66 protein-coding genes and 1 other annotated feature (1 of these 67 cut by a window edge) are annotated in these 57,198 nt (G+C 37.6%); of the genes, 22 read left to right on the plus strand and 44 right to left on the minus strand.

From position 1 onward, the window contains the following. Nucleotides 1-224 precede the first annotated feature (224 nt). The 3 genes from O0236_RS08275 to trhA form a co-directional block, all read right to left on the minus strand. Nucleotides 225-1,115, minus strand: coding sequence for an NAD(P)-dependent oxidoreductase (locus O0236_RS08275; RefSeq protein ID WP_268913710.1), 891 nt, complete (start codon nt 1,113-1,115; stop codon nt 225-227). 93 nt (nt 1,116-1,208) lie between these two features. Continuing rightward, nucleotides 1,209-2,378 (minus strand): iron-containing alcohol dehydrogenase, encoded by a 1,170-nt coding sequence (locus O0236_RS08280; protein ID WP_268913708.1) that lies wholly within the window; start codon nt 2,376-2,378, stop codon nt 1,209-1,211. A gap of 451 nt (nt 2,379-2,829) precedes the next feature. Next, nucleotides 2,830-3,468 carry a PAQR family membrane homeostasis protein TrhA gene (gene trhA / locus O0236_RS08285; protein WP_268913706.1) on the minus strand — a complete coding sequence of 213 codons (639 nt, stop codon included), beginning with the start codon at nt 3,466-3,468 and terminating at the stop codon, nt 2,830-2,832. A 139-nt stretch (nt 3,469-3,607) separates the two neighbouring features. Here trhA and O0236_RS08290 point away from each other — a divergent pair, with 139 nt between their 5' ends. The 3 genes from O0236_RS08290 to O0236_RS08300 all read left to right on the plus strand — a co-directional run bounded on the left by O0236_RS08290 (nt 3,608) and on the right by O0236_RS08300 (nt 5,758). Further along, complete coding sequence (locus O0236_RS08290; RefSeq protein ID WP_268913704.1) at nt 3,608-4,051, plus strand: DUF1836 domain-containing protein; 444 nt, start codon at nt 3,608-3,610, stop codon at nt 4,049-4,051. Between the two features lie 103 nt (nt 4,052-4,154). Beyond that, nucleotides 4,155-4,586 carry a hypothetical protein gene (locus O0236_RS08295; RefSeq protein WP_268913703.1) on the plus strand — a complete coding sequence of 144 codons (432 nt, stop codon included), beginning with the start codon at nt 4,155-4,157 and terminating at the stop codon, nt 4,584-4,586. A 230-nt stretch (nt 4,587-4,816) separates the two neighbouring features. Then, nucleotides 4,817-5,758, plus strand: coding sequence for a D-alanyl-D-alanine carboxypeptidase family protein (locus O0236_RS08300; RefSeq protein ID WP_268913701.1), 942 nt, complete (start codon nt 4,817-4,819; stop codon nt 5,756-5,758). Nucleotides 5,759-5,830: 72 nt separating this feature from the next. Here O0236_RS08300 and O0236_RS08305 read toward each other — a convergent pair whose 3' ends face one another. Together O0236_RS08305 and O0236_RS08310 are read right to left on the minus strand one after the other, a co-directional pair. After that, nucleotides 5,831-6,763, minus strand: coding sequence for a phosphoglycerate dehydrogenase (locus O0236_RS08305; protein ID WP_268913699.1), 933 nt, complete (start codon nt 6,761-6,763; stop codon nt 5,831-5,833). Nucleotides 6,764-6,789: 26 nt separating this feature from the next. Beyond that, entirely contained in the window at nt 6,790-7,281 is a 492-nt protein-coding gene (locus O0236_RS08310) for a GNAT family N-acetyltransferase (RefSeq protein WP_372791249.1), read from the minus strand. A gap of 177 nt (nt 7,282-7,458) precedes the next feature. On the opposite strand from O0236_RS08310, the gene O0236_RS08315 reads away from it, so the two are divergent. Then, the gene (locus O0236_RS08315; RefSeq protein ID WP_268913695.1) at nt 7,459-9,213 is read left to right on the plus strand and encodes a bifunctional metallophosphatase/5'-nucleotidase; all 1,755 of its coding nucleotides are present in this window, start codon (nt 7,459-7,461) and stop codon (nt 9,211-9,213) included. A gap of 12 nt (nt 9,214-9,225) precedes the next feature. Beyond that, on the plus strand, nt 9,226-10,083 hold the full coding sequence (locus O0236_RS08320) for a histidine phosphatase family protein (protein WP_268913694.1): 858 nt from the start codon (nt 9,226-9,228) through the stop codon (nt 10,081-10,083). 90 nt (nt 10,084-10,173) lie between these two features. Here the strand turns inward: O0236_RS08320 and O0236_RS08325 are convergent, their stop codons facing one another. From O0236_RS08325 to O0236_RS08415, 19 genes are all read right to left on the minus strand, one after another. Beyond that, nucleotides 10,174-11,157, minus strand: a complete 984-nt coding sequence (locus O0236_RS08325; protein ID WP_268913692.1) for an acryloyl-CoA reductase — start codon at nt 11,155-11,157, stop codon at nt 10,174-10,176. Nucleotides 11,158-11,291: 134 nt separating this feature from the next. Next, nucleotides 11,292-11,684 carry a VOC family protein gene (locus O0236_RS08330; protein ID WP_268913690.1) on the minus strand — a complete coding sequence of 131 codons (393 nt, stop codon included), beginning with the start codon at nt 11,682-11,684 and terminating at the stop codon, nt 11,292-11,294. 11 nt (nt 11,685-11,695) lie between these two features. After that, nucleotides 11,696-12,448, minus strand: a complete 753-nt coding sequence (locus O0236_RS08335; protein ID WP_372791252.1) for a fructose permease — start codon at nt 12,446-12,448, stop codon at nt 11,696-11,698. A 14-nt stretch (nt 12,449-12,462) separates the two neighbouring features. Next, nucleotides 12,463-13,470 carry a zinc-dependent alcohol dehydrogenase family protein gene (locus tag O0236_RS08340; protein ID WP_268913688.1) on the minus strand — a complete coding sequence of 336 codons (1,008 nt, stop codon included), beginning with the start codon at nt 13,468-13,470 and terminating at the stop codon, nt 12,463-12,465. 286 nt (nt 13,471-13,756) lie between these two features. Then, nucleotides 13,757-14,944, minus strand: a complete 1,188-nt coding sequence (locus O0236_RS08345) for an iron-containing alcohol dehydrogenase (RefSeq protein WP_268913686.1) — start codon at nt 14,942-14,944, stop codon at nt 13,757-13,759. A 68-nt stretch (nt 14,945-15,012) separates the two neighbouring features. Further along, nucleotides 15,013-15,873, minus strand: a complete 861-nt coding sequence (locus tag O0236_RS08350; RefSeq protein ID WP_268913684.1) for a MetQ/NlpA family ABC transporter substrate-binding protein — start codon at nt 15,871-15,873, stop codon at nt 15,013-15,015. A 20-nt stretch (nt 15,874-15,893) separates the two neighbouring features. Continuing rightward, nucleotides 15,894-16,664 (minus strand): acetoin reductase, encoded by a 771-nt coding sequence (locus tag O0236_RS08355; RefSeq protein ID WP_268913682.1) that lies wholly within the window; start codon nt 16,662-16,664, stop codon nt 15,894-15,896. Nucleotides 16,665-16,719: 55 nt separating this feature from the next. Then, nucleotides 16,720-16,976: a binding site (T-box leader), on the minus strand. 124 nt (nt 16,977-17,100) lie between these two features. Then, nucleotides 17,101-17,859 carry a hypothetical protein gene (locus tag O0236_RS08360; RefSeq protein ID WP_268913681.1) on the minus strand — a complete coding sequence of 253 codons (759 nt, stop codon included), beginning with the start codon at nt 17,857-17,859 and terminating at the stop codon, nt 17,101-17,103. 92 nt (nt 17,860-17,951) lie between these two features. Then, the gene (locus O0236_RS08365; RefSeq protein ID WP_268913679.1) at nt 17,952-18,821 is read right to left on the minus strand and encodes a shikimate dehydrogenase; all 870 of its coding nucleotides are present in this window, start codon (nt 18,819-18,821) and stop codon (nt 17,952-17,954) included. Next, nucleotides 18,822-19,328: a shikimate kinase gene (locus tag O0236_RS08370; RefSeq protein WP_268913677.1), complete on the minus strand. Its 507-nt coding sequence runs from the start codon at nt 19,326-19,328 to the stop codon at nt 18,822-18,824. Between the two features lie 4 nt (nt 19,329-19,332). Then, a complete protein-coding gene (locus O0236_RS08375) occupies nt 19,333-20,187 on the minus strand; it encodes a prephenate dehydrogenase (RefSeq protein WP_268913675.1) in 855 nt (284 codons plus the stop codon). 12 nt (nt 20,188-20,199) lie between these two features. Further along, nucleotides 20,200-21,486 (minus strand): 3-phosphoshikimate 1-carboxyvinyltransferase, encoded by a 1,287-nt coding sequence (aroA, locus tag O0236_RS08380; RefSeq protein ID WP_268913673.1) that lies wholly within the window; start codon nt 21,484-21,486, stop codon nt 20,200-20,202. A 15-nt stretch (nt 21,487-21,501) separates the two neighbouring features. Further along, nucleotides 21,502-22,668, minus strand: coding sequence for a chorismate synthase (gene aroC / locus O0236_RS08385; protein WP_268913671.1), 1,167 nt, complete (start codon nt 22,666-22,668; stop codon nt 21,502-21,504). Continuing rightward, a complete protein-coding gene (locus O0236_RS08390; protein ID WP_268913669.1) occupies nt 22,665-22,952 on the minus strand; it encodes a chorismate mutase in 288 nt (95 codons plus the stop codon). The genes aroC and O0236_RS08390 overlap by 4 nt, the downstream gene beginning before the upstream one ends. Further along, the gene (locus tag O0236_RS08395) at nt 22,949-24,190 is read right to left on the minus strand and encodes an MFS transporter (protein WP_268913667.1); all 1,242 of its coding nucleotides are present in this window, start codon (nt 24,188-24,190) and stop codon (nt 22,949-22,951) included. Before O0236_RS08395 ends, O0236_RS08390 begins: the two co-directional genes overlap by 4 nt. Before the next feature lie 380 nt (nt 24,191-24,570). Continuing rightward, a complete protein-coding gene (pnuC, locus tag O0236_RS08400; protein WP_268913665.1) occupies nt 24,571-25,332 on the minus strand; it encodes a nicotinamide riboside transporter PnuC in 762 nt (253 codons plus the stop codon). A gap of 229 nt (nt 25,333-25,561) precedes the next feature. After that, nucleotides 25,562-26,851, minus strand: coding sequence for a glycosyltransferase (locus tag O0236_RS08405; RefSeq protein ID WP_268913664.1), 1,290 nt, complete (start codon nt 26,849-26,851; stop codon nt 25,562-25,564). A gap of 2 nt (nt 26,852-26,853) precedes the next feature. Then, nucleotides 26,854-27,357 (minus strand): hypothetical protein, encoded by a 504-nt coding sequence (locus tag O0236_RS08410; RefSeq protein WP_268913662.1) that lies wholly within the window; start codon nt 27,355-27,357, stop codon nt 26,854-26,856. Beyond that, a complete protein-coding gene (locus O0236_RS08415) occupies nt 27,350-28,156 on the minus strand; it encodes an EAL domain-containing protein (RefSeq protein WP_268913660.1) in 807 nt (268 codons plus the stop codon). The genes O0236_RS08410 and O0236_RS08415 overlap by 8 nt, the downstream gene beginning before the upstream one ends. Before the next feature lie 136 nt (nt 28,157-28,292). Between O0236_RS08415 and O0236_RS08420 the strand changes: the two genes are divergently transcribed. Then, nucleotides 28,293-28,691, plus strand: a complete 399-nt coding sequence (locus tag O0236_RS08420) for a hypothetical protein (RefSeq protein ID WP_268913658.1) — start codon at nt 28,293-28,295, stop codon at nt 28,689-28,691. A 363-nt stretch (nt 28,692-29,054) separates the two neighbouring features. Next, nucleotides 29,055-29,786: an MIP/aquaporin family protein gene (locus tag O0236_RS08425; protein ID WP_268913656.1), complete on the plus strand. Its 732-nt coding sequence runs from the start codon at nt 29,055-29,057 to the stop codon at nt 29,784-29,786. A gap of 50 nt (nt 29,787-29,836) precedes the next feature. Here the strand turns inward: O0236_RS08425 and O0236_RS08430 are convergent, their stop codons facing one another. Then, a complete protein-coding gene (locus O0236_RS08430) occupies nt 29,837-31,018 on the minus strand; it encodes a hypothetical protein (protein WP_268913655.1) in 1,182 nt (393 codons plus the stop codon). Between the two features lie 200 nt (nt 31,019-31,218). Between O0236_RS08430 and O0236_RS08435 the strand changes: the two genes are divergently transcribed. Then, entirely contained in the window at nt 31,219-31,335 is a 117-nt protein-coding gene (locus O0236_RS08435; protein ID WP_268913653.1) for a putative metal homeostasis protein, read from the plus strand. A gap of 62 nt (nt 31,336-31,397) precedes the next feature. Here the strand turns inward: O0236_RS08435 and O0236_RS08440 are convergent, their stop codons facing one another. Next, nucleotides 31,398-31,757: a YxeA family protein gene (locus O0236_RS08440; RefSeq protein WP_268913651.1), complete on the minus strand. Its 360-nt coding sequence runs from the start codon at nt 31,755-31,757 to the stop codon at nt 31,398-31,400. Between the two features lie 10 nt (nt 31,758-31,767). Continuing rightward, complete coding sequence (locus tag O0236_RS08445) at nt 31,768-32,799, minus strand: YdcF family protein (RefSeq protein ID WP_268913650.1); 1,032 nt, start codon at nt 32,797-32,799, stop codon at nt 31,768-31,770. A gap of 251 nt (nt 32,800-33,050) precedes the next feature. On the opposite strand from O0236_RS08445, the gene O0236_RS08450 reads away from it, so the two are divergent. The 3 genes from O0236_RS08450 (at nt 33,051) to O0236_RS08460 (ending at nt 35,597) form a co-directional block, all read left to right on the plus strand. Continuing rightward, nucleotides 33,051-33,977, plus strand: a complete 927-nt coding sequence (locus tag O0236_RS08450) for a GH25 family lysozyme (RefSeq protein WP_372791262.1) — start codon at nt 33,051-33,053, stop codon at nt 33,975-33,977. A gap of 12 nt (nt 33,978-33,989) precedes the next feature. Further along, nucleotides 33,990-34,751: a hypothetical protein gene (locus O0236_RS08455; protein ID WP_268913648.1), complete on the plus strand. Its 762-nt coding sequence runs from the start codon at nt 33,990-33,992 to the stop codon at nt 34,749-34,751. A 462-nt stretch (nt 34,752-35,213) separates the two neighbouring features. After that, nucleotides 35,214-35,597, plus strand: coding sequence for a hypothetical protein (locus O0236_RS08460; RefSeq protein ID WP_268913646.1), 384 nt, complete (start codon nt 35,214-35,216; stop codon nt 35,595-35,597). 57 nt (nt 35,598-35,654) lie between these two features. On the opposite strand, the gene manA is transcribed toward O0236_RS08460, so the two are convergent. From manA to scrK, 4 genes are read right to left on the minus strand one after another with little or no spacing between them, the layout of a single operon-like run. Next, on the minus strand, nt 35,655-36,650 hold the full coding sequence (manA, locus tag O0236_RS08465; protein WP_329608924.1) for a mannose-6-phosphate isomerase, class I: 996 nt from the start codon (nt 36,648-36,650) through the stop codon (nt 35,655-35,657). A gap of 14 nt (nt 36,651-36,664) precedes the next feature. After that, a complete protein-coding gene (locus tag O0236_RS08470) occupies nt 36,665-38,011 on the minus strand; it encodes a glucose-6-phosphate isomerase (RefSeq protein ID WP_268913644.1) in 1,347 nt (448 codons plus the stop codon). Nucleotides 38,012-38,035: 24 nt separating this feature from the next. Beyond that, nucleotides 38,036-38,773 (minus strand): fructose permease, encoded by a 738-nt coding sequence (locus O0236_RS08475; RefSeq protein ID WP_268913642.1) that lies wholly within the window; start codon nt 38,771-38,773, stop codon nt 38,036-38,038. Nucleotides 38,774-38,799: 26 nt separating this feature from the next. Then, a complete protein-coding gene (gene scrK, locus O0236_RS08480; protein ID WP_268913640.1) occupies nt 38,800-39,675 on the minus strand; it encodes a fructokinase ScrK in 876 nt (291 codons plus the stop codon). Nucleotides 39,676-39,817: 142 nt separating this feature from the next. Between scrK and yaaA the strand changes: the two genes are divergently transcribed. Next, nucleotides 39,818-40,573 carry a peroxide stress protein YaaA gene (gene yaaA / locus O0236_RS08485; RefSeq protein WP_268913639.1) on the plus strand — a complete coding sequence of 252 codons (756 nt, stop codon included), beginning with the start codon at nt 39,818-39,820 and terminating at the stop codon, nt 40,571-40,573. A 148-nt stretch (nt 40,574-40,721) separates the two neighbouring features. Then, nucleotides 40,722-41,942, plus strand: a complete 1,221-nt coding sequence (locus O0236_RS08490; RefSeq protein ID WP_268913638.1) for an MFS transporter — start codon at nt 40,722-40,724, stop codon at nt 41,940-41,942. A gap of 44 nt (nt 41,943-41,986) precedes the next feature. On the opposite strand, the gene O0236_RS08495 is transcribed toward O0236_RS08490, so the two are convergent. The 3 genes from O0236_RS08495 to O0236_RS08505 all read right to left on the minus strand — a co-directional run bounded on the left by O0236_RS08495 (nt 41,987) and on the right by O0236_RS08505 (nt 43,981). Beyond that, entirely contained in the window at nt 41,987-42,904 is a 918-nt protein-coding gene (locus O0236_RS08495; protein WP_268913637.1) for an NAD-dependent epimerase/dehydratase family protein, read from the minus strand. 64 nt (nt 42,905-42,968) lie between these two features. Continuing rightward, nucleotides 42,969-43,646: a type 1 glutamine amidotransferase domain-containing protein gene (locus O0236_RS08500; RefSeq protein ID WP_268913636.1), complete on the minus strand. Its 678-nt coding sequence runs from the start codon at nt 43,644-43,646 to the stop codon at nt 42,969-42,971. After that, nucleotides 43,643-43,981 carry an ArsR/SmtB family transcription factor gene (locus O0236_RS08505; RefSeq protein ID WP_268913635.1) on the minus strand — a complete coding sequence of 113 codons (339 nt, stop codon included), beginning with the start codon at nt 43,979-43,981 and terminating at the stop codon, nt 43,643-43,645. Before O0236_RS08505 ends, O0236_RS08500 begins: the two co-directional genes overlap by 4 nt. Nucleotides 43,982-44,139: 158 nt before the next feature. Here O0236_RS08505 and O0236_RS08510 point away from each other — a divergent pair, with 158 nt between their 5' ends. Then, entirely contained in the window at nt 44,140-44,553 is a 414-nt protein-coding gene (locus O0236_RS08510; RefSeq protein ID WP_268913634.1) for a pyridoxamine 5'-phosphate oxidase family protein, read from the plus strand. A gap of 125 nt (nt 44,554-44,678) precedes the next feature. Here O0236_RS08510 and O0236_RS08515 read toward each other — a convergent pair whose 3' ends face one another. Next, complete coding sequence (locus tag O0236_RS08515; RefSeq protein WP_268913633.1) at nt 44,679-45,344, minus strand: Crp/Fnr family transcriptional regulator; 666 nt, start codon at nt 45,342-45,344, stop codon at nt 44,679-44,681. A 139-nt stretch (nt 45,345-45,483) separates the two neighbouring features. Between O0236_RS08515 and O0236_RS08520 the strand changes: the two genes are divergently transcribed. The 4 genes from O0236_RS08520 (at nt 45,484) to O0236_RS08535 (ending at nt 49,200) form a co-directional block, all read left to right on the plus strand. Next, a complete protein-coding gene (locus O0236_RS08520; protein ID WP_268913632.1) occupies nt 45,484-45,711 on the plus strand; it encodes a heavy-metal-associated domain-containing protein in 228 nt (75 codons plus the stop codon). 2 nt (nt 45,712-45,713) lie between these two features. Then, nucleotides 45,714-46,265 carry a DNA starvation/stationary phase protection protein gene (locus O0236_RS08525; protein ID WP_268913631.1) on the plus strand — a complete coding sequence of 184 codons (552 nt, stop codon included), beginning with the start codon at nt 45,714-45,716 and terminating at the stop codon, nt 46,263-46,265. A 3-nt stretch (nt 46,266-46,268) separates the two neighbouring features. Next, a complete protein-coding gene (locus O0236_RS08530) occupies nt 46,269-48,122 on the plus strand; it encodes a heavy metal translocating P-type ATPase (protein ID WP_268913630.1) in 1,854 nt (617 codons plus the stop codon). Between the two features lie 160 nt (nt 48,123-48,282). Then, entirely contained in the window at nt 48,283-49,200 is a 918-nt protein-coding gene (locus tag O0236_RS08535) for an SDR family oxidoreductase (protein ID WP_268913629.1), read from the plus strand. 98 nt (nt 49,201-49,298) lie between these two features. Here O0236_RS08535 and O0236_RS08540 read toward each other — a convergent pair whose 3' ends face one another. The 3 genes from O0236_RS08540 to O0236_RS08550 are packed head-to-tail and all read right to left on the minus strand — an operon-like array spanning nt 49,299 to nt 50,543. Continuing rightward, nucleotides 49,299-49,475, minus strand: a complete 177-nt coding sequence (locus O0236_RS08540; protein WP_372791271.1) for a hypothetical protein — start codon at nt 49,473-49,475, stop codon at nt 49,299-49,301. Nucleotides 49,476-49,507: 32 nt separating this feature from the next. Then, a complete protein-coding gene (locus O0236_RS08545) occupies nt 49,508-49,948 on the minus strand; it encodes a nitroreductase family protein (protein WP_268913627.1) in 441 nt (146 codons plus the stop codon). A 16-nt stretch (nt 49,949-49,964) separates the two neighbouring features. Continuing rightward, entirely contained in the window at nt 49,965-50,543 is a 579-nt protein-coding gene (locus tag O0236_RS08550) for a TetR/AcrR family transcriptional regulator (RefSeq protein WP_268913626.1), read from the minus strand. Nucleotides 50,544-50,688: 145 nt separating this feature from the next. On the opposite strand from O0236_RS08550, the gene O0236_RS08555 reads away from it, so the two are divergent. The 3 genes from O0236_RS08555 to O0236_RS08565 all read left to right on the plus strand — a co-directional run bounded on the left by O0236_RS08555 (nt 50,689) and on the right by O0236_RS08565 (nt 53,113). After that, nucleotides 50,689-50,964: a hypothetical protein gene (locus O0236_RS08555; protein WP_268913624.1), complete on the plus strand. Its 276-nt coding sequence runs from the start codon at nt 50,689-50,691 to the stop codon at nt 50,962-50,964. Nucleotides 50,965-51,172: 208 nt separating this feature from the next. Continuing rightward, nucleotides 51,173-52,351 carry a multidrug effflux MFS transporter gene (locus O0236_RS08560; protein WP_268913623.1) on the plus strand — a complete coding sequence of 393 codons (1,179 nt, stop codon included), beginning with the start codon at nt 51,173-51,175 and terminating at the stop codon, nt 52,349-52,351. Between the two features lie 150 nt (nt 52,352-52,501). Continuing rightward, nucleotides 52,502-53,113, plus strand: a complete 612-nt coding sequence (locus O0236_RS08565; RefSeq protein ID WP_268913728.1) for a TMEM175 family protein — start codon at nt 52,502-52,504, stop codon at nt 53,111-53,113. A 72-nt stretch (nt 53,114-53,185) separates the two neighbouring features. On the opposite strand, the gene O0236_RS08570 is transcribed toward O0236_RS08565, so the two are convergent. From O0236_RS08570 to O0236_RS08595, 6 genes are all read right to left on the minus strand, one after another. Continuing rightward, nucleotides 53,186-53,674 (minus strand): MarR family winged helix-turn-helix transcriptional regulator, encoded by a 489-nt coding sequence (locus O0236_RS08570; RefSeq protein ID WP_268913622.1) that lies wholly within the window; start codon nt 53,672-53,674, stop codon nt 53,186-53,188. A 42-nt stretch (nt 53,675-53,716) separates the two neighbouring features. Then, nucleotides 53,717-54,352 (minus strand): FMN-dependent NADH-azoreductase, encoded by a 636-nt coding sequence (locus tag O0236_RS08575; protein ID WP_268913621.1) that lies wholly within the window; start codon nt 54,350-54,352, stop codon nt 53,717-53,719. Between the two features lie 168 nt (nt 54,353-54,520). Beyond that, nucleotides 54,521-54,955, minus strand: a complete 435-nt coding sequence (locus O0236_RS08580) for a nuclear transport factor 2 family protein (RefSeq protein WP_268913620.1) — start codon at nt 54,953-54,955, stop codon at nt 54,521-54,523. Nucleotides 54,956-55,067: 112 nt separating this feature from the next. Then, complete coding sequence (locus O0236_RS08585) at nt 55,068-55,457, minus strand: tautomerase family protein (protein WP_268913619.1); 390 nt, start codon at nt 55,455-55,457, stop codon at nt 55,068-55,070. Between the two features lie 320 nt (nt 55,458-55,777). Then, complete coding sequence (locus O0236_RS08590; protein WP_268913618.1) at nt 55,778-56,410, minus strand: NAD(P)H-binding protein; 633 nt, start codon at nt 56,408-56,410, stop codon at nt 55,778-55,780. A gap of 79 nt (nt 56,411-56,489) precedes the next feature. Then, the gene (locus tag O0236_RS08595) at nt 56,490-56,951 is read right to left on the minus strand and encodes a MarR family winged helix-turn-helix transcriptional regulator (RefSeq protein WP_268913617.1); all 462 of its coding nucleotides are present in this window, start codon (nt 56,949-56,951) and stop codon (nt 56,490-56,492) included. 183 nt (nt 56,952-57,134) lie between these two features. Between O0236_RS08595 and O0236_RS08600 the strand changes: the two genes are divergently transcribed. Continuing rightward, nucleotides 57,135-57,198, plus strand: the beginning of a protein-coding gene (locus O0236_RS08600) for an FAD-dependent oxidoreductase (RefSeq protein WP_268913616.1). Its footprint extends 644 nt past the window's final position; 64 of the gene's 708 nt are visible here — the first part of the coding sequence; the start codon lies at nt 57,135-57,137; its stop codon lies off the right edge, out of view.

Here is a 57,198-nt window from a genome sequence, read left to right on the forward strand (position 1 = left end):
GGTATTCTCGCCTACACAAATTTTTGCAGATATTTGTTTGATCATTTCAATCGTGATCGGACTAATAATTCAAATGAATAATTTACCAAACAACCTCAAAATTGGACTAGTTGTATTAGCCCTAATCTTCTTCTTTGTCTCAATTGGTGTTAGCCTAACCCTGGCTATCCAGAGTCGAAGAAAACGAAAATAATTTATAACAAAAAAGGAATCAACCACAATTATTAGTGGTTGGTTCCTTTTTTGTCATTCTGAGATTCATATAATTTTATTAATCCTTGAGTTCCTAAATCAGCCCATTCAGGATTTTGCACCATCTTATCATAAAGTTGTTCAGCAACGGTGGTTCCAGGAAGCTCAAGATTTAAATCATTAGCCACAGTCAAAACGATTCTTAAATCTTTCAAGAAGTGTTTAGCCATAAACCCTGGTTGATAATCGCCCTTTAGCACCCGTGGACCATAATTATCCATACTCCAGTTTTGCGCTGCTCCCCCACTTGTCATATCGATCACGCTCGCTTTATCAAGACCAACTTTATCTGCATATACTAGCGATTCGATCATGCCTGTCATTGTGCCAGCAATCATAATTTGATTGGCCATCTTAGCATGTTGTCCCATTCCTGCTTCGCCAAATCGATTGATTGAACTGCCCATAGCATTAAATACCGGCTGCATTTTCTGGTAGATGTCTTTGTCCCCACCTACCATGATCGTTAAGGTCCCTTGTTGAGCGCCAACATCGCCTCCAGAGACAGGTGCATCCAAAGATGTTACTCCTACCGTTTCCGCTTCTAAGGCGATTCTATTAGCCAAAATTGGTGAACTTGTGGTCATGTCGATCACAGTTTGACCAGCATGTGAATTTGTAAGAATTCCTTCATCACTAAAATAAACTTCTTCAACATCTTTAGGGAAGCCAACAATACTAATTATCACGTCACTGTTTTTAGTTAACTCTGCTACTGATTCCTGCCATATAGCTCCTTGCTTAATTACTGAATCAGCATGTTTTTTAGTTCGATTAAACACGTTGACTGTGTAATCCGCCGCTAGTAAATTATGGATCATCCCACTACCCATAATTCCAGTGCCGATAAATCCAATTTTCATTATTGCTTACCTCCACTTAATTTAATTAACCCAATTATAAAACAAGACGCGAATTAAATTCGCGTCTTGTTAGTTTTACTATTGAATTATTAATTATTCAGCGTCATATGCTTCTTGGAATAATTTGATGATGTCTTCTTTAGTACCTTTACGTGGGTTAGAGAATGCATTACCATCCTTAAGAGCATTTTCTGCCATTAGCTCAAAGTCTTCTGGCTTTGCACCAATTGACTTGATACTTCTTGGAATATTAACATCGTCACACATTTGTCTCATTGCCTTAATTGACAATTCAGCAGCATCACGAGTTGAAAGTCCAGTAGTGTCTTCACCCATGATCTTTGCTAATTCAGCAAATCTTTCAGGTGCTGCGATAATATTGTACTTTTCTACGATTGGCAAAAGCATTGCACAACATACACCATGAGGAGCGTCATATTGACCACCAAGTTGGTGAGCCATGGCATGAACATATCCAAGGTCAGCATTATTAAATGCCATTCCGCCAAGCATTTCTGCTTCAACCATCTTAGTTCTAGCTTCAATATCGTGACCATTAGCTACGGCTTCACGAAGGCTTTCTTCAACTAACTTGATAGCTTCAACACATTGGCCGTCAGTAATGTCGTTGCGATTGGTTGAAACATATGGTTCAATAGCTTGTACGAATGTGTCCATTCCTGTTGCGGCAGTCAAGCCAGCAGGAACATCCAACATCAACATTGGATCATTGAATGAAACTAGAGGAACGTTTCTCCATGAAACAACTACGAACTTCAATTTAGTCTCTTCATTAGTGATAACACAGTGACGAGTTAATTCAGAAGCAGTTCCGGCAGTTGTGTTAACAGCCATCAAAGGAGGAAGTGGATTTTCAAGAGTTTCGATTCCGGCTAACTTAGTAATGTCATCACCATTAGTCAAGATGATTCCAGTTCCTTTACCAGCATCATGTGAAGAACCACCACCAACAGTGATAATACTGTCACAATTATTGTCTAAGTAAACTTGCTTAGCTGCTTGAATATTTCTTACTTTAGGGTTTGGTTCAACACCATCATAAATTGCGTAGTCTACTCCGGCAGCATCTAATGATGCCAATGTTTGAGCAACTGGACCGTTATCCATAGAACGCAAGAATTTATCAGTTACGATCAATGGCTTAGTCATGTTTAACATTTTGGCACGATCACCAATCTTCTTGATGACACCCTTACCAAAAAAGTTAACACTAGGCATTAAGAAATCGAAATTTTCTTTCATTATTAATAGTCCCCTTTAAAAATTAATTTGTTACCGGTTTCAAGCATAGCACTGGATTTTTTATATGTAAATGGATTCACAAAGATTTATTACAAAAAACCGAGAAGGTTCTTTCCCACTTATGACAAGCTATGTAAGCGTTATGTCATCAACCGTTCACGCTTAACTTTGTGGTACTGATTACATGACAATTGTGATTAATTTAATTAACAACATGAACCTTATTGTTGAGAAAACTATATGAAAACACAAAAAAGCCGGCGATTTAATTTCGCCGGCCTTCTCTTATTGCATCAACTATTTAGTCGAAACCTCAACAGCTGATGCCTTAAGATTATTTCCAATGGTCAAAAGACATCACCTCCTTTTTTGAATATAGACAGAATACAACCTGCCAATCTAAAAAGCAAGCAATTAAACTCCAAGACATTTTTGCTGTCTAACATTTCAATCAAACATTCATATATATAGAAATAAACATAGCGAGTGTTCCTCCCATAACGAAGAAATGCCAAATCAAATGTAATCCGGGGATCCTTTTAAAACTGTAAATAATGGCACCAGTGGTAAATATCACTCCACCAGTTACCAACAGCCAAAATCCTTGCGGTGCCAAGGCAACATATAATTCTTTTCCAAGTATCAAGCATAACCATCCCATAATCACGTAAACTGTTGTCTCAATTTTTTGATATTTACCATGGCCAAGAATATGAAAACCAATTCCAGCCAAGCTCAATCCCCAAATAACCGCTAACAGCCAGTACGCTGCCTGACTATGTAAAAAAACAATACAATATGGCGTGTAAGTTCCAGCGATTAAAATAAAAATATTACTATGATCCAAGATTTGAAAGAAACGTCTGGCCCTAGTGAAAACCAAACAATGAAACAAGGTTGATGCCAGGTAAAGCCCACAGACTGTAACACTGTAAATTATTAAACTGACGATTGCAGTATTCGATAATCCGTCTCTAACAGATTTGCTGACTAACATCGCGCTTAAGATAATGGATATAATAAAAGCAATTCCATGAGTTACTGCGTTTGCTGCCTCGTAAATAATTTGTTTGGTTCGTTCGCTCAACATGATTAACCACCCTTGAAACATTTTAAATTTGCGTACCTAGTTATGTAGTTAATATAACATAGACTAGATGTCTATGTTAAGTAGAATGTTGTATTTATTTATGGCATAATATAAGCATCCAAAATTAAGGAGAATTCGAATGGCAGAACCCACCGTTAAATTACCTGAATATGCTGAACTTCCAGTAATAGATCTGTATATGGATCAACTATTGGGAATGGTCAACCAATACACTAACGAATTAGTTGATCAGCCCATCACCAAGTCAATGATTAACAGCTATGTAAAAAAGCAGATAATTGAAAAGCCAACCAATAAAAAATACAGCACAGATCAATTGGCAGAATTAATATTGATTTCTATATATAAATCAATATTACCTTTACCATCAATTGCTAAAGTCTTAACGATTGTAAGAAATAATCTTGCCATCGCCAAGGTGTTTGATAATGTGGTCTACAGCTTTAATAATCAACTCGAAAGCACCAAGAAAATGGAATTCTCAGATGGAGAATTAATTAAAAAATCAGCCGAGTTTTTGGCTATAAATCAAAAAATTAAACAACAAATTAATCACCTTTAGATAATCGTAACAATCTTTACTTAATGTTACGATTGTATGTCATTGACATCTTTTCGTAACATTGTATACTTTAGTCAATTCAAAAAAAGGGGAGGAAATTTTTATGAAAAAAATTCCTTTGATTGTTACTACTATTGCTCTTGCTTTACCCTTGGTGGTCTCTGCACCATTAGCTGCTAATGCTGCTACTTCAAATGTCACTGCTGCTAAGAAAGCTACTGGTACAAAGAAGGCATCTTCTGCTAAGACTTATACCTATACAGTTTCAGCTAACCCTACATTTTACAAGCCAGCAAAGGCATATCACACTAAGGACGCTACACCATACGTCTTTAAAGGTAACTTCATGGCTGATCAGCCAATTGTTACTATGCAAGCTAAAACTAAATTAAAGTCTGGCACTACTTATTACGTAACCCAATCAGTTAAAGTTCAAAACAAAGCCAAGAAAAACGGTACTTTCCTTTATGTTAAAGGACAAGGCTGGATTGCTTCATCAAAATTAACTCCAGGTAAGTTTGTTCACGCCGATTAATTTTAAATATTAAAAAATAAAACTTCCTTTCCACGGCATGTGGATCAAGGAAGTTTTTTATTCTCTAAAATATCTAATAAAAAAAGTCGAACCATTCGTAACATTTCTCCGACTTTAATTACATAAAATGACATCAAGTGCACAGTTCGATTACAGTTTCGCAAATCCATTGATATCAATCGGTCAATAATGGTAAATTAATTTCAGTAATTTTATTAAGGAGTATCGCTATGAAGTTAACTAAGTTATTCAAGACAGTCATTATTACGGCTGTCGCATCAGTATCATTTACCACCCTTTCTGGTATCGCCATGAACCAGGAAGTTACCACCCATGCTGCAACAGGTTCTACTGGAGTACAGTATGCCAAATCTGCTGCCGCAATTGACGTTACCAAAAGTAAAGTTGCTTGGTCAAAAAATGGTAACACTTTAAGACCAATTGCATCGATTTCTAAGTTAATGACGCTTTATTTAGTTCGACAAAAACTAGATAACTCATCTGCAACTTGGAATTCTAAAGTCAATACTAGCTCAGCTGGTTTAAAGTCAATGGGACGATCTTCTGTATATGGCGGATTTAAATTCAACAAAAATTCTTATACTGTTCGTGACCTCTATCTTGCAGCATTGATTGAATCTTCAAATAACGCTGCAATCGCATTAGGCCAATGGGTCGCTGGTGGTTCAAATGCAGCCGCAAACAAAAAATTCATTGGTATGATGAATACTCAAGCTCAAAAGTGGAACTTTACTAGAGCAAAATTCGTGTCTGCTAACGGTATGGAAAACAGTGAATTAGCGCCTTATGGTTATAAAGTTTCTGGAGTTTACGCTAACCTAATGTCTGCCAACTACGTGGCTCACATGGCTCGCCACTTCATCAACGATTACCCCGATGTTGTTAAAGACTCAAGCATCCCTAGCATGACTGTCGATGGCCAAACTCTTTACAACTACAACAACTTGCTTCCAGGCAGAAGATACTATCAAGCTTCTCTGAACGTTGATGGTTTAAAAACTGGTTATACCGGCCCTGCTGGTTACTGTTTCGTAGGAACTGCTAAAAAAGCTGGTCATGATCGTATCGTTACCGTTGTTCTTCATGATGAAAACGAATTTACTGAAACTCGTTCATTGATGAACTACATGTATAACAATAATCTGGCTTAATTTAAAAACTTAGCTAACAAAAAGCTTCAATAGTTACGTCGCAATCGACATTACTATTGAAGCTTTTTTAATTTAATCAATGTGATTTACTGGCCACTGTGGTTGTTCATTGTTCAATACACGCACAACCTCACTAGCCGCATCAACTGCCATTCTAGTCATACTCTCAACAGTATTAGCAGCAATATGAGGAGTTAATAAAACATTGTCCAAATTATACAATTCTGAATCTCGTGGAAGTGGCTCAGGTTCAGTGACATCAAGCGCTGCCTGAGCAATTTCACCATTCTTCAATGCTTCAATCAATTCATCTTGGTTAATTAAAGCTCCGCGACCAAGATTAATCAATGATGCAGTTTTTTTCATTTTCTTAAACTCGTTCATCCCAATGCTGTGACGAGTTTCTTCTGTCACTGGCATGTGTAACGATAAAATATCAGCTTCCCGTAAAATCGTTTCACGATCCACAAATTTTCCTAATTTAGTATCTTTAGGCGTGCGACTATTTATTAAGACGTTCATACCTAATCCGCTAACTTTTTCGGCAACCAACTGGCCAATTCGGCCAAATCCCATGATACCTAAAGTTTTGCCAGCTAAATCAAATCCTAATGGTCGGGCAGATTCGCCTTGCTTCATTATTCCTGCATATTTTGTGATATTTTTTGATAAGTCAAACATATCCGCTAATGTGGTTTCGGCCACCGTGGATGCATTAGCATTGGGTGTAATAGTTACCCAAATTCCTTTAGATGCAGCGTAATCATAATCAACTGCATCATAACCAACCCCATGTCTGGCAATTACTTTTAAATTAGGCATTTGATCAATAGTTTTAGCGGTGAATGGCTCGGTAAATAAAATCGCTCCAACAGCATCTTTGGCTTGCTTCAAAATCGCTTCCGCATCATTATCAACCACAATCGGATTAAATCCATGATCTATTAAATACTTATTTCCCGCTTCAAGCATACCTTTTGGCACGACGACATTGTTATTTTCCATTTTTGCAACTCCTATCATAATTAATTTTAAAGATGTTTTCCCAAAATCACTAAATCATACTTCTGGTCATCCATTTCAGCAATTTTAGGCATTAGTCCCCATTTGTCGTATCCATGTGATTTAAATAATCCAATACTTGGTAGATTATGACCAAACACCAACGATACAACAGTATCTATGCCATAATCACGAGCGTTTTCATCTACATATTCAAGTATTTGAGAACCCACGTGTTGATGGCGATAATCCGAATGAACATAAATACTTATTTCAGCTAATTTATTGTACGCATCCCGATCGTAGAAGTCATTTAGGCTAAACCAACCGGCTAACTGATCATTCATCTTAACAACAAACAACGGTCTGGTCTGCGAGTTATGACTGTGAAACCAGTTTCTTCTATCGGCCACCGTGACAGGATTAACATCCCCCGTTGCCATTCGGCTTGGGATTGTCGCATTATAGACGTCTACAATAAACGGCAAATCGCTTTCTTTAGCCATTACAAATTCAATCAACCTGTCATCCCTTTTCTTATTTGCTAACAACCTTATTTAAACATATCTATTCCCTCCGTGCATTAATCTGCAAAGAGGACTTATCTTTTAATAAGGAAGCATTGTTATCTCAAAAATAACATGGTAATCTTATTAAGTGTAATCGTTTACATACAAGACACAGGGGGAGGTAATTTCATGTATCATCGTTACAACTTGGTTCCACGTCATGGACCAACAATCATTGTTTTAACATTTTTCATCACTTTAATTATCCTAGGGATTCCGATTATGGCCTCACAGTCAAACACTCAGGTTCCCATCCAAATCTTGGGAGTCAATGATATTCATGGTGGCTTGCAAACTACAGGAAAATTAGTAATGGATCAAAAATCAGTTACTAATGCTGGTGGTCTTGCCAGATTAGGTGGGTATCTTGATCAAACGGAATCAGATTTTAAGATTCTTAATCCTAAATCTGTCACAATGCGCGTCCAAGCTGGTGATATGGTGGGTGCAAGCCCTGCAAATTCAGCTTTGCTTGATGATGGCCCAACTCTAGCCTCATTAAAAGCTATGCATATTCAAGTGGGAATTCTTGGGAATCATGAATTCGATCATGGGATTGATCAATATTTAAAGGAAGTTAACGGTAATGCCCCTTCTACGCAAGGAATTAAAAATCAACAACAGGTTTCTGCAATCAAACAATATCCTTTCGCAAATACTGGAATGAAGCTGTTAGCAGCGAATGTAATTGATAAACAAACCCATGAAATCCCCAACGGATATTCTGCTTATACCATTAAAACTATCAAGAATCCTAATAATCACCAAACTGGAAAAATTGGATTTATTGGAATTCTGAATACTAACTTACCTGGAATTGCCAAAAAATATGATTTATTAAATGAGGCGTCCACAATCGCCAAATATGACAAAATTCTACGAGCCAAAGGTGTTCACGCAATCATTGTATTAGGACATACCGGTGCAGTTACCCAAAATGGTGAAACCACGGGAGATGCTGTTAACGATATTTACCAGTTACAAAAAATTGATCCTGATAATAGTGTCGATGCCTTTTTTGCCGCTCACAGTCACCAATACGCAAATGGTTCAATTGACGGTATTCCAATAATGCAGGCTGGCTTTCAAGGAAGAGCATATTCAGACCTTGTCGGAAAATTTGATTTTCTAACAGACGATTTTGTTCCAGACAGTCTGAATCCATCAGTTAAACCAGTTTATTCAACAATGGATGACCCAACTTCAACTTTTAATCACGATAAATCCTTTGCTTCAATCACAAATATTATTAAGGATGCTAACAGGCGTGTTGCACCAATCATCAACACTAAAGTCGGCAGCATTTCAGACGGTCAATCAATCAGTAATGATTTATCGACTACTAATGAATCCCAAGCAGCTTACGTTGTAGTAGATGCTCAACGAGCAGTCGCTAATGAACAAGGTCACAAAACCGATATTGCAATAACTAGTAATGACTCAATTCGTAGTGGTATGGATGCATCTGCTAATGGTGACGTAACCTTGGGAACTTTGTATAACATGCAACCTTATGGAAATAGCCAACCAATAGTTGAGTTAACTGGTGACCAGATCATCCAATTACTTAATGAACAATATACAAAGTCACAATTATACTTCTTACAATTATCCGGACTGACCTATCACTATAAATCTGTAAATGATGGTAATCAGATTGCAACAGTTTCAGATGTAAAGGTAAATGATCAACCAATTAATCCAACCACCAAATACCGAGTTCTCACTAACGATTACTTATCAACTGGAGGAGACGGTTATACCGCATTTACAAAAGGAACAATTGTTGATAACGCGGGACAAGATATTGACTTACTAACAGATTATATGCAAACAAAAAGTCCCATCCCAACACCACAATTAAATCGTAAAATTAATTCTTAAGGAGAATAAATCATGAAACTATCAACTAAATTATTAACAATCGCAAGTATTACAGGAATGGCTGGCATAATAACCGTGTCAATGCCCTCAGCTTCAATAAATGTGAATGCCGCCAAAAAGACCACAAAAAAAGTTGTTAAAAAAACTAAGTCAACCACTATTTATCTCACCCGCCACGGAGAAACAACCGGAAACGTTATGGGACGGGTTCAAGGTTGGAGTGATTTCCCCCTAACTAGCAACGGAATTAAGGTCGCTAATCAACTAGGTTATGGGCTAAAAGGTATTAAATTCTCTAGCGCTTATGCTGGTAACCTAATTCGACAAGAAGTTACTGCCAAGCAAGCTTTGAAATATTCTGGCAACTCTAAAGTTAAAGTAAATATCTCTAAATTCTTGCGTGAAGGTGGTTACGGTAGTTTCGAAGGTGACAGTATTGCAACTGATAACAATGAAATTGCTGGTGTTTACGGATATAAAGATGGCACTGAATTTCAACAAGCAACCGGTAAGAACTATTGGAATTTACTTCAAGATGCCTATTATCGTTTAGATCAAAAAAATGCTCACAATACCAAGTTAGCAAATGATGATCGGGCAGAAAGCTCTGCTATGGTTCAACAAAGAATGACTAGTGAACTAAAGAAAATTGCCAAAACAACCCAAAAACGTGGCGGTGGCAATGTACTAGTAGTTAGCTCCGGAATGTCGATCAATGAATATCTCTCAACCATGGCTCCAAATTACACAGGTGCAGCCATTCCCAATGCAGCCGTTACAAAATTGACTTACAAAAATGGCAAGTTAAGCGTAAGTGGACCAATCGCATCACTAAGCTATGTAAATAAAGGTGCCAAATTAATGAAGTAATTTTATAAATTATATATTCTAACATGATAAATAAAACGTCCTAGATATTGGAAGAAACTCCAATATCTAGGACGTTTTTAGTTCTATCATTTAAAATCTAATAATCGTTCTTCCAGTATGGTTACCTGCCTGAATCTTAGCAACCTCATCCGGAATATCGTCAATTCCGATTTCAGTAACTTGTAGTTGATCGGTAATGTCCCAATCAGTTGCCAAGATGTTCCAAACAGCTTGTCGTTTGTCATTTTTAACTGCAACTGAATCAATCCCGACTAATGATACTGCTCGCAAAATAAATGGCAATACAGTGGTTAACAACTGATTACCGCCTGCGTTACCAGTAACAGCAATTGAACCACCATAAGAAATAGTTGGTAGTATTTGACTAGTTACTTCGCCACCAACAGCATCAATAGCAAAGTCATACTTTTCGGTAGTTAATGGAGCTTGATCTTTATCTAACCGACTCGATGTAATAACGTGATCTGCACCAAAATCACGGGCAATTTTTTCCCGTTCTCCCGAATGAACTAAGCCTGTCACAGATTGAAATCCTAACTGCTTAAGCAAAGCGATTGCCACGCTTCCAACGCCACCAGTTGCTCCCGCAACCAATATTCTTGATTTGGGATCATTCATCCCAAGTTGCTGCAGCTTTTCCACTGCCATCGCAGCCGTAAAACCAGCAGTTCCCCAAATCATGGCTTCTCTCATACTCATAGTTTCCGGAATATGAACTAACCATTTTCCTGGGACTCGAGCATACTCCGCAAACCCACCTGTATGAGTAACTCCAACATCATACCCAGTCAGTAAAACTTCGTCGCCAGGAACAAAATTAGGATCGTCTGATTGGACGACTTCACCACTAAAATCAACTCCTGGAATCATCGGGTAACTACGGATTACGCCTCCGTTTGGTTGAAAGGCCAACATATCTTTATAGTTTAGTGACGAGTAGTTAACTCGAACAATTACATTACCTTCGGAAAGCATTGAGAGATCGATCATCTCTCTTTGGAAACTTAATTGGTCATTATTTTCACGAATTACAATTGCATTAAACTTGTCCATTATTTATCACCACCTAATTGCAGGATACCTTATTTTGATGTCATTTTGTAGAATTATGATTTACTTATTTTACTTATCGAAAAACAAAAAAGGTCGTTCAACATTAAATTGTTGAACGACCTTTTGATATGGAATTATAAAATTTGGCAGAATTCCAATTTTTCATTATTGGGTCCCAAAACGTTGAAGAAGCGAATCCCATTATCCCAAAACGATGGGATTGACTGAATCTCACTGTCAATAACGTTTAGTCCTAATTTGTGGGCCTCATCAAAGGCTTTTTCAACATCAGTCGTATTGATTGAAATATGACTGATTGATCCTTCATCCCGAACTTCAGTAATTTCACCGTTATAAGTTTCAATAGTTAAATTTCCTAATCTCATAAAGGCACAGCGATTATCTCCGTTCGGAAAATCACCAGCTTTTTCGAATCCTAGCTTTTCATAAAAAGCGATTGTTTCATCCAAATCTTTAGCTGGAATTCCAATATGTTGAACTCCAGTAATGTAATCATTTAGGCTCATTGTTAGGTCTCCTATTCCGTTACTTTTTTACCAACATCTAACTTTTGGTGCTTCAATCCTCTAAAGATTCGTTTATCTGCCCAGCCAGTTACGGCTCCTTGGCAAAGAAATGCGAAGATGGTTCCCAAACCAAAGTTAGTAAATTGACGAGTAATGATAATTGCCAAGATTGCCATAATTGTTGGTGGAATATATGAAACCCACATCGCAATTGCAGCATTACCATTAAAATATTTGAATCGCAAAATCTGCATTAAATCATCAGCGGGATGTAAAACAAAATTAACTCGTTGATAAATTGAAATTGCAGTTCCAATCAACGCTACTCCAAAGAAATTTAGAAAGACATAGAAGCCAATCATTAATGGCGTATTAGCATCTGGTAACCCACTAAACACAGGGTATTTGCCAAGAAAGAAATCTTCGAAAATTTGGATCATTGCTGAAAATGGCACCATAAAAATCAAGTTTCCAAGAATCCTCTTCAAGTTAAATTTACCAACCAGAACGGCGTTTAACAAAGAAATCAACATTCCTAAAATCAAGAACGCCCAGAACAAATTCCAATGAAGTGCGGTTCCTAAGTTTGCCTCAGCAGCAGTCCAATATGCCGATCCCAAAAATGATGGGTGAATCTTAGCACTAGTTACTAAGGTTAAAACATTCCCCGCAGAATTAATTATTAGCGATATGATAAAGTAAAATGTTGCCATCGAAGGCGATAAAGTCTTCGGATTTTCAATGCTCGAATGAACTTCATTCATTTTTATCACCTGTCTTAATCTTGATTACCGACTTTAACAACGGCCTTACTTACATTACTGATCTTGCCTTGTACAAAGTCCTCAACTTCTTCAAGCTTCAGAACATGGCTGATCAAGTCTTCAACGTTCAATTTTCCACTTGAAAGTAATGCAAGTGAGTCTTTGAATGAGTAAGGATTAATGAATGAACCTTGGATAGTCAATTGTTTTTGGAAAATTTCATATGTGTTCATAGTGAATTTTTGTGTAGGCTTACCAACACCAAACATCAATACTTGAGCACCCTTCTTAGTAGCGGCGATTGCTTGTTCTTGAGTTGATGGTAAACCAACGGCCTCAATAACTACATCGTAGTCAGCTGGAATTTGATCTTTTTCGGTATTAAAAGTGTTAGTAACGCCAAAATGTTCTTTATTGTTTGCAAGTTTAGCATCGCTTCTACCAGCCAAGTCGACTTGGTGAATACCGTATGCTTGTAAAACTTGGGCAAAAATCTGACCCATGAATCCATCACCAATGACTAGTGCCTTTTGATATGGAGTTACTTTAAGCAATTTAACACCATGAATGGCACATGAGATGGGTTCAACAGTGGCAGCTGCTTTTAGCGAAACATTATCAGGAACTGGATAAACTACTGAAGCTGGTGCAGTAAACTGTTGTTCCAAACCACCGTTTCTTGTAACTCCAATAGCGGAAAGATTGTTACATAATTCTGGACGATCGGTTAAACAAAATTCGCACTGGCCGCAGTAAATGTTAGGGTCAACTGATACACGGTCGCCAACTTTTAAGTCAGTGATTTCTGAACCAACTTCAGCAACTACCCCTGAATTTTCATGACCTAACACAATAGGTGGCACAGCATCCGCTGAACCTGGTAATCCAGCATACAATGCGTGATCAGTACCACAAATACCTGCATATGCAGTATTGATCAGTACTTCGTTTGGTTTTAGTTCTTGGGGCTTAATGTCTTCAATTTCAAGTTTTTCTACGCCTTCTAATACAAGTGCTTTCATAATTATAAATCCTCCGATGTTTAGACAGTATGAGAAATAGTGAGCAAGTGATAGCGAACTATCTCGTTCAATTCAACGTCAACATCGTAACACCAACTTCAAATTTGTGCAAACGGTTGTCTTACTAATTTAAATGCTTTATTGATTACCAAAATGATTTAAAACATCTATATTATGTCCCGTTTTCGAGTATTTTAGCTCTAGAATAATAATTAAGATTGTGATTTTTTTATAAATTCAAAAAAAGCCCGTTATCATAACGATAACGAGCTTTTAAAAAATTAATTTAAAAATTTTCTGGAGTCATTGAATCACGATAGATATTTTTAACATCTTCTGGTGTCAATTTGATATAACCATTTTTACTAAGATCGCCTGTGGTTACAGCACTTTCAGCCATTGCATCAAAGTTGGTTTCGTCTTTAATACCTACTTCAGGCAATGTCATTTCAAATCCTAGAGAACTTATCCAGTTATAGGTTTCTTTAATTGCTTCACTACCTGCTTCATCTTCGTCTGAGTTATTAATTCCCCAAACGTTTTTAGCAAATCTAGCAAGTAATTCATGAGTTGAAGGATCCTTTTGAACTGCCTTTAACCAACGAGGTGTCAAAATTCCTAAACCAACACCATGAGTAATATCATAGTATGCTGATAGTTCATGTTCCATTGGATGGACAGTCCAGTTATTAACGTCACCCAAACCAACAATTCCATTTAAAGCCATAGTAGCATTCCACATCAAGTTAGCACGAGCATCATAGTTATCAGGCTCTTTAATTGCAACGGGAGCCCACTTAATTACTGAACGCATCAAACCTTCAATCAAACCTTTAGAAACATCATTATTAATTGAACGATCAAAATATTGCTCAATCAAATGACTCATAATATCCATTGATCCAGCAGCAGTTTGTCTGGTTGGCACAGTGAATGTCAAACTAGGATCAAGGAATGAAACTGCTGGAGTATTAGGACCACCAGTGCCAAACTTTTGATGAGTTTCTGGATTTGAAATTACTGAGCCACGATTCATTTCGGAACCAGTGGCTGATAATGTCAAAATGTCAACAAGTGGTAATTGATTTAAGGTCATACGTTTAGCAGAATCAAGAACTAGATCCCAAGGATCGCCTTCGTAATATCTAGCAGAACCAATAACCTTACTTGCATCAATTACTGAACCACCACCAACAGCTAAAATAACATCAATGTTGTTATCCTTAACTAATTGTTGTCCCTTGCGAACTGAATCAATCTTTGGATTAGGTTCAATCCCAGGTAACTCAATGATATTTAGTCCATCTAATGCCTTAATTACTCGGTCATATAGTCCTGACCGTTTCACTGATTGTCCACCATATACTAGTAAGACATTCTTACCAAAACTTATGATCACATCACGTAGTTCACTATCAATTCGATCCTTACCGAATCTGATATCAGTTGGATTTTTAAAGCTAAAATTTTCCATCGAATAAACCCTCCATTTCAAGATTCCATTTTATACCGAAATGAAGTGAAAAACGACCATTTAATGCTTTATTTATTCAGATAACTAAGTGGTTTCTTAACTTCTACTTTCGTGCCGTCGTACTTTGCCTTGATGTATTTTTGGATTGCTGGTTCATGATATAAATTAATCAACTTTTTGTATTTGTCATTATTCGCATTTTTCTTAGCAGTTGCCAAGACGTTGATATTGTCCTTAGTACTGTCGTTGACTTGTTCATGAAAAATTGAATCCTTTAGCACATTCAAATTACCTTCTAAGGCCACTTTGTTTGAGATCAAGACCACCGGAACGCTTTTCAATACTCGAGGACCAGTAGTGTCATCAATTTCATCAAACTTTAAATGACGCGGATTAGAAGCAATATCTCTAGTGTCTCCTAATGCATTAAATCCAGGCTTTAATTTCAACAAACCCGCACTTTGAAGAAGTAGTAAATCCCTAGATGTGTTAGCGGGATTATTGACAATGGCTACGGTAGTTCCATTAGGAATATCTTTCACGTTTTTATATTTATTTGAATAAATTCCTAATGGTTCTAAGTATGTAGTTCCTAATGCCTTTAATTGACCCGCTTTGTTTTCCTTGTTGTAGGCTTGCAAATACGACCATGACTGAAAAGCATTAACATCAACTGTGCCATCAGTAGTTGCCTTGTTTAGTTGGACCCCATCATTGATTTGCTTAACACTAATATGGAGTCCCAATTTTTTCGCTTGCGGACTTTTGGCGATATGTTGCCAAATGTCATAATCAGACCCTTGTGATCCAACGACGATGTCGCTATCTTTACTAGCTGAATTTGCTGTAAACGAGTGGATACCAAATCCTACTAAGGTGACTGCCAACAATGCAACTATGATATATCCAATACTCTTTTTTGATTTCATTTAATTACTCCCTTTCCGAATTAACGATATTCCATGCCGCCATCAACCAAAATTGACTGACCAGTGATATAACTACCTTCTGGTGATGCAAAGAAACTAACCACATTGGCGACATCCTCTGGAGTTGCCTCTCGACCTAACGAGATCTCAGATAAAACATTCCGTTGTTGATCGGAAATTGACTTAGATTTAATTGCTGCCGTTCTCTTGTCAATCGCATCTCGCATCGGTGTCCTAACCACACCTGGATTATAAGCATTCACTGTAATTTGATACTTTGCTAATTCCTTTGAAGCGGACTGAGTCAGTCCACGAACTCCAAATTTAGAAGCAGAATAAGCACTTTGTAATGCAGAGGCTTCAACGCCGGCCAATGAGGCTGCATTGATGATTCGACCACCATTTCCCTGAGCAATAAAACGCTTGGCGGCAATTCTAATTCCCCAAAATGTTCCCAACAAATTAACATCTATCAATCTTTTAATTTTGGCTGGCTCTGAATCAATAATTGAATCAATAAACGCCTCACCAGCATTATTAACGAAAACAGCTAACTCGCCCAAATCAGTGATTGCCTGATCAACTGCTTCAGAAAATTTCTCTTCATCTGCCACATCTACCGGATAAGCTTTGGCCTCATAACCTTTCTCAATTAATTCACTTGCTGTTTGTTTTGCCGTCTCAGCATTAATATCTAAAACGCCGATCGCATAACCTTGTTGACTTAACTTATTGGCCACTGCCTTGCCAATTCCCTGTCCAGAACCTGTTACAATTGCTAACTTTGTCAATTTTGTTCACCCCACTAATTCCGAATAGCAATAAAAAAGCCGTTCCTGTATTTAATACAGAAACGACTTTATCGTGTTACCATTCTGAGTTTAATTATTTAGTCACCTAAACAAATCTCGCCAACCATCTTAGACTATCCCTAGTAAAAATGGTGTGTCCATTAACGAGGACCAGCCCGTCTAGCACTATTATTGAATAATCGCGCTAGCCAATCATCGGCCATTTTCACCGTTTACCAAAGATTAGCTTTCATCAATATGCTAACTCTCTACACAATGGTTCCTGGTTACTTTCCGAATCGATTTGTTTAAATGTTATTAGATAATCTATCATTTAATTTTAATTAAGTCAACATTGTTTTTTAATCTTCCGAATTAACTTTATCAATTGATTTAAATAGTCATTGCTCGCGGTCCCTTTTCAAGGAGGAGTTTTCTAAGATTTTTTAGCAAAATATAAATCAACGAATTTTTTCCAATAGGCCCTGCTAAACTTGTACCAAACTCTAGTATTAGTTTGGTTTTTCCAAACCTTTGCCCCTCCTTTTTTGGCTAACTTTAACATCGCTTGAATTTGTTGATTATCGGTTCTTAAAAGTCTGCCGATCATTCGTTGATTAGCACTGCTGTATTGGGTCAACTGCTCTTTAGGAATATAGTATTGCCACCCATTGAGCTTGACTTGTTTTAAAGCTTGAGACAATACTTTCATTCTTTGTTCTAATTTCTGATCATTGTATTGAATTGCAACAGATTTAGTGACGTAAAATGGCGTCACAATTTTGTAGTTTCGTTGGAAACTGTACTGAGCTCGCATTTTTTTGAACTGAGCTGGGCTTTTATAAGTTGCTAAGCTGACAAATTTTTTAACTGGATGTTCCTTATAAACCCATTTCTTAGCGTTGATTTTAACTTGAGCTTTATGTAGCACAGCGTTAGATTGACCTAACAATTTCTTGGCAGTGGCAAGATCACTGGCTGATAAATTAGTCTTTGCATTTTTGTCTAACTTAAATTGCAAGTCATGCAATGATACATATTGCCGAGCCAATTTAGTGATTCTCAGTGCCTCAGATGATGGGCCTGGAACCAAAACAAGTAGTTGTTTACCATCAGAATACGTCACTAATGGACTGACCAACGTGAGTAATAATGTTAATAAAACTGATGACAAAACTAGTTTCAGTTTATTCATAGACTTCATTCCTACATATTGTAGTTATAATGCTATAACAAATATGTTTTGATGACTAGTGTTCTCCATAATTCAATTAACAATTCAACTTACTATTTTGATCTGCGCAAAATCTCATCATTAACAGCTTTCATCACCACATCAACTGGCATATCTGTGCCCGTCCATAATTTAAAAGCCGCCGCTGCTTGAAAAACTAGCATGCCAGTTCCGTTCATCGCCACGCATCCCTGTTGCTTTGCAATTCTTAATAATGGAGTAGTCAGCGGGAAATAAATTGCATCAAACACTACTTGGCCGGAATGCAACTCAGCCAACTCTGATTTTTGCAATGGTAGTTCATCATTGCCAGCCATTCCAACATTCGTTCCATTCACCAAGATATCTGCTGTCTGCATTAAATTAATTAAAACATCATGTTCAGCAAATGAAATTACTTTGACTCTCTTACTCCAACTTTCTAATTCATGTTTTGTGGCCTGAAAGGTGGCATTATCGCGTTTAATAACTATTACTTCTCTAGCTCCGGATTTTACTGATGCGAGAATAATGGCTCTGGCCGCACCGCCTGCACCTAAGACAATCACTTGTTTATCCGTCATAGAAATGCCTTGGTTAGTCAACGCACCTAGAAATCCCTGACCGTCAGTATTATATCCTCTTAACCGGCCATCATCGTTAACGATTGTATTGACAGCCTCCAGTTTTTTCGCCGATTCTGATAATGAATCTAAATATGGGACCACCGTGCCTTTAAATGGCATCGACAAATTAACACCACCAATTTCCATGAGTTTCATAGATTCCAAGATTGGCTGAACTTTAGGTTGATCAACATCAAACGCTAGATAGGTTGCATTAATCTTTAACTGAGCAAATGCCGTGTTGTGAATCAAAGGTGACATACTGTGATGTGCTGGATGAGCCAGTAATCCATATAATTTTGTGTTAGCATCATTCATCTACTCCACCACCTTGATTTGATTCACAATTTTGTGAACGACTTCCATCGGTGCTAAGTTGTCAGTCACTATTTGAACGTCACTTACCAATCCGTAATCAGCTTGGCGTTGTTCTAGTAAATGTTTTAAACCGTCAGAACCAAATTTTTTCACTAATGGCCTATCGTCATTGCCAGCTATTCTGGACAAAGTAGTTTCAATCGAGGCTTGTAATAGGACAACAGGGGCACCCATTTGAATTAGGATTTGTTGATTGCCTTCAAAGGTTGGTGTTCCACCACCTGTACCTAAAACACCGGAAAGTTGCTCGGCATCTTTTAAACATTGCTGCTCAATTTTTCTGAATTCTTCTTCACCAAGAATTTTGAATATTTCTGGAATCGACATTCCTGCCCGCTCAACTATCATTTCATCTAGGTCAAAGTAATCTTTTCCCAATCGGTTAGCCAATAATCTACCAATCGTTGTTTTACCACTGCCCATAAAGCCAACTAATATCAAATCCATCCCATTACCTCCTATCAATTGTCTTTCTGATTTTTTGCGCATCACTGAAAAAGTCATGAATCTGTGCTTTATTTTTTTGCTCGATAGCCGTTTTTAACTTCTTTAATTCATCATTAAATTGATTCAACTGCTCCAAAATAATCTCTCGATTACTATCCATAATTGCTGTCCACATGTCAGGATCCGCAGCGGCAATTCTGGTGGTATCGCAAAAACCACCAGCCACCAATTTGGCATCTACAGTTGTGTTATCAATAGTTTTCAATGCACTCAATGCCAATGTGGATGCAATGATGTGGGGTAAATGACTGCCCGCGCCGACAAATGAATCGTGTTCCTTAGCTGTGACTAGTTGCCAATTGACATTAGCGTTCGATAATAGTCGTTGAATTCTAACTACTCCGGCGTTATCGGCAGAAGTGGGAATCAAAAAGTAAGCGGCACCAACGAATAAATCACTACGCCCGGAACGCGCGCCAGTTAAATGTGATCCAGCCATTGGATGACCACCAACAAACGTGATCTGTTTATCTCTCAATTGATGGGCAACTGACATAATTTCTTGTTTAGTACTGCCAACATCAGTAACGACCACGTCTTTTTTAAGGTTCAAAGTTGCTAGTTCGGTGATTTGTTGTTTGATAACATCTACCGGTCCGCAGAGAAAAATGACATCTGCTGATTCTGCTCCCGAAGCAAATGAAGTTAATTGATCGACATCGTGTTCTGAAATCAAAAATTCACCATTCACTAATTCCGGATCATAACCCAAAATTTTTACTTGTTGATTCCCCTGCTTAATATTTCTTGCTAATGAACTGCCAATCATTCCTAGTCCGCTAATAAACACAGATTCCATAAAAACCACTCCCTAAAGTAATGATGCTAAATCGTCAAAGAAATTCGGATATGATATCGACACTGATTCTTCACCGGATAACGTTAACGATTGATTAGTTAGCAATCCTGCGACTGCAAGTGTCATTCCAATTCTATGATCCCCGTGACTATCCAAATGCGTTTCTACTGGTTGCCAATTATTACTTCCAGTAATTGTGAAACCATCTGGCCGTTCAACGATTTGAATGCCTAACTTTTGAAATTCTTGAACAATCGCAGCGATTCGATCAGTTTCTTTCACCCGTAATTCCTGAGCCCCTGAAATCGTGCTGATGCCCTTAGCCCTAGCACATACCAATGCAATAATTGGCAATTCATCAACTAAGCTGGGAATTTCATCTCTTTGAATGTCAGTTGCCGATAATTCAGACGTTTTGATTACCATGTCCGCGAAAGGTTCGCCTTCATAATTTTGATGATCTAGTGCAATCTGTGCGCCCATTCTTTGTAGTACCTTCAAAATCCCTGAGCGGGTGTCGTTTATTCCCACTTTCTGTAATCGAACTTCAGAATTTGGAACCAACAACGCTGCTGCAATAAAGAAAGCTGCAGATGATATGTCCCCAGGAACCGTCAGTGTAATTCCTGATAACTTAGGTTTAGGAGTTACTTGAATTGTTAACTGGTCGTCGCTAGTTTTAATTTGACCACCAAAGGCATTGAGCATCGTTTCTGTATGATTTCTTGTGGGTAATAATTCCTTAATCTCTGATGGGCCATCTGCTTGTGAAGCCGCCAAAATAATTGCACTCTTTACTTGAGCTGAAGCAACAGTCATCTGGTACTTAATTGCGTGCAAGTCTTGTCCCATTATTGAGACTGGTAAATGACCTGAAGTGGTCTGAATGTTAGCACCCATCAACGATAGTGGCTCACTGACCCGCTTCATCGGCCTACGTGAAAGAGAATCATCACCTATCAACTGAGTAGTGAAGTCCTGCCCACTGAGTAGACCCATTATTAATCTGGTGGTGGTACCAGAATTTCCCATTTGTAAATAGTTTTGAGGCTTCTTTAATCCTTTAAACCCAACACCGTGAACTACAACTTGATCTTCTGTTAAATCAATTTCCACTCCTAGATTTTGAAAGGCTTTGACTGTTGATAAACAATCTTCAGAAAATAAGAAATGATTGATCACTGTTGTGCCGGTACTGATTGATCCTAGCATTACTGCACGGTGAGAAATACTTTTATCTCCTGGAACTGTCACAGTTCCATGTAAACCTGTTTGAGGTGCCGGCATTAATTTTTTCATGTTCACAGCTCCTTACTAAAAGTTTTTAAATTCATTACGGTATTCTTGAATTTGAGACCGTAATCGCAGCAAGTTACTGCCGTCAAATGTATCAGTGATCGCTTTAACTAATTCAATCGCCACAACGCTTTCAACAACTATTGACGCTGGAACGATCGCGGTGGTATCGGATCTTTCCACATTTGCCTTCATCGTTTCTTTAGTCTCGATATCAACGCTTTGTAATGCTTTGTAGAGGGTTGGGATTGGCTTCATAGCAGCTTTAATGACCACTGGCATTCCATTAGTCATTCCACCCTCGAAACCACCTAGATGATCACTTAATCTGTCAAATCCTTCTGACTTTTGCCAAGCAATTTCATCCATAACGTTACTGCCTAGACTAGCTGCTGCATCGAAACCGTCACCAATCTCAACTCCTTTAATTGCATTGACTCCCATGACTGCTGCGGCCATTTTGGCATCTAATTTAGTATCCCAGCCGATGTAACTACCTAATCCTGCTGGTACATTAGTAGCCACCACTCGAACGACTCCACCTAATGTATTGCCGTCACGCTTAGTTTGATCGATCAATTCATGAATCGGTTGAATTTGGCTTTGGTCAATAATTCTCAAATCGTTTTCACTAATTGCTTGTTCAATTTCTGAAACATTCAAGCTACTGTTTTCATTCGCAGCAATTGGGCCAACTTGTTCCACATGGCCAACAATCTGAATATCTAATTGATTCAACAACTGTTTGCAAATTGCCCCGATTGCCACTCTCATGGCAGTTTCTCTTGCCGATGATCTTTCCAACACATTCCTTAAATCGTGATGTCCATATTTCATACCACCAACTAAGTCAGCATGTCCTGGACGTGGCCGATTTACTTGTCTCAAAGTATTCTCAGGAGTCTCTGGACTGATTGGATCCATAATCTCGCTCCAGTGAGCATGATCACGATTTTTTACGACTAATGCGATCGGTGAACCTAAAGTTTTACTATGGCGAACTCCACCAACGATTTCGACAACATCATGTTCAATTTTTTGACGATTACCCCGGCCATATCCGCCTTGCCTAGCAGCCAGCATTTCGTTAACTTCGTCTACGTCAATGTGCATACCTGCTGGAATACCTTCAAGAATTCCAGTTAATTGTGGTCCGTGAGATTCTCCTGCTGTTAAGTAGTTCATTTTCTGACCTCCCCTAATTGCAATAAGTTTTTTTGTTGTTGTTTTGATTCATCCATGATGACTTGGAAAATAGTCGCAATTGAATCTGCCAATTCTGGATTATTTATTGAGCTGGTTACTTTTTGAATGACTTTAGTTTCACGACTAAAGTCCAACAGCGGCTGGCCAGTCTCTTCCTTAATCGCTGCAATCAGTTCGGTAAGTGAAAAACGTTGGTTTAATAAATCAGTTAATTCGTGATCAACAAGATCAATTTGGCTTCTTAGTTGTTCTAATTCTGTCATTTTAAAAAACTCCTATCTTTTTTATTTGAATTTGTATTTAATATCACTTGTGAAACCGTGTTTGAAGTTCGTACCCGTTGTAAACAAAGAATTGTTACTAATGCTAAAACAGAACCTACAATACCGATAAAAACATCAAAATTAAGTACTGATTGAATGTTTTCAGTTGCCAATCTACCAGTAACGATTGGGACCGTGAATGTGGCGATGCTACCAAAAGTCATGTACAACCCGGTAATAATTCCTTTGTGGACTGGTAGCATTTTCAATAGTAAGTTCAATGCCACTTGTAATACTCCACCAGCGGCGGTGAACCCAAATACTGCAGAAGCTATCATTACCAATAATTGATTCCTCAATGTGCTAATCAGGAACAACGACAGCAACGAAATTAATGTGGAGCCTAATAAAACTTTTTCTTCCGCAACTCCCAATTTCAAAATTATGAATGTGACCACAACCCCTACGATTGAACTGATACTGTAAAGTGAAAGCAATCCGTGTGCCATTAGCACTGAAAATCCTAATTTTTGTTGAGCAAAAACGGTAATCCACTGGGTAAATAAAATCATAATGGCCATTGAAGTGTAACCATACATAGATAATGCAACTGATGCGATCAACTTCTTGATTCCTCTGGGACCATTACTCTCTTCTTCAAGTTCAACCTCTTCGACCTTGGCATGAGGAAATGTAGTTTTACGAATAAGGAAAAAGTTAATCATTAATAACCCACATGGAAGGATGAATGACCAACCAAACCATAATTTATTTGACTCAAGACTAGCCACTACCAAAGGTAAAATGAATTCACCAATTGACATAAACGCTTTGATGAAGACGTTAGATGCGCCAGCATTACCTCCCATCTCAATGAATGTTGGGTATGTTCCTGCATCAAAGGCTGAATTGGCAACTCCAGCCAAAATTGCTAACCCATATGCCATAACTAAGTTGGTTGTGAATGGCATGCCAATGAAGAAAATCAAGTAACTTGCCATTCCGACAATTACCATCTGCTTCCTACCAAAACGATCAGAGAGGTAACCGAAGATAAAGTAAGCAATTAACTTACCAATTCCAATTCCAGAAATAACGTATGACACAGTAGCGATGGGAACATTCCAGAAATTTCCTAACGATTGCATATTCTGCGTTAAAATAATCAACCCAATTCCGTGAACGATGTAGTTAATGTATAAAACCAGTGATAACTTTCTTCTTGATATAGTATTCATTTAATTCACTCCTTAGATAATAAAAAAGGACCAGCTAGATTATCTAGCCGGCCCTTGTCTTTATGAAACCTAAAGACTAAAACACTTGTCCAGCTAGATCTATCCGTCTAGCTGATCAACCATCATGGTTATTACCCGCTTAGACGTGAACACACACGCGTCCACGCAAAAGCAGACGCTACCTTAATAAACAAGATAGCTATAATAAAACTTATTTGCCTGATGATTAATTAATGTCATAGCGATTAGCTTCCTTTCGTTTTTTATGTTAAATACATTAAAACAATTAAATTATGAGCTGTCAACACTCATTTTAATTTAATTTAATTTTAATATAAATAGATGCCACCGAATAACGGTAGCATCTATTTATTGCTAGATTATTTAATTTCATCCAATCCTTGGCGTTTGCGGCCTTTGTTAAACCATGGACTAACAGTAAATGCCAAGATATCATTAACAACATATACTGCTGAATTCACAGCCATGGCCAAGGTTGCATCACCCTGACTAAACGTAATTCCCCACAGAATCAATTGGAAGATTCCTGAGAATAACCACCAGAAATACTGATTGCTATAACGCATGAAGCACATAATTCCAGCAGTTAAACTAACTGAAAAGCTCAATGCATCCACGTAAGGTCGGGGATCATTAGTCAAATGACCAATTAACCAACCAGAAATAAGGTAAACCACAATGGTTCCGGCGATAGAAATTACCCATTGTTTAGCACCAAATTTTCGCAAATTATTCACTGTATCATCGTTCCATGCCTTAACTGCAAGCAATACTGGCAAGTCAAGAGTTGCGATGTAAGCAAGTTGCTCAAAGATAGATAAATAATTTTTGGCAGTCCAACCAGCATAAATAAAACAGATTGATGATAAGATTCCTAACCAACCGTTAACTGCTTTAGCCGCGTTGATCGATAAAATACATAAGACCCCTAAAGTTGTCCCAATGAAGGTAATAAATGCCAACGGAGTGATGGGATTAGAGACTAGGGTCATGATTTGTAGACCCATTGAGAACCAGAATAAATAATAATTTTGTTGAGGCCAACCTTTAACTTGTTGCACTAACCATTTAAAATAAGTAATTAAATTATGTTTCTCTTTTGTTGCTACTGTATTATCCAAATTTTCCACTCCCAATAATTAGTTGGGCTGCAGCCTTCATACTATATATAGTGTCGTGTTACTAAAAACAACACTATATATAGTATATCCGAATCATTTCAAAGTCAATCAACGGTTGTGGACAATTTATTTTCAATTACAAAAAACGACCTATTAATGTTACCAGCAAACCTAGTAAATAAGCCAGCTAAATTTTTTTAGCAGGCTTATTAATTAACTTTTAAAATATTTATTTTCTTTCAGGACTAACCCAGGTACCACTCCCACGACCTAAAATTGTTTTAACTGCTCCCGGAAATGTCCATACCAAGGTCAACGGATTAATAATCCAGTAGATCAACGTATAAATTGGTGCGAAAATCCAGTACTTCATCTTGGCACCATTAAAATCAAGGATTAACGCTGTAAGTAACTGAAGACCACCAGCGATCGATTCACTGACAATCATAACGCACGAAAACATCAAATACATCAATATATGTTGATAACTTCCTATAATCAGTAACTTACCAATGATCGCGATAAAAACTAAAGTTGAAATAACAAAAAAGAATGACCACAAAATCGATAGCGTGGAGTCTAAAAACATCGTGAATTGATATTTATTTTTGATTGGGTGTCTAATAAATGCCATGATATTTGTTAGCCAAACCTCAGTTCCACCTTTTGCCCAACGACTTCGTTGGCGAAATAGCTCACCAATTTTTTCTGGGACCGTCATATTAAACATGATTTCTGGAGCAAACTTTGGAACCGTTCCTTTTAAATGTTGATCCCAAGCAATACTGATATCTTCCGTTGCCCGATCCTGCCTAAATCCTCCCACTTCAAACAAAGCAGCTTTTTTATACATCGTGTTGGCACCACTATACGCATACATTGAATTATTGATTGCACTTTGGCTTCTTTTAATAATTCCCACAATACTTGAAAACTCAACCGTTTGTGATTTACCCAAAATCGTCGTTCGGTTTTGGACATCCATGTTTGCGGTCACCGCAGCCGTATTAATATCTGAATCATGAGTAAAGTATCCCATATACTTTTTCAACGCATCTGGTTCAGGCAAAGTATCGGCATCATTACTTAAGATGTACTCACCCTTTGCAAAAAACATGCCCACGTTAAAAGCATGGGCTTTGCCTTTATTATCATCTATTCTAATTACTCTTAGATTATCATAACGAGTTTGTATTTCTGCAAGAGTCTTTGGCGTATCATCTGTTGAACCATCATCCATTACTAGTATCTCGTAGTTAGAATAATTCAAGTCATTAAGTAAATAATTCAAGTCATTAAGTAAATAATTCAGCGTGTGTTCTATCATAATTTCTTCATTATGTGCCGGTATCATAATCGTAATCAACGGCTCATAGTCTTCATCAATAGATTTAACTGATTGATCATCACGATTTAAGATGCGATACATTATCGCACCCCAAAACCAAAAAAAGGCTCCTAAAATTGGGTAAAGCGACAATATCAGCACTCCCCACTGTATTAACCCCATATGTCCCATAATTATTCTTCCTTGCCTTCTTCATCTATCGCTTTAACCAGATTTATCAATGTACCATTTTCTATATTTTGCTCCTTGGGAATAACTAAAGACCGAACACTTTGTCTATATTGCTGATCACCATATTTTTCAGTAGCAAAATCTTCCATTTTGTTAATGACCACTTCTCGTTTAATTGGGTCAAAATTCGGCCAATTATTTAGATAATGTTTACTTCTCTCATGCTGAATAATCGCCATCGACAACGAAAATCCACCTATGATAACGAAAGCGAATGCCAAAATAATTAGTAAAAATATTTCAAATGAAACAAGACTGTTTAATCGCAATCCGATACCGAAAATCCTTAAATAACGGTGAGTACTAGCAATCACTACCACTGTAATTGGTAACAAAACTCCTAACCACCCAAAATCAGCCATGAACGTTTGTTTAATTTTAAGTCCCAAATTCCCTGACTCGAAAAATTCGTCGATATAATTACTTTGATTCTTATTCTCATTCATCAGCCAAAACCCCATCTTCGATTTCCATTGGCTTACCTGTGTAATAGCCTTGAACATAATTAATTCCCAGCTGTTTCGCCAATCCATAGTCTGCACCAGTTTCTACTTTGGCTAAAACTAAAACAATCCCATGTTGCTTGGCAAATGCCACCCAAGAACCTAAATTAACGTCCAGCCACTGATCTGGAGTGCTTTTTCGATACTCATCCATAGAACATTTAATATAATCGATCGAACCAACGAAGGCGTTTAATTGATTATATTCTTTCATCGTCGTACCAACAGAATCAACACTTAACTTGGCACCAAGTGAACGAGCCGAACGAATTCGTTGTAATAACGCTTGCTCGCGCCTACTAGCCAGGTTGGATAAATCAGTTTCGATCACGACCTGATGATCTGGATTAATACTGATAACTGACTTGATAAAAGGCTCAAAGCTTGGATTTAGTAACTGTTCTTTAGATAAATTAACAGCAACGTCCTGTCCCTTAGGGATTGATCTAACAGCTTCCCTCATTAAGTCTAGGAATTGCTTTAAAGTTAACAAATTAGGTCGCCACGGAACCTGCCATTGACCTGATTCATTCATTTCTCGTAACAACAATTCATAACCCAAAAGTTTTCCTTGGTTATCAAACTGTGGTTGTCCGAAAAATTTCAGTTTTCCATGCGGGCCAGACTTGCGTTGGCGATCGTAATTTTTCGAATAAATAATATACATTATTGTGACTGCTGCAAAAAACATCAAAATAATTATTGTTGCAGTAATCAAATCATCAGTCAGTTTTATGAACACATCTATAACCTACCTAATATAAATTCCAAGATCTATCAATCAACTATTTCCCTCGGCTATTCAAAAGCCAAAATAATACCGCCACAAAGTAAAATTAGTTATAATTTGTGTAGATTTATTAAAGGGGGATTTTATTATGTCACAACAGTTAGGGGAACACGATTTAGGAACTTACGAATACGTGTCCGATGCATATAACAACAACATGCGAATTCAAGAATACAAGTTGCCGACAACATTGGCCGATGGTGAACAAACCGTTTTTAACACCGACGTCATTAAAATGACAATCATCATCAAAGACCAGCGAGTCACTAAAGTTACCATTGTTACGCCCGAGCCAGCGTCATCGACTTATATGCAAGTCTTTGAAGGCTTCGAATTTGGGTTAGATGCATTAGGAACTTGGATCAATACCTATCATCGTTCCACGTCAACCCATGGTAAAGCTTCAGATGTCGTCAACGGAATCTTAGCAAGTTATGATACAACGCCAGATAACGTATTAACAGTTAGCTTAACTAGAGCCGATTAGTATTACTAATAAGTTATATAATTGCGTTCTAATAGGTTGTACACAGCCTATTACTCTAAACCAATAAATAGATTTTGCAAGCTAATTTTTTATAATTTAATAATTTGTAAATTAGTTGTCATTTATATTAGTAGCAGTTGCTGGTATACTTTTATATTGTCATGATAACTTCAGATTGAATCTTAGAAATTAACATTAAATCATTTGATAGATGTCAGTGGCCCAGGCTATGCCTTCGCACTGACTTTTTTATTTCTAACGCACTTTATGTATTGAATTTGCAATTTAAATATTTTTGAGACTATCAAGTGCTTCATTAACTAATGGTTCTTCTGAAAAAACAATTAGAAAAGAGTGAAGACAATGACATACAGCCTACTCATCCGAGTAATTGCTGAATTTATTGGTACTGCCTTGCTGGTAATTTTAGGTAACGGCTCCGTAGCCAATGTAGATTTAAAAGGTACTAAAGGAAATAACGGCGGTTGGATTTTAATCGGTCTTGGATATGGTGCCGGAGTTATGATTCCTGCAATGATGTTTGCCACAGTATCTGGAGCGCAAATCAACCCGGCCTTGACCATTGCAATGGCCCTAAATGGTCTATTTCCTTGGAGTGACGTCCTTCCATACATTATCGCTCAAGTTCTAGGCGCAATGTTTGGTCAATTGGTCGTAGTTTGGAGTTACAAACCCTACTATGATCAAACCGAAAATCCCCGTGCTATTTTAGGAACCTTTGCAACAATCGATAATGCTGATTCAAACCGAGATGGATTCATCAACGAGTTTGTCGGCACATTTATCCTAATTTTTGGCGCGTTAGCTATTACCCACGATATTGCATTTAAAGCAAACATTGGATTAGCCAACTTTACCCTTGGATTCTTAGTAATGACCTTGGTCGTTTCACTTGGTGGAGCAACTGGCCCTGCTTTAAATCCTGCTAGAGATTTAGGACCTCGGATTGTCCATGCCCTTTATCCACTTAAAAATAAGGGTGAATCAATGTGGCATTACTCTTGGGTCCCAGTTGTTGCCCCAATTATTGCAGGTATCGCAGCTGTTTTCGCATTCAAAGGTATCTTTATGTAATATGTTTCTAATTAAAAACGTGGTGCTCTTGTGAGCACCACGTTTTTTCTTTAACTTTTATAATTGATTGGCATTGTAACATCGAATTGACTCCCTCGAATAACGAAGGAATCAGAATCACTTGTCTCAGAAAAATAAAGACGAACATAACTTGGTCTAAAGGTATCAGATTTTCTATCTAACAAAACATGTAAATAATAACTGCGCTTTGCATCAGGGGCTAATTCCTCACCTTGACCGCTATCAATAACCGTTCTGTCACTGCTGTTAATTTGCTTTTGATCAGGCAACACAATTTGTTTTAGTCCACCAACGATAATTGAACGGTCAGAATTATTGGTTACCGTATATTGAGCCTTTAAATAGGTGTAGGGGCCATTAATTTCGTTAGTATCGAAATCGTTGCCTGAATTAAATTTTTGATCGGCATTTAATGGTTTATTAGTTGCTATTTTTACGTAGTTAATCGTTGTGCTGACTTGGGCAACACTGGGTGAATGCTTCACATTGTTCGACAAACCCAATAAGGAAATTTTCCCATAATGGTCACTGTAAAAATATTGGCCAACTTTTCTCAGCGGAGCGTGACCGACATTATTAGGATCACTAATGTTAGCAGATGACATTGCCTCATCTTCAGTCGCGATAGAAGAATCACTAGTTTTACTCATCAATGCACCGTGCAGTGAACTATTAATCATGGTAAAACCAATGACCATTGCCACGATTAAAAAGCAAAGATTGGCAATCAAAATCAACCACCATGACTTGTTGGTAGTAACCCAGTTATTGTTTTGATATTTTATTAGACGGCTGCTTTCATCCTCGGGTTTAGTTGATTCAATTTCTTGAATATAGCTATCCTCATCATTAGGGAGTGGCTCCGTGTACAAATCACCAGCGAGAATTCCAAGGCTGGCAATCACAACTATAATTCCCCATATTTTTAAATCGGGGAAGTTTTTATTTTTATCAAACATTGTTGCAATCAGTGCTAAAATCGTAATAACTGTTGGCAACCATTTGATTATTCGTCTTTTGGTATTTCTAAAAATAATTTCAATCAAGCCGGCTAACGCGATTAGTACCCCAAAGTATAGTCCAAAAAGGTCTCGTTGACTGCCTGTAGAATTAGCAAATGATAATGTGGCATTAACTAGGGACGATTGATATGAGATTACCAATGCACATAGCACAAAAACGATTCCAACAACTAGTTTAACTTTTTTCACAGTCTTAACCCCCTACGTGACAAAAACAATGATATCACAAGAGTCCGGTAAGTTTGACTTTCAAAATAGAACTTAATATTTTCTGAAAATATTTACTCTTTTGACGTCTCAAAATGTTCTTTAATTAATAATGATTGACATTTAGTGCCATGACCCTTATATTTAAACAGTAATAATTACTATTTAACGGAGGGAATCTCATGGAAAAATTAGATCAAGCATCTTCATATCGTAAATTAAAGAGTCCTAACATCAAAACACGTAAGCGTGCTTTAAAGGCCTTACACGACGTTAAGCGCCAAAAAGGTACCAAGTAATTAAATTATAAAAGCCGTTCGATCATCAGCCTAGTAGCTGGATGGTTGAACGGCTTTTTTCTTTAATCTAATTTGGTCAACGCCTTTGATGGCACGTCACTCTTAGATACCTTTTCCCAAGAAATAACTTGGCTTCGTTTTTGGTTATAACTAACTTTCAGATAAGCACCCATTTTTAAAGGTCTCATAACTGGGCCACTGGTGAACTTCAAGCGAAGCTGATGGCCGTCTTTATCGTACCCAAATTGGTCATACTTATATTGCTTATATGAGGCACTGATTCTTTCTCCCTTGGTAGTAATCTGTGTGTAGTATGGAATCCCACCATAATTTTTTAAGTACCAAGCATATCCAGCAGTGAATAATCCTAAAAATACTACGATGACCACCACTAAACTTATAATGACGTTTCTTCTCTTCATGTGCTTCTCCTTATCGAATGAAAAATAGCGCGGATATTAACGCCCAAAAGATGCCGATTCCAAAAGTCGTTTTACGATAAATTGAAAGAATGGCAATGTATTCACGCAACATGGCGCTAGGCAGAAAATAAAATGAAGTTGGCGCTCCTACCCCTTGTGCATTCAATCCTGCGCGTTTAGCATAAATTGCTCCTCGCAGAACATGATAGTTATTGGTAGAGAAAACAATTTTGGGAGTTCCACTTTGTCCTTGTTCTTGCCAATCTGCCTCAATCTTATGCTTTGAAAATAACATATTTTCATAAGTCGATGTAGATTTATCTTCTAATATAATTCTTTCTTCAGGAATAGAGTTATTTTTTAAATATTTAGCCATAACATATGCCTCTGAGTAAGGTTCATCAGGGCCCTGTCCTCCACTAGGAATCATATGGGAATTATTAGTGGAAAAGTTTTTAAAATATTGAATGGCTCGATCGAGGCGACTCTTTAATAATGGAGAAACTTCATCTGATCTGACCCCCGCCCCTAATGTAATCACATAATCAGCAGGATATTTAACTGGGAACATCTGATACATAAATGAATAAAATAAATATCCCATAAAAATGAAGGTCAGCGAGATATCGACCATCAAAGTCCAGAACATGACTGCCACAATCGCTGTGGGCCACGCACTTGCATACTTCAGGACCAAGTATCCAAGTAAAACAATGACAATTAAGTTCAAACCAAAAATCAGCGACAATTTAGCAGTTAAACTCTTGCCTTCTTTAACCTCCATCACTCGACTATTAATAATCAGCGCAGCACCAGCCAAAATTGGAAAACCAATCATCCCAATCAAAATGAATAAAACAACCGCTTCGGTACTTTCTGGTGCCATTCCCACTATGGCATTCAATATACTGATAACACTGGACAAAAGTATCAGTAACAATCCGCCAAACAGAATTAAACCAGCAAAAAAATTTCTCCTATCTTTTCGCAGTAAAAGACCCGCGATAATTGAAAGCAGTAACCCGGAAATTATAAGTGCCATATGCTAACCATCCTTAATTGAAATATTTAACTTAATTCTACATTGCGACATTTAAAAAAGAAAATATTATTCATTAAGAGATTACGACAACACGGGTATGTGTTTGCCTCACCAAAGTTCTGAAGGAAACGTTTATTGCAAACTGATAACATTTTGGACAGAACCATTGATACTCAACCAATTCTGGTTTAATTTAGGAAGTGACGCAATTTGAATCATCAATTTCACAAACATTTTAATGGAGGATAAACATGCATACGAAAAGAACCTTTACCGCGTGGCTAGCATTTTTAGGTGCGCTAATTTTCACTTTGTCGATCACTGCTCAAATTAGTTCTAAAGCTGATACGACGATTATTCCTGACATTTCAGAATGGCAAGGAAAATTAACCAGTACTAAAGTTGCCAATCTAAAAAATCAGGTATCATTTATTATTAACAGGCGTCAATATGGAGCCAACTATCAGGATAAATATGCCACTAATAACACTAATCTTTATGTAAAATACGGCATTCCATTTGGTGAATATGATTACTCCACATTTACTAGTGCTGCAAGCGCCAAAACTGAGGCTAAGACCTTTTACGCCAATTCAAACAAAAATGCCAAGTTTTATGTATTAGATTTCGAAGAAAATGATGTGCATTCCGGTACCACCAACAATGCCGTCAAAGCTTGGTACAATCAAATGCGTTCTTTAACTGATAAGAAACTAATTTTTTATTCATATCAGTCATTTGCCACCACATATGCCAATTCAGCTCGTCAAAAATTTGATGCTCAATGGATTGCAAACTACTCTGCTCGACCAACGATCACCACTGATTTATGGCAATACTCTAACAAGAAATACGTGCCTGCTTTAAAAGAATCTATCGACGCAAGCACCATTCTTAATTCAGATAAGCCAATTTCTTGGTGGGTAGGTGACACTGAACTACATACTGCACTGAACGACTCGGCTTATTACCAAACTAGTATTCCTAAGGTCACTGCTACCAAAACAATTTACCTTTACAACTCGACCACTTTCAACACGAACAACCGGGAGAAAAAGGTGCCTGCTGGAACCCAAATAACCATTAGTGGCATTCATCAACGTTCAACCGGCTCATATTACTTTAGTACTTCAGATGGTCACTACATCACAGCTAACAAAGCATACATTACTGAATAATGGAGGATTACAATGAAACTATCTAAAATCGTTGCTGCCGCCACTTTAGCATTAGTATTAACGGGATGCTCAACGAACCAAAGCAAACAAACTAAAAACTATCAAAGCGACTCAAAGACCCAACTAAACTCAAAGGCTCCTAGCAGTTCATCCAAGAGCGACAATCATTTTATGTCATTAACTCAACAATTAAGTAAGAAGTTCAACAACACATTGCTTCCTCAAACTAGTGGTTTAACCAATGATCACACCGTCAACGCAAAAGAAACTGGTAATTCAAACAACCTAAAAATTGTTTATACGCTTGATAATCACGCGCTACCACTTAATTCGAACAAAATTTCTAACAACACTTATGCCACTTTAACTAAGAAAACTTACACTAATTCTTCAGCAGCCAAGGAAAGTATCAATTTCCAACCTGCAAGTTCAACAGAAGGTCTACCAAAAATTAACTTGGGTCACTCAATCACTGGTAGAACGCAATCCGGAGCTGGCCAAGAATATATCTCGTGGAACGAAGGTCGTTGGTCAATTTCAGTTCACGGCAGCCGTGTGAATCACACGAACCCTAAATTTACTGCTGTTTCCGCGGTTAACATGTTTGAAAAGTATTCCTTACCTGCACCAGAGACCCTGGGCACGGTTGCTTTGTTCGCTGGTGATACAACTGGTTTAAACCAGACTATCACCTTCCAAAAAGGCTCTGTGGTTTATACGCTAAAGGCCAACTCTGCTAGTGCCGGTATCAAAATGGCTGCCAGCATGAAATAATAATTCACAAAATACTCTTGAAATGTTAGCGATTTCCATGAAATAATAGATTTCTTGAGGTGTGAAAAATGATATATTTAAGTGCAATAATTTTGCTAGCGGTGCTCTATATTGTGCTGATTGGGTTGGTTACCTACGTTCAACTCAAACATCATAGGCTCCGCAATGAAAATAGTAAAAAACAGCCCTTTGTCTTTTCGGATAACCATCGAGTGGATTTAGAATCAACATCTACTTTTAGGGCTGTGTTTTGGGAAAACTACAAAACCCGTTTAAGATCGCCACTATCTCTATTTAGATAGTCATAAGGATGCTTCATTTACCTGAATCATATTTAGGCAAATGAAGCATCCTTTTTTTCTTTCTTAATGGCATTGTCCAAGCTCTGTAACCTGTTAGTAATTAACTTCCATTACAATTAGCACTTGTAATTACTTAAAGCAGGGGAAATTTAAAAACAATATGAATTTTAAAAAAGGCATCATTCTATTAACCATCATCTTTGGGATTAACGTTGGCACGATTATTACACCAATGGTTACTAATTCTGTTACAACAGTCCAAGCTAAAAAGAAAAACCCCCGTGGAAAAGCTTACGTCACTAAACACCAATTCAGATTCCGTGGCGTAGTTAAATACCATGGCAAGAAATGGACCTACTATTCAGGAAGTCGTTTCGCTGATGGTACCAGAAATCATGGTGGTTATGACAAACACGGATACGTGATTGTTTCAGCACCCCGTTCATACAAATTCGGAACCAAAGTTAAAACGCCACTTGGTTGGGGAGTTGTTCACGACCGTGGCACTGCAATGACTAACTATCACTTTGATGTGGTAATTTAATATCTAACCGAAATACAAAAGCGCCACTGAGAATTTACTCAGTAGCGCTTTTTTAAGTTAACCGATTTGTTTAATTTTTTCACCGGGCTCAGTAGTAACTATCTCTAATTCGGATCCTTCGATTTCATAATCACCAAAATTAGACGGAATAATAAAATGATCCCCCTTATTCAGCGTCGACTTATGACCATCTTTAATAATCTCACCTGAGCCATCCACCACTGATGCTAATGTGAATGAATCTTTCGGCTGAGTTTTTGAAATAGTTTTGTCTGCTTTAATTCTTAGTCGGTTAACGATAAAGTCTGGCGAATCAATTAACTGGGTTTGTTGGAAATTCTTTTCTTCAATTGTTTCCTGTTCAACAACCGGTTCTGTGAATGGTACCGTTGTGACATCCATTGCCTTATCCCAATCCAACGACCGTTTCTTACCCGTAGTCTGATCAATTCGATCAAAGTCATACAATCGGTAAGTTGTGTCAGAACTCCGTTGAGGTTCCAATACGACCACTCCAGCTCCTAGTGCGTGAATTGTTCCTGAGGGTACATAAATAAAATCTCCTGCTTTGACAACCTTACGTTTAAGCAGCTTTTGCCAATTTCCAGTTTGCACCATCTCACGTAATTCAGACTTAGTGGTTGCTGTGTGACCATAATAAATGCTTGCTCCAAGTGTGGCTGATAATACATACCAGCATTCAGTCTTGCCAAGTTCCCTTGGTCCCTCATGTTTCTTAGCATAAGCATCGTTTGGATGAACTTGAATTGATAGATCAGCATGTGCGTCCAAAATTTTCACCATTAACGGAAATGGCTTCGTAGTATCCATATCTGCAAATAGCTCTGGATGTTTTCGCCACACATCAACGAGCTTAACTCCAGCATATTCCCCGTTGGCTATCGTCGTTAATCCATTTTTGTGTGCACTAATACCCCAGGCCTCACCTGTTTTGGGTGACGGGATATCATATCCAAATTGCTTTTTTAGCTGATCACCGCCCCAAATTTTTTCATGCAATACTGGTACCATAAACAGTGGTTCATTCATCATTCAACGTCCCCTAATTAAAGTCTTTGATTTAACTCCTTGCCAAGTTCCTCAAAACCAGGCTTTCCAAGCAAAGCAAACATATTGGTCTTGTATGCCTCAACTCCTGGTTGATTAAACGGATTAATTCCATTCAAGTAACCAGAAATCGATACTGAAATTTCAAAGAAATAGATTAGGTATCCCAGCGTATATGCTGACTGATCAGGAATATGAACGCTCATATTTGGTACGTTACCGTCAGTGTGAGCTAAAGTTACCCCTTCAAAGGCCTTGGTATTGGCAAAGTCCATTGTCTTACCTTCCAAATACTGCAAGCCGTCAAGATTTTCAGTCTCTTGAGGAATATCCATATCATGATTTGGTCGATCAACCTTAACAACGGTCTCCATCAAATTCCGTAATCCATCTTGGATATATTGACCTAGTGAGTGTAAATCAGTTGAAAAGTTAGCCGATGATGGATAAATGCCCTTTTGATCCTTCCCTTCTGATTCACCCATTAATTGTTTCCACCATTCAGATAGATACATCATGTTAGGCTCATAATTTTCAAGCAGCTCAGTTGTATAGCCCTTGCGATACAAAATATTCCGATATGCTGCGTACTGATAAGCTTCATTTTTAGTTAAATCAGAATTGGTATATTCAGTTGCCGCATCAGCTGCTCCCTTCATTAAGTCATCAATATTGGCTCCAGAGACCGCGATTGGTAATAAACCGACTGGGGTCAATACTGAGTAACGGCCACCAACTCCATCCGGAATTACAAATGATTCATATCCATGAGCATCTGCTTCTTGTCTTAAAGCCCCCCGTTGCTTATCAGTCGTGGCGTAGATTCGTTCACTAGCTCCATCTTCGCCATACTTGGCAATCAACTTTTCTTTAAAGATTCTAAAAGCAATCGATGGCTCAGTGGTCGTTCCTGATTTAGAAATCACATTAACTGAAAAATCTCGATTACCGATCAAGTTAATTAGATCATACACATAAGACGAACTAAGTGAGTTACCAACAAAGAAAACTTGTGGAAATACACGCTGATCGTCCGGCACATAATTAAAGAAAGCATCATGCAAAAAATCAATTGCCATTTTAGCCCCCAAATACGAACCGCCAATTCCGATGACTACTAATACCTTAGAGTCTGACTGGATTTTCTTAGCTGCTGCCTTAATACGGTTAAACTCATCCTTATCAAAATCCTTAGGTAAGGTTAACCAATCCCGAAAATCGCTACCAGCACCAGTACCTTGGCGCAATTCTGTATCTGCTGCTGTTACCATTGCTTGCATTTCACCTAATTCATTGTCATGAACGAATTTAGATAATTTTGAACTGTCAAATTTAATATGAGCCACTGTTTATCTCTCCCCGTTTATTTTTTATTTACCAACATTGAGCGCTTGATGTTTTAACTTTGGAAATACATGCTTATCAGCAATTCCCGTAATACCTCCTTGGAACAAAAAAGCAAAGATGGTTCCTAAACCGAAATTAGTAAATTGCTTAGTGATAGCAAATGCCATAATTGCCATGATTGTTGGTGGAATATATGAAGCCCACATGGCTAAGTTAGCATTACCCTTAAAATACTTAAATCGCAGAATCTGCATCAAATCATCTGCGGGATGCAAGACAACGTTTGCCCGTTGATAAACCGAAATGGCAATTCCAATCAACGCCACCCCAAAAAAGTTAAGTAGAATGTAAAAAATTATCATCCCAGTTGAGTTAGCATCCGGAAGACCGCCAAAAATTGGGTATTTACCAATGAAAAAGTTTTCAAATATTTGAATCAATGCTGAGAATGGCACCATAAAGATTAAATTTCCTAAAGCTCTTCCCCATTCTAGTTTACCCACTAAAGCAGCATTTAATAAAGTCGTTAGCACCCCTAAAATCAAGAACGTCCAAAATAAATTCCAGCCAAATGCCACGCTTAAATTGGCTTCAGCAGCTGTCCAATATGCGGATCCTAAATACGATGGATTAATTTTCGCACTTGTTGCTAACGTTAAGACATTTCCCGCTGCATTTAGTAATAACGAAATCGCAAAAAAGGCAATTGATTGAGTTGCTGAGATTGTTCGACCACTGCTAATAGTTCTTTTTTCTAACATTACTTCACCCCCGTTACTTTAACTAATTACTTGTTCAATTCCTTTAATGCCATCGCAAAGTCCCCAACAGTTGCTGAACCATTATTCTTAACCAATGGCATGACGATGTATTCATCAAGGTCGCCTACGTCAACGTAATTATTCATTAACTTAGCGAATTCTGACCGGACCTTAATTAGGAATTCTGGACTAACTACCCCGCCGCCAAAAACGATTTTGCCTGGTCTTAAGGTCAAAGTAACTTGCAAGGCTGCTTGGGCTACATAATAGGCCATGATATCCCAAACATGATCAGTTAATGGCACATCCTTACCTGGTTTTCCCAAACGGGCATCAAAGGTTGGCCCCGCTACTAGACCCTCAAGACAATCACCATGAAATGGGCAAATCCCATCAAAGTCAAGGTCGTCCGGATGACGCTTTAGGCGAACATGACCGACTTCAGGATGACCAAGTTCCCCAACAAAGTTGCCACCAATAACTGTTCCTGCACCAACTCCAGTACCAATGGTATAATATGTAAGTGAATCAACATGTTGGTTAAACAACGTTGCCATGACATATTCACCATAGGCTGAACCATTCACATCCGTGGTAAAGTAAATTGGCACATCAATATCTTGTTTGATACGGCCGACAAAATCGGTATGAGCCCAACCAGGTTTAGGAGTATTAGTAATGTATCCATAATATGGAGCATTCTTTCTTAATTCAATGGGTCCAAATGACGAAATTGCAATGGCAGCGATATCGTCAAATTGCTTAAAGTAGTCCACCGTTCTCTGAAGAGTCTCCTCTGGAGTTGTGGTTGGAAATTGAGCTTGATCAATAATCCGATAATCTTCATTACCAACTGCCACGACGAATTTGGTTCCTCCTGCTTCGACACTTCCAAGTAACATAATAATTCCTCCTTAGATAGTTTGTGCAAACGTTTGCATTGCTGTTACTATCTACTATAAACAGTTTTTTTTAAAATGCAACCCCTTTATAGAAAACGGTTACATTTTTCTTTTACAAAATTATTTATTAAAGGAACTCACTATGAAATTTATTATTTCTCCTGCTAAGAAGATGGTCACTAATCTTGATGATTTTGAAGTTACTGATCTTCCACAATACTTACAAGAAACTCAGCAAATCTTGGACTCATTACAAACATTATCTATATCTGATGCCAAATCATTATGGAAAACCAGTAACAAGCTGACCAAAGAGAATTTTAATAAACTTAATCAAATTAATTTACATAATCGATTAACGCCTGCAGTAATTGCCTATTCAGGTATTCAATACCAGTATATGGCTCCAGGATTATTAACCCGTCCCGCATTATACTATCTGCAAGTCCACTTAAGAATTCTATCTGGATTCTATGGCATCTTATCGCCATTTGATGGGATTGTTCCCTATCGCTTAGAGATGCAGGCTAAGTTAACGGTTGGCACACATGCAAATCTCTATTCATTCTGGGGTGATAAGCTATACCGGGCTTTAGTATCTGATGGGCATGAACCAATCATAAATCTCGCATCTCAAGAATACTCAAAATCAATCACCCCCTATCTGACAGATGCTGATACTTTCATCGATATTGTGTTTGGTCGCCTCATAGATGGTAAATTAAAAACTCAAGCAACTTTTGCCAAAATGGCTCGTGGTGAAATGGTTCGATTCGCTGCTGAAAACCAATTGACGGAAGTTAACGAATTGAAGAAATTCAATCATCTTGATTATGTGTATGATTCGATGAGCTCAACAGATACGAAGTACGTCTTCATAAAAAATGAAAATCAATGACATGACTAAATCATTATTAAAATACATTACCACCCATTTAAAATGATCCACCACTTGTCGAACCAAACGACAAGTTTTTTTATATTCCAAATTCCCAGTGCTACAATTAGTTCATGCTAAAGCAATATTAAAGTGGGGATTGAATATTATGGAACAACAACCGGATCAAAATCACTGGAAAGCCAACTTGAGCTACTTGATCGCAGCCCAAAACTTTTTCCTGTTTGGCTCTTCCGCTGTCTTTTTCGCAATTCTTTGGTACATTGCTCTCAAGTCATCTTCCGGCACTTGGATGATGTTAACCACCTTAGCAACTACTTTGCCACAAATTCTGATTTCACTGTGGGCCGGAACTTGGTCTGATAGATTTAAACGTCGAGATTTGCTAGTAATCGCCAGTGTCTTCACCTCGGTGTTCACGATCGTGATTGCAATTATTTATTATTTTTTGGATCGTAATCTCTGGTTACTACTTGCGATTGCCGCCATTCGATCATTAGGTAATGGAATCTCCACTCCCGTTGCAAACTCGTTACTTCCTGAATTAACGCCGAAAAATCGATTAACTCAGGCGAACGGAATCAATCAAACTGCTAATTCTATTTTGCTACTGATTTCACCACTTGTTAGTGGATATATTTTAGGAAACTTAGGAATTATCTATGTTTTCGTAATCGATTTAATTACTTCACTTGGTGGAATTGGTGTTTTGTTAATGATCAAAGAACCGGAAGTTAAGAAGTTTAGTCAAAATGAGGTTAAAGGTTCACTATCACAAATTACTAAAGGGCTCAGATATACTTTTGATAATCGTAGTCTAAGTTTACTAATGCTGTTTACCGTCGTCGGATTCATACTGATTGCCCCATCATCTCAACTATCAACTTTATTCGTTAAGAGAACCTTTGGCACGAACGTTTGGTTACTAACTTTTAACGAATTATTCTGGACGATTGGTGCTGCTCTAGGTGGTATCTTCATCTCCTTGCATTCAAAAATCGATAATAAAATCAAATGGATTACTTTAGGATTTATTGGCTCAGGATTCTGTTTCGCTGCTATGGGTGTTGTCAAACCATTCTGGGTATACCTAGTCTTTATGTTTGGTTCCGGTATTTGCATGCCAATCATTCAAGGTACTACTAACATCCTCATCCAAGAAACTGTCCCCAATGAATGGATGGGTCGAGTATTTTCAATTCTTCAAATCGTTTCAACTGGTATCTATCCAATTGCAATGCTATTCTTCGGACCATTAGCTGATGTGGTAGCTATTAAATGGATTTTAGTGGTCACTGGCTTATTGCTAGTCGTCTCTGCTATCGGTTTCTATGGCCGATTCAAAACCAAAAAGTTTTATATTAACTAAATAAACGTGAGCAACCAACATTTATTGTTGGTTACTCACGTTTTTTACTTAGTCAAAATTTGGGTGATACCTTCTTCAAAGGAAGTGATCTGAAAATCCGGAAATGCTTCCTGAAATTTATCAGATAGAAAAACGTTATCCACCTGATATCGCGGTAATAATTCTAAGGATTCTTTTAACGCAGGATTGAACCAACTGCCTAACTTAAACGTCCACATTATAACTACAGAATACTTAATCCTTTTCCCCAGTACTCGTTCTGAGATGTTGATCATTTCTTGATAAGTAATTCCCTTAGGTGTTGGCAAATGCCAAGTTTGACCATATGCAGAATCAGTATTACCAATTAATGCCATGGCCCGACTTGCATCTGGAGTCCAGATCAATGTCCGGACCACCTGATCATTGATAGGTACAAATGCTCGCTTCCCAGCTTTGATTCGATTGAAAATCATTGAGTTAGTAATACTTTTGGTATTATCTGGACCATAGAATTCCGGTGCACGACAGATTACCACTGGCAGTTCGCCAAGTTCAATTTCTGCAACTAGTCTTTCAGCCATTCTAGCTCGGACAGTTGATTTACGGCCTTCATGAATAATTGGACTAGTTTCTGTTTGAGGTGTCGCCGTCTTAGGATACATATACGTGTTATCAAAAAACACTAACTTACTGTGAGCTTGTTTGCTAGCCTTAATCACATTATCCAGCATCCCTAAAAATTGCTGCTCCATTATGTCAGAGTTCATAGGTAACCCAGCCGTAAAGTAGACAATTTCACTACCTTCAATAGCGGTTAATGTTTCATTATAATCTAGCAAGTTAGCAGCCACAGTCTGATCACTGGGATGAATTTGTTTGGGATGTCGACTAACCAATCGGAGTTCCTTCGTATAGTTTTGATATAATTCTTCAGCTAATTCGTGACCGATTTGGCCATTACTACCTAAAATTGTTTGCATTTAATTTACTCCTTGAAAATTCGTTTAATAGTTTAATCGTTTGAACCATTTAATCAAAAAAATATTACTTAATGTTTTTAATCAATAACTTAGCAACGGAACGCGCAGAAAACGGATTTTGACCAGTAATGACATGTCCATCTTGAATGGCGAAGTCCTTATATGCCCGTTTTTGTTGAAAAGTTGCTCCGCGTTTTTCAGCTTCGTCCTTGTTAAAAAATGGGACGACCGACCGTTTACCTGCTAACAGCTCTTCACTCTTGGTAAATCCTGTAATTGTTTTACCTGAGATCAAATAATCATTATTGTTATCTTTGATATTCAATAGGCCGGCAACTCCATGGCAAACTGATGTCACATAACCATTTTGATGATATATGGCCATCGCAATTGATTGTAATTCTTGATTATCTGGGAAATCCCACATCACACCGTGCCCACCCGCATAATAAATTGCGAAGTAGTCATCTGGATTAATCTCACTGGGTCTCATGGTCTGACTAAGAGCACGATTCTTAAAGTCGGAAGTTTCATAAAACTCCATAATTGATTCATCAACGTACTTCATACTTCGGGGATCAAGCGGCACAAAACCACCCTTTGGACTAACATAATCCACCTCAATGCCTTCCTTTTGTAACTCTTCAGCAAATTCAGTGGCCTCTCCCAGCCAAAGTCCAGTAGCGTCATGTGTGCCAGCGTATCTAGTTACATTTGTTTCCACGATTAATACTTTTTTCATTCTCGGCCACTCTCCTTGATGATTGTCTTTACGTTACTGATCAGGTCCTGTAATTGATTGATTTGGGTAAGATCATGCGACAGATAATAGTAATTCTTAGTACCTTCACTGCGTCTTTCAATTAATTTGGCTTGCATCAAAATCTTAATATGATGGGAAATTGCCGGCCGTGAAAGATTAGTCGCCTCAGTTAGGTCAGTGACTCTTAAACCCTCAATACCATTTTCTGCGGCCATCAATTCGATCAAAATTGCTTGGCGTTTCTCATCGCCTAATGCAACCAAAAAGTCACTTAAATTAGTTAGTTTAGATTGAATTACACTTAAGTCTTGCATAATCATTTTTCCTTTGGTTTAATATTTTAAACCATTAAACCATCTATTGTGGATGGTGTCAAACAATTTGATGTCAGATTAATCCAGCAAGCCAATCATTAACAGTTTTTTCAATCTCGACCTATAATTATTGTATAAATTGTTTGGGAGGTTTTATTATGGCAGTTTTAACTGATGATATGAAAAAATTAATCGCTGATTCATTTGCGTTCATTGCAACGGTTGACGAGAATGGTAACCCCCAGGTTGGTCCTAAGGGAACCATGCGTATCTTTGATGATGAACACTTGATCTACAACGAACAGACTGGTCATCAAGCATGGCACAATTTACAAGAAAATCACAAAATCGCAGTTGCTTTTCACCCACATCCAGGAATGAAGGGGATCCGTGTTGAAGGTCGAGCAGTTATTCATCAAGGAGACCAAATTCACACTGATGCTCAAGCTTATGCAACTGAGAACAAATTACCAGATGTTATTGCCGCAATCGTTATCTCAATTGACCGTATCGTCAGCTTAGATGCTGGTCCTAATGCCGGAATTGAAATTATTAATGATCCAGTTAAATAAAACTTAAACGCAATAAAAGCACTTATCAAGTTAAGCATTCATAACTTGATAAGTGCTTTTATTATTTATAGAACGCAGCCGTCTTTAACAATGAGAATAATCATTTTATTGTTGACTTTTTCCAATTAAATCACCGAATCTAAATCAATGATTTTTAATTTACGCCGAGATTTCCGCTCAATAAATGATTGCTTTTCCCATTTTGCAAAAATTCGACTAATTGTTTCAGGTGTAGTACCTAATAATGAAGCTAAATCTGCCTGCGTAATTGGCAACGTAAATGGATTCTCACCAATGCTTGCGGCAGTATCCTCTAGATAGCTTGCTAACCGGACATCAACATGCTCGGTATTAGTCGAAGTTGTATTTTCTTCTAAGTTACTTAATCGAGTACCCAATACATCCAACACATTGACACTTAGTTGCGGCATCGTCAGTAATATTTTTTGAAATTCATCCCGATTGATTGAACAAACAGTCGTTGGCATCAAAACTTTGGCAGCAGAAGTGTGAGTTAACTTACTAATTAAAGCTGCCTCACCATTAATGTCGCCAGCCTGTAACAGGTATAACAATTGCTCTTTACCATCGGACGTTGTTTGAATGACCTTTGCTTGGCCACTTGCAATAATTGACAGCTCGTTTATTGGCTTACCCTGCTGATACAGAAATTCACCAGCTTCATAACGACGGTGATTAACAATTGCTTCAATTGATTGCGCTTGATTTTCATCTAAATTTTTAAAAATTGGCACTAACGAAACGCAGTGATGCTTAGAAATTTCATCCATTACGTACCTCATCCTAACTAAAATTAATTTTCTGGCATTATTTTATCCCAAACTTGATCTGGGTCAATTTCATTTATTCCATGATAACAGATAATAAGGTCATCAAAGAAAATAACTAATTTTAAAGGAGATAATCATCATGTCAAAAAAAGTAATTATGCAACTCGATACCTTAACTTGCCCTAGCTGTATGACTAAAATTGATCAATCGCTTCGAAAACAGTCTGGTGTGGAAGATGTCAAAGTATTGTTCAATGCAAGCAAAATCAAGGCGACCATCAATGATGAAACTAATGGCGATAATCTGGTTAAGGCCGTTACTAGTCTTGGCTATAACGTTAAAACTATGAAAGAAAAAGGTGAATAATAATGACTACTATCACTGAAAAATGGCAAGCAGAACAGGCTCAATCAGAAATTGACCATCATACTCCTACTGCAGGAGCAATGACTGGCCACATTCTAGCAAATCTCCGAAAATTATCGACTAAACTAATTCAATTCAATTTGTACATCAAGGGTTCTAACTATCAAAGTGATCAACAATTAATTAGTGAGTTTCGGACGGCAATCGACAATGAATTTATCTCAATTGGGAATCGCTTAATTGAGTGGAACGAGAAACCGGCCTCAACCACCGCTGAATTCGAAGAGTATTCTATGATCACCGAAGCTGGAGAAAATAAATATCTTAGTGCAGATGAAATGCTATCAATGATTGTTGCTGATATTCAAACTAGTCAAATGTTTATTGGCCGTGCGATTAAGTTATCGAATAATGAAGAAAAATTCAGTCTTGCCAGCAATATCACTAACCTCCAATCAATAATGAATTCTTATAACAGAAAATTCCAAGCTCGCTTAGGTAATGAACCACTTGAAGGCTATTTAGATGAAGATGAAGACGACAAGGAGGATTAGCGCATGGCTAAACTACTTAATCAATTTAATAAGTATTGGACGCAATTAACCTTATGGTCTGCAATACTGTTGCTCCTTGGATTTGGATTTCGGGTTGCGGGACTAACCTTGATTACGAATACTTTATTTGCCATCGTCACCATCATTGCTGGATTACCCACAATTCTCCGCGCCATCTCGGCCCTTAATGCTAGAGTAATCAGTATTGAGCTCTTGGTTTCAATTGCTGTAATTGGCGCAGTAATTATTCAAGAATTTGAAGAGTCTGCAGTTGTCACCTTCTTATTCATCTTGGGGAATTTCCTCGAACAACGAACTTTAAACCGGACTCACAAATCAATTAAGGAATTAACTGAAAGTGCTCCTAAAACCGCCCTATTGTTAAATGATAATACTGAACCTAAATCAATCGACGTTGACGAGATTGAAGTTGATGATAAGATCCTAGTGCGAGTTGGCGATCAAGTCCCTGTCGACGGTAATATTTTAACCGGGTCAACTTTATTGGATGAAGCCACCGTCACTGGTGAATCGATTAGTACGCAAAAACAGCCTGGCGATGCGGTCTACATGGGAACTACTAATCAGGAGGCCACAATTACCGTTAAGGCTACTAGAGTCGGCGAAGACACAACCTTCGGTAAAATCATTGAACTAGTGGAAGATGCTCAAGATAATCAAGCTCCCGCCGCTAAGTTCATTGATAAGTTTGCGAAATACTACACTCCTGCTGTTTTGATTATCGCTGCGATGATCTTTTTATTCTTTAAAGATTTTCGACTAGCCATTACGTTTTTAGTTCTCGGCTGTCCGGGAGCATTAGTAATTGGCGCGCCAGTCTCTAACGTTGCTGGGATTGGTCGTGGCGCCCAAAGTAAGATATTAGTTAAGGGTGGTAGCGTGATGGATGAGCTAAATAATATCGACACGCTGTTGTTTGACAAGACCGGTACGATTACGACTGGCCATCCCAGCGTTAGTCAACTTTATCAATATGATGATCATGAAAACTGGTTGCTAATTGCCAGCCAAATGGAACAAACTTCCACCCATCCATTAGGAACAGCAATTGTTAAATACGCCCAACAATCAACTGATAATATTAACCAATCGTTAGATACTAAAACCATCAATGGTGTTGGAATTACTGCTGAATATAATCAGCAAACCATCTGGTTAGGCAGTCCAACCGTCTTAGAAACTAGCCACGTGATCTTAACCGACGAGCAAACTAAACAACTAAGAGGTCTACAAGAATCTGGCAATTCAATTGTCCTAATGATGGCTGACCAAACATTAGTAATAATGTTTGGGATTATTGATCAGCTCCGCCCTGGAGTTAAGGATGTTTTAAATGCTTTACGCAGATACGGAATCAAAAAATTTGCAATGCTAACTGGTGATAACAAAAAAAACGCCAAGCAGATTGGTAAATTGATTCAGGTCGACGATGTTCGGGCAGAGCTAATGCCCACTGATAAAGTAGGCATACTAGAGTCAGAGCAAGCCAATGGCCGCGAGGTTCTGTTTATTGGTGATGGAATTAACGATGCCCCTGCCATTGCCAAAGCCAACGTCGGAATTGCTATGGGTAGTGGAACTGATACCGCAATTGAAACCTCTGATGTGGTATTAATCGATTCGGACTTTGATAACATTTTTAAAGCAAAAAAATTAGCTCGAATAACTATTAACAACATGCGACAAAATATCGTCATTGCAATCGCCACTGTGTTAGTCTTACTTGTCGGATTACTCACCAATTATGTTGATATGGCAACAGGTATGTTCGTCCATGAGGCTAGTATTTTAGTAGTTATCTTAAATGCAACGCGTATTTTAAAAATAAAATTATAGTTAAAGCCACTCATTAAACATTATAATGAATGGTTTTTGAATACACTTAAATTGAATGACATAAATCAGTTGACAAAAGATAGGGTTATCTTTTATAATTAATCCACATTAAAGATAACTCTATCTTTAAACTAAAAACAAATTAAAGAGGAATTTAAACATGAAAATTTTTGTTACCGGAGCAACCGGATTTATTGGCTCAGCTGTAGTTGATGAACTACTTCGTCGTAATCACACAGTTATCGGACTAGCTCGTTCTGATAAATCAGCTCAAAAATTAGCTGATAAGGACATTGAAATTGTTCGGGGAAGTCTAACAGATACTGACATCTTAACAGAAGGTGCTAAAAACAGTGATGGTGTTATTCATCTTGGTTTTAATAACAACTTTGATGACATGGCTGGAGCTGTTGAACAAGACGTTAATGCTGTTAACGCTCTTGGTAATGGACTTATTGGAACCAATAAACCGTTCGTTAATACTTCAGGTACTTTGATGGTGGCTTACCAAGGCCGTCCCGCAACTGAAGACGACGCCGGTAACGACAAAGAGCTAAGAAGCCGCTCAGAAAAGACCGCATTAGGATTTGCTACTAAAGGAGTGCGCGCAACAGCCGTTCGTTTAGCACCCACTGTTCACGATGCGACCCGGCAAGGATTAGCAACGGTCGCTTCTCAAATTGCTATAAAAAACGGTGCCGCGGCATACTTTAACGGCGGAACTAATGAATGGCCCGCAGTTCACAGATTGGACGCTGCAGTTCTTTTTGTCGACGCCCTCGAAAAAGGCCAGGCCGGTTCAGCTTACAATGCTGTTGCCGAAACAGGTATTCCATTCAAAGATATTGCAACTACGATAAGTACAACACTCGGATTGCCTTTAAAATCGTTAACCAGTGATGATGCCATTGAATACGCTGGACCATTTCTTAGCAATACATTGCAGAGCAATAACCCCACTAGCAGTGATAAAACGCAACGAGAACTTAACTGGCACCCAACTCAACCAGGATTGCTTGCGGATTTGCAGTCTTTCTTATCAGATTCGAAGAACGTTGAATATTTGAAAAATAACTAATTTATTTTGATCAGCCATAACTTCTTTTAGAAGCTATGGCTTTTTTGTACTCAAATAAAAAAAGCTCAATTCATAAATGAATTGAGCAGATAAAAATATTAATCGATGATTTTTAACATTTGATCAGTTGCTACCCGATCACTCCGATAGGCATTTAAATTCTTGTCACTTTTTTCATATCCTAAAGCCACGCCCATTGCAACCACCTTATTTGCAGGCATCCCCAACTCATCACGAATCACGTCCGGGTATTTAACTAATTCATAAGATGCCAATGATTGCACACCTCGACCAGTTGCGGCTAACATTAAGGTTTCCGAAAATGCTCCCAAGTCATAAATTGACCAATTATTAGGATCAGCATCCAATACCAAATAAGCAATTGCTGGTGCGCGTACAAAGTGCTCCTACTATCCCAATAAGTGTCAGGATCAGATTCAATCACAGGCCTAAAGGTCCCGACCCGATGACCCATATTCTGACTAGCAAAAGATGAAAAGTCACCCATGTGAACTTTAGATAAATCCGCATTTTCGGCAAGCCCATCTTCCGAACCAGTAGCAAAAAGGTCTTTGATGTTGGCTAAACTTTTACCCGTTGCAATGTACACATTCCAAGGCTGAGAGTTACCCCATGATGGTGTGTGTTGAGCATCAGCAACAATTTTAGTTAATGTATCTTTATCAACTGGACGATCTTCAAAAGCTCTCGTTGAGTGTCTAGTCTGAATTGCTTGTAAAACGTCCATTTTAAATTCCTCCGTGCTAATTAATCCGCATTGCATCCCAAATAAATTGATAAATGGTTTCAAATTTATATTCTGATTTAGAATATTTATTTTCAATGATGTTATTAGTATGTCGATGAATCGTTGAAAATACGATTCCCATATGAAAATTAATTGGTAACTTCTTGATTACTTGATTATCCATAGCTTCCTGTAATAACTCATGAACGATATCGTTCGGTGAATCACTAATGACTAATCCATCATCTTCACCCATCAAAAACTTTATTTGTTCAATCAAATTCATGCTGTCAGGATTGGTTAGTGAATAATCATAAACTTGTTCAATGTAATATCTAATTCTATTTTCAATATCGATATCGTGGTTTCTTAATTCAGCAATATCTGTAGTATTGATAATGCGATCCCTTTCTCTGTTATACACACTGTCCAATAATGCCTGCTTATCTTTAAAATATAAATAAACGTTGGATTGAGCAATGTGAGCCAACTTGGCTACTTTAGTCGTCGAAACGCTAACGGCTCCTTCAGTTAAAATGATTTTAGCAACTGCATCTTGAATAATAGTTTGCTTGTTCATATCTTTTTTCTTCATGCAGATATTATAAAAGATAACTCTATCTTTTACAAGTGGAAATTGATAGAAAACCAATCCTAAATAATTAATTAATACTCTTGCTTTTAATCAGAAAGCTAGTAGAATGCTTAATCAAATAAATAAATTATCGGAGGAATCCTAATTGACACTTAATCTTTTTAATCGTAACCCGTTAAGGCTTTTCTTTCCAACAATCTTGTTGTTAGTTGGTATTGCTTTAACTTGGCGATTACTTGTGTTCATTCCAGTAATCCTAGCTGTCATAGGATTATTCATATTTGCTAGACATCAATTTAAAAAATTTACTGCTAACCGTGTTAAAAATAATGCTAAAACTAAAACCGCAGACTTCGAGATCATAGATGATGACTCACCTCATCCAGAGCGAAAAATATTAACCGATGTTGAAGAATATTAAAAAACAGCCACATGAATAATGTGGCTGTTTTTTTGTGTTTAATCACGAATTATCAAGTATTGATATTTTAGAAAAAATCGTGTAACCTGAATGAATTATCTTCGAAAAGGAGCTGAATACAATGGCTGAATACGCAGTCTTTATTTCAATTGCCACTGTAAGTGGCTTAGGACGTTCTTCCGTATATTAAATATTAAGGAGAATTAACGTGAATAACGTCCGTAAACAAACGCCAGCGATTATGTTAATTATTGCATTAGTTGGCTTTCCACAAATCAGTGAATCCATATTCACTCCTGCATTACCTAATATTAGTAAGCTTATGCTGGTCAGTGCCAAAACCAGTCAATTAACGATGAGTAGCTATTTCATCGGATTTGCCTTTGGGGTTCTTTTTTGGGGCAGATTATCAGATTACCTTGGGCGCCGTCCTGCCATGATTCTAGGAATTGCTACGTATCTAATTGGCAATATCGGTCTATTAATGTCTGGTAATTTTAATTTATTTATGACATTCCGAATAGTTCAAGCTTTTGGAGCAGCATCAGGATCAGTCATTACTCAAACTATCATGCGCGAATCATTCAGCGGCATTGAAAGCGAAAAAATCTTTGCTAAAGTTAGTGCTGCCATGGCACTCTCGCCAGCACTAGGGCCTCTACTCGGCGGTGGTATACTAACATACTCTAAAAGTTATCACAGTATCTTCAATTTATTAATCGGTATGGCACTCATCCTGATCATCATGGTGTCTATAAAGCTACCAGAAACTCGGGTTATTAGAACTAATGTCAAAGTAGTTTCATGGCAATCTACTGCGTGGCAAATGGTAAAAAGCCCCAAAGTCTGGTTCTTTTGTCTGTTGATAAGTGGCATCAATGGGATTTTATTTAGCTATTATGCTGAAGTCCCATTTATTTTTGAAAAACACTTTGGATTAACCGCCTTTCAATATGGTTGGCTGGGATTAATAATCGGCGCCGCTAGTATTGTTGGCGCAATACTTACTAATCATTTTGCCAGCCATACATCACCAGAGAAAATTGTCGACCTGGGTTTAACTATTTCATTAGCTGGGACACTCATCATTTTTGTTACCACTAATAACCTAATCTTATTTTTAGTATCCGTATTTATAACTTTCATTGGTATTAACATTGTTCTGCCAATTGCATTAAGTCGCGCTTTAATCGGATTTGAAGATGTTATTGGTACTGCCAGTGGCTTACTGAGCTTCATCTATTATCTAGTCATTAGTGCCTTTACGTACTTAATGAGTTATATGCATGACGGAACTGCATTTTCACTCCCTAGATATTTATTGATAATAATTACGTTGATGATTTCTGGACGAATAATTGTCATTGTTATCAATCGCAGGAAGTAAAATCACAAATTGAGCTACTGACTATGCCAACGTTAGTGGCTCTCTTTTTGTTAACTATATTCCGATGCATGAGACTAACTACGTTATCCATCATCAACTTAGTTGTATAATACAGTTAAATCAACGTTTTCTGGGGGATTAATTTTGAGTATGGATCGTTTTCAGGCATTTAGTGATGGGATTTTTGCCATTCTGATCACTATTTTAGTATTGGAATTCAGTATTCCAGACTATCAGTCAGGTCATCTAGTTGAAGCACTGATCAATCAATGGCCACTTTTACTTTCATATAGTTTTTCTTACTTTTATGTCGGCACTTTGTGGTTATTTCACCACGACTACTTCGGCATGCTAGATCACATTGATCGAAATGTTAATCTATTGAATTTATTGATGCTTTTCAGCATTACACTATTGGACTACCCTATGTCCTTAGTTGCTCATACGTTAAGCACTAATAATCAACCTGATTTACAAACCGCACTGATTGTCTATGATATCGTTGCGTTGCTTATCTCGGCTACTTTTTGGATTATGTACGTGTATATTCACCATCATCAAGAACTTAAAAATCACCGTCTAAGCAACACATTTTATGAAAAAATAAAAGCCGACCCAATGCGTAGTATCATCATTTACTTTATCGCAATTGGTGCGACTTTCTTCTCTAGTCTTGCTGGTGCGATTTTACTAGGAACTGGAATCATTTTTCATTTCTTCGCCTACCTAAGAATGAGTAGTTTAATGAAAAACGAATTCTAAAAAACAGGTTTTCAGCTAATTTAGTTGAAAGCCTGTTTTTAAATAATTGATGTTTAACATTTTACGTTATTACTAATAAAATTCTCGTTCGAACTCAGCTAGATCACTGATCAGCTTAGTAGCATTTTTTAATTCACTGTCACTATATTTTGAAATGATCTTTTGCGTCATACGTTTGTTTAACGTTCGGTGCATCTCATCATGAACACTGGCAATTTTTGCTCCATCCTCGGTCAACGAATAATATATTTTTTTCTTGTCGTCTGGCTTCCTACTAATTTTAATTAGACCCGCTTCAGCTAATTTTTTTGCGGCTCTGGTTATCCCACCTCTTGTAACATTCAACTGCTCAGCTAGTTCAATTCCAGTTAACTCATGTTCCTGCAAACCTGATAGGATATGAAGTGAAACGATTGATAGTTGAGTCACTGCCGACCGCAACTTAGGTTTTTCCAAATGGCTCTGTAGCCACTTTTGCTCTTGAGCTCCTCGGCCATTAACGCTTTCCGAGCGAATTATACTAATTGCCTTTTGCAGTTCTGCAAGTGAATTCTCTTCCATTAAACATCACACTTCCCTATTCAAAATTAACTTAATTATACATTAAAATGTTTCGGCCATCACAACAGCTTGAGAGAGTGCAGCCTTTAAGATGTTTTGTCTTTGTTCTGGTTTGGCATCTGCGCCTTCAATAAATAATTTATCAACGCCATTAATACCATAGAATTTCATTGTCTGAGTTAAATAAACATCTCCCAAATCCATCAATGCCATTTGACTATTGACATCCATATTATGATAAAAATTACCGGCTGCTTGAATGTGAATCGCTTTTTTATCATTTAATAATCCTACTGGGCCCTTAGCTGTGTACATAAATGTCTTATGAGCTACAGCTGTGATATCCAAATATTGTTTCATTTCAGCTGGCAAGAAGTGATTGTACATCGGGTTAATGAATACGTACTTGTCTGCGCTGATGAACTCATCAAGCCAGTCTGCGTGTTGCTGCAATAAGGCGGTCTCTTCTTCGCTTAATGATTCACCAAACTTTTGTTTTCGCCAAGCTTCCATAGTTTGATCGTTCAATGGTGGAACAGGACCGTCAAATAAATCGCGAACAATTACTTCATCATGAGGATGACTTTCTCTGTACGATTCGACGAATTTGTCACCAACCGCAAGAGAAAGACTGTTGTCGATGTGTGGATGTGCTTGAATAACTAATAATTTTGTCATTTGTAAAACCTTCTTGAATTAAATTTCATTTTGTTGCTTGTCAACAAAGAGAACTATATTCTTTATATTGTTGCTTGTCAACAAAATTTGAAGGTTTAATTTCATTTTTTTTAAATAAAAAAAGCCCAATCCTCAGATAAACATAAGGACTGGACTAATCTTATTGTTTTAATTCAATGGGCGATTTTCAATGAAATCAGCATGAAGTTCTCGATTGGTAAACAACCAAGTACCATCGGCTTGCTTGCCAAACTTGTCATTGTAGCGCAAGTAAGCAACCATTAATGATTTGGTACCATCTTCATTTGCGGTTACATGATGGGCAATTGTGTAGACATAAGCTTCAGCGGTATCTCCGTCAACTGTAACAGAAGACTGACCGATCATATGAAATGTGTGCTCATATTGTTTTAATGCTTCAAAAGTTGCCATCAATTTTTCCGGCGTGTCAACTAAGTCCGGCTTGTCTGGATCATTCCATGGATAATAGACTGTCATCGAACCATCAGATGCGAATAATTCAAATTGTTTCTGTGTTTGTCTTGTGTCAGCGTAAGTAGCGTAGTCGTTAATAACTTGTTGAACTTTTTCTTTATCTGTCATGTTGTTATCGTTCCTCGATCAATTTAATTTTTTAATTCGAAGTGATTGTAACACCTATCGTCGGAGTCTCATAACAGAGAGTCTTTTCAAATTAATAATAACTATGGAATATTTACAATTTACCATTCAAAAACTGTGCTTCGCCATTACCAAAGCTCCAGTCGTCATCGTTATTAGGTACTAAACTAAATACAACATCTTCAGTTCGCAATCCCAGTTCTTTATGCAAACGATCAGTTAACTGTCGATAGAAAGCTTCTTTGGCCTTAGTAGCTCTTGGTCTGGTAACCAAGTTAAAAAATACTACATCCTTGGTTCGTTCAATTCCTAAACCAGTATCTAAAATCTGCATTTCAAATGGTTCATGCTGAGTCAAAATTTGGTACCTGTCACCTTCAGGCGTATTGAACGTTTCAAGTTGCACCTCATAAGCTATTTGTAGCAATTTCTTTAAATATTCTTCATCGTGACCTTTAATAACGTCGATTCTCATTAATGGCATAAATTTAAATTCCTTACATAAATATTTTGATAGCTATAACTTCTAATAATCCTGGCTCTACTTAATAAATTTCCTGTATAACTTCACACCAATATACACAACGAAACTTAAAATAAGTATAAGAACAGCAAAACTAAATATAACAAAGACAAAGTCTCCAAAGTAAAATTGAGTCAAAACATTGAGTAATTTCATTTAATTCTCCCCCTTAAACGACACACCAATGATTCTTCATCTAAATTATAGCCCTTTATTAACTAACAACAAAAAAAGTTTCTTTCTAATCACAACGACTAGAAAGAAACTTTATTTAATCAATACTATACTTCACTAATCGCAATGGAATCATTTTTGTATTGATCATCATTTAGAATCAATTTGCTAATAAAATCAGCGACAGTCATTCTAGAAATTGGCAATGCACTTGGACGAATTCGATCATTTCGACCATCCACTACAACATCCCCAACTCTTTGATCATTAGTCAAAGCATTAGGCCTGATAATAGTGGTCTCTATTTCAGGAGTTTCATCCAGAATATCTGCACCAACCCTTTCATCACCAAAGTATGAGCTAGGGTCTTTGTAGTCACCATAAACTTCAGTACCTCTCTTCAAACCTTCATCTGTGGATTCTTCACCATAGATTCCGGCAGTAGCGACCCAAATTAATCTTTTAACTCCAGAATTGATCATAGCTTGACGAACAACATTTGCCATCTCTGCCATTCTATTAGGTCCCAAGTTTGAGTAGACAATGTCTTGGCCCTTCATGGCATCAGTAAGTTGATCAACGTCCAAAGCATCTCCTTGAACGACTTTAGCTGGTTGTGTATCACCAACTAATTTCTTAGGATCACGAACAAACAAAGTTAAGTTAGCTTGTTCCTTAATGTTATCTGTAACCATCTGAGCAATGTTTCCACTTGCTCCCAATATCAATACATTTTTCATAATTGGCTCTCCTATTTATAAAATAATCATTTACCCAATTAAAACACAAATCATTCAAACCAATGCATTTGAAGACTGATTACATTTGTGATGAATGTTCATCAAGGTTCTTTAAGCTTCTCTCCAGCAAATTTGTAAATTGCCTAATTTCTTCCTCAGTCATTCCATTAACTAATCGACTATTCATATCAGTTAACTGATCAACAAAATAATCATTATGATTAACCATTAATCTTCTAAATTCTGGGTTAAACACAAGTTGATTAGACCTTTTATCATTAGCGATAGGGATAGCATCAATAAACTTATGCTTACGCAATCGCTGTACTATTCCGCTAACTGTTGACTTGCTAAGGTTAAACTCATCTTGTAATGTCCGTTGTGTAATAACTTCATCAATATGTCTATCCATGTATTGTAAAACCGACATTTGCGTACTAGTGACCTTAGGTAGCTCGTTACCGGAAAGAACTTGATTAGTAAATTGCTTGTCATACATTATGCTGATTGATTTGATCATCTCTGCGATTGTGGCAGCCATGTGAATCCTTCTTTCTAACATGAGCTAATTACTTACTTTATATATTACTTGTCATAAATCTCCCTGTCATTATGTTTGCCTCTTTTAAAACAAAGAACTATACTAACAAAGTAGTTCGCTAGCGAACATGTTTGGTAAATATACCATAATTTTCAAAAAGTAAAAAGTTAAGGAGGAATCATCATGATTCTCAACACAATTAAATCATTTTTCAGTCCTATCCCATTATCAGTAGAAGAAGTTCAGC

Origin of the sequence: Lentilactobacillus sp. SPB1-3 (assembly GCF_026913205.2) — a bacterium.
Taxonomy (GTDB): Bacteria; Bacillota; Bacilli; order Lactobacillales; family Lactobacillaceae; genus Lentilactobacillus; species Lentilactobacillus terminaliae.

Excerpts from the sequence above, each read along its gene's own strand:
- O0236_RS08275 (WP_268913710.1), bottom strand. The coding sequence starts at position 1,115 with ATGAAAATTGGATTTATCGGCACTGGAATTATGGGTAGTGGGATGATC.
- O0236_RS08280 (WP_268913708.1), bottom strand. The coding sequence starts at position 2,378 with ATGAAAGAAAATTTCGATTTCTTAATGCCTAGTGTTAACTTTTTTGGT.
- trhA (WP_268913706.1), bottom strand. The coding sequence starts at position 3,468 with ATGTTGAGCGAACGAACCAAACAAATTATTTACGAGGCAGCAAACGCA.
- O0236_RS08290 (WP_268913704.1), top strand. The coding sequence starts at position 3,608 with ATGGCAGAACCCACCGTTAAATTACCTGAATATGCTGAACTTCCAGTA.
- O0236_RS08295 (WP_268913703.1), top strand. The coding sequence starts at position 4,155 with ATGAAAAAAATTCCTTTGATTGTTACTACTATTGCTCTTGCTTTACCC.
- O0236_RS08300 (WP_268913701.1), top strand. The coding sequence starts at position 4,817 with ATGAAGTTAACTAAGTTATTCAAGACAGTCATTATTACGGCTGTCGCA.
- O0236_RS08305 (WP_268913699.1), bottom strand. The coding sequence starts at position 6,763 with ATGGAAAATAACAATGTCGTCGTGCCAAAAGGTATGCTTGAAGCGGGA.
- O0236_RS08315 (WP_268913695.1), top strand. The coding sequence starts at position 7,459 with ATGTATCATCGTTACAACTTGGTTCCACGTCATGGACCAACAATCATT.
- O0236_RS08320 (WP_268913694.1), top strand. The coding sequence starts at position 9,226 with ATGAAACTATCAACTAAATTATTAACAATCGCAAGTATTACAGGAATG.
- O0236_RS08325 (WP_268913692.1), bottom strand. The coding sequence starts at position 11,157 with ATGGACAAGTTTAATGCAATTGTAATTCGTGAAAATAATGACCAATTA.
- O0236_RS08330 (WP_268913690.1), bottom strand. The coding sequence starts at position 11,684 with ATGAGCCTAAATGATTACATTACTGGAGTTCAACATATTGGAATTCCA.
- O0236_RS08335 (WP_372791252.1), bottom strand. The coding sequence starts at position 12,448 with ATGAATGAAGTTCATTCGAGCATTGAAAATCCGAAGACTTTATCGCCT.
- O0236_RS08340 (WP_268913688.1), bottom strand. The coding sequence starts at position 13,470 with ATGAAAGCACTTGTATTAGAAGGCGTAGAAAAACTTGAAATTGAAGAC.
- O0236_RS08345 (WP_268913686.1), bottom strand. The coding sequence starts at position 14,944 with ATGGAAAATTTTAGCTTTAAAAATCCAACTGATATCAGATTCGGTAAG.
- O0236_RS08350 (WP_268913684.1), bottom strand. The coding sequence starts at position 15,873 with ATGAAATCAAAAAAGAGTATTGGATATATCATAGTTGCATTGTTGGCA.
- O0236_RS08360 (WP_268913681.1), bottom strand. The coding sequence starts at position 17,859 with ATGAATAAACTGAAACTAGTTTTGTCATCAGTTTTATTAACATTATTA.
- O0236_RS08365 (WP_268913679.1), bottom strand. The coding sequence starts at position 18,821 with ATGAATGATGCTAACACAAAATTATATGGATTACTGGCTCATCCAGCA.
- O0236_RS08370 (WP_268913677.1), bottom strand. The coding sequence starts at position 19,328 with ATGGATTTGATATTAGTTGGCTTTATGGGCAGTGGTAAAACAACGATT.
- O0236_RS08375 (WP_268913675.1), bottom strand. The coding sequence starts at position 20,187 with ATGGAATCTGTGTTTATTAGCGGACTAGGAATGATTGGCAGTTCATTA.
- aroA (WP_268913673.1), bottom strand. The coding sequence starts at position 21,486 with ATGAAAAAATTAATGCCGGCACCTCAAACAGGTTTACATGGAACTGTG.
- aroC (WP_268913671.1), bottom strand. The coding sequence starts at position 22,668 with ATGAACTACTTAACAGCAGGAGAATCTCACGGACCACAATTAACTGGA.
- O0236_RS08390 (WP_268913669.1), bottom strand. The coding sequence starts at position 22,952 with ATGACAGAATTAGAACAACTAAGAAGCCAAATTGATCTTGTTGATCAC.
- O0236_RS08395 (WP_268913667.1), bottom strand. The coding sequence starts at position 24,190 with ATGAATACTATATCAAGAAGAAAGTTATCACTGGTTTTATACATTAAC.
- O0236_RS08405 (WP_268913664.1), bottom strand. The coding sequence starts at position 26,851 with ATGGGACATATGGGGTTAATACAGTGGGGAGTGCTGATATTGTCGCTT.
- O0236_RS08410 (WP_268913662.1), bottom strand. The coding sequence starts at position 27,357 with ATGAATGAGAATAAGAATCAAAGTAATTATATCGACGAATTTTTCGAG.
- O0236_RS08420 (WP_268913658.1), top strand. The coding sequence starts at position 28,293 with ATGTCACAACAGTTAGGGGAACACGATTTAGGAACTTACGAATACGTG.
- O0236_RS08425 (WP_268913656.1), top strand. The coding sequence starts at position 29,055 with ATGACATACAGCCTACTCATCCGAGTAATTGCTGAATTTATTGGTACT.
- O0236_RS08435 (WP_268913653.1), top strand. The coding sequence starts at position 31,219 with ATGGAAAAATTAGATCAAGCATCTTCATATCGTAAATTAAAGAGTCCT.
- O0236_RS08440 (WP_268913651.1), bottom strand. The coding sequence starts at position 31,757 with ATGAAGAGAAGAAACGTCATTATAAGTTTAGTGGTGGTCATCGTAGTA.
- O0236_RS08445 (WP_268913650.1), bottom strand. The coding sequence starts at position 32,799 with ATGGCACTTATAATTTCCGGGTTACTGCTTTCAATTATCGCGGGTCTT.
- O0236_RS08450 (WP_372791262.1), top strand. The coding sequence starts at position 33,051 with ATGCATACGAAAAGAACCTTTACCGCGTGGCTAGCATTTTTAGGTGCG.
- O0236_RS08455 (WP_268913648.1), top strand. The coding sequence starts at position 33,990 with ATGAAACTATCTAAAATCGTTGCTGCCGCCACTTTAGCATTAGTATTA.
- O0236_RS08460 (WP_268913646.1), top strand. The coding sequence starts at position 35,214 with ATGAATTTTAAAAAAGGCATCATTCTATTAACCATCATCTTTGGGATT.
- manA (WP_329608924.1), bottom strand. The coding sequence starts at position 36,650 with ATGATGAATGAACCACTGTTTATGGTACCAGTATTGCATGAAAAAATT.
- O0236_RS08475 (WP_268913642.1), bottom strand. The coding sequence starts at position 38,773 with ATGTTAGAAAAAAGAACTATTAGCAGTGGTCGAACAATCTCAGCAACT.
- scrK (WP_268913640.1), bottom strand. The coding sequence starts at position 39,675 with ATGTTACTTGGAAGTGTCGAAGCAGGAGGAACCAAATTCGTCGTGGCA.
- yaaA (WP_268913639.1), top strand. The coding sequence starts at position 39,818 with ATGAAATTTATTATTTCTCCTGCTAAGAAGATGGTCACTAATCTTGAT.
- O0236_RS08490 (WP_268913638.1), top strand. The coding sequence starts at position 40,722 with ATGGAACAACAACCGGATCAAAATCACTGGAAAGCCAACTTGAGCTAC.
- O0236_RS08495 (WP_268913637.1), bottom strand. The coding sequence starts at position 42,904 with ATGCAAACAATTTTAGGTAGTAATGGCCAAATCGGTCACGAATTAGCT.
- O0236_RS08500 (WP_268913636.1), bottom strand. The coding sequence starts at position 43,646 with ATGAAAAAAGTATTAATCGTGGAAACAAATGTAACTAGATACGCTGGC.
- O0236_RS08505 (WP_268913635.1), bottom strand. The coding sequence starts at position 43,981 with ATGCAAGACTTAAGTGTAATTCAATCTAAACTAACTAATTTAAGTGAC.
- O0236_RS08510 (WP_268913634.1), top strand. The coding sequence starts at position 44,140 with ATGGCAGTTTTAACTGATGATATGAAAAAATTAATCGCTGATTCATTT.
- O0236_RS08515 (WP_268913633.1), bottom strand. The coding sequence starts at position 45,344 with ATGGATGAAATTTCTAAGCATCACTGCGTTTCGTTAGTGCCAATTTTT.
- O0236_RS08520 (WP_268913632.1), top strand. The coding sequence starts at position 45,484 with ATGTCAAAAAAAGTAATTATGCAACTCGATACCTTAACTTGCCCTAGC.
- O0236_RS08525 (WP_268913631.1), top strand. The coding sequence starts at position 45,714 with ATGACTACTATCACTGAAAAATGGCAAGCAGAACAGGCTCAATCAGAA.
- O0236_RS08530 (WP_268913630.1), top strand. The coding sequence starts at position 46,269 with ATGGCTAAACTACTTAATCAATTTAATAAGTATTGGACGCAATTAACC.
- O0236_RS08535 (WP_268913629.1), top strand. The coding sequence starts at position 48,283 with ATGAAAATTTTTGTTACCGGAGCAACCGGATTTATTGGCTCAGCTGTA.
- O0236_RS08545 (WP_268913627.1), bottom strand. The coding sequence starts at position 49,948 with ATGGACGTTTTACAAGCAATTCAGACTAGACACTCAACGAGAGCTTTT.
- O0236_RS08550 (WP_268913626.1), bottom strand. The coding sequence starts at position 50,543 with ATGAAGAAAAAAGATATGAACAAGCAAACTATTATTCAAGATGCAGTT.
- O0236_RS08565 (WP_268913728.1), top strand. The coding sequence starts at position 52,502 with ATGGATCGTTTTCAGGCATTTAGTGATGGGATTTTTGCCATTCTGATC.
- O0236_RS08570 (WP_268913622.1), bottom strand. The coding sequence starts at position 53,674 with ATGGAAGAGAATTCACTTGCAGAACTGCAAAAGGCAATTAGTATAATT.
- O0236_RS08575 (WP_268913621.1), bottom strand. The coding sequence starts at position 54,352 with ATGACAAAATTATTAGTTATTCAAGCACATCCACACATCGACAACAGT.
- O0236_RS08580 (WP_268913620.1), bottom strand. The coding sequence starts at position 54,955 with ATGACAGATAAAGAAAAAGTTCAACAAGTTATTAACGACTACGCTACT.
- O0236_RS08585 (WP_268913619.1), bottom strand. The coding sequence starts at position 55,457 with ATGCCATTAATGAGAATCGACGTTATTAAAGGTCACGATGAAGAATAT.
- O0236_RS08590 (WP_268913618.1), bottom strand. The coding sequence starts at position 56,410 with ATGAAAAATGTATTGATATTGGGAGCAAGTGGAAACATTGCTCAGATG.
- O0236_RS08595 (WP_268913617.1), bottom strand. The coding sequence starts at position 56,951 with ATGGCTGCCACAATCGCAGAGATGATCAAATCAATCAGCATAATGTAT.